Raw genomic sequence first — 52,309 nt, 5'->3', positions numbered from 1 at the left:
GAAGCCGAATATACGTTCGCGGTGATCTTCCCGTCCGATGGGGTTGCGCTAGAGGAGGAGTCCATATACGGGCTACGCAGCGCCGGGCGACACGCGGGCGTGGGTCTGAACGCCGGCATACCTCATGCGGGGTATTCCGGCAGTACTTTATCGCCGGGCCGTATTTATGGCCCGATCGACGTCAGCCACTCATCGTCCGAGCCTTCGGCGATGCCTTCGAATAGCGGTGTGGACAGGTAGCGCTCGCCGGTGTCGGGCAGCACCGCCAGCAGCACCACACCTTCTTCGGCCTGCTGCGCGGTGCGCAGTGCGGCGGCGACGGTGGCACCGGCCGAGATGCCGACGAAGATGCCTTCTTCGGCCGCGAGGCGGCGCGAGGTGGCGATGGCTTCGTCGTCGTCGATCGCCAGCACGGTGTCGGCCAGGTTGCGGTTCAGCACGTCGGGTACGAAGTCCGGGGTCCACCCCTGGATCTTGTGCGGCTTCCATTCCTGCCCGGAAAGCAGCGCGGCAGCGGCCGGTTCGGCGGCAATCAACTTCACTTCCGGGCGCGCCACGCGCAGCACTTCGCCCACGCCGGTGAAGGTGCCGCCGGTGCCCCAGCCGCTGACGAAATAGTCGAGCCGACGACCAGCGAAATCCTGAAGGATTTCCGCCGCAGTGGTGTTGCGGTGGAAGGCCGGGTTGGCCGGGTTGGCGAACTGGCTGGCAAGGAACCAGCCATGCTGTTCGGACAGTTCCTTCGCCTTGCGCACCATACCGGTGCCGCGTTCGGCGGCCGGCGTCAGGATCACCTTGGCGCCATAGGCGCGCATCAGTTTGCGGCGCTCGATCGAGAAGGTTTCGGTCATCACCGCGACGAAGCCGTAGCCGCGCGCGGCCGCCACCATCGCCAGCGCCACGCCGGTATTGCCCGAGGTGGCCTCGACGATGGTGTCGCCGGGCTTGAGCAGGCCGCGCTGTTCGGCATCCAGCACGATGGCCAGCGCGAGGCGGTCCTTGACCGAGCCGCCGGGGTTGAAGGATTCGATCTTGGCGTAGAGCGTGGCGTGCGCTGGGCCGATGCGGTTCAGGCGCACGATCGGGGTACGGCCGATCGTGTCGAGGATGGAATCGTGAAGGGACATGGGAACTCCTGGAAAAGAGGAAAGGCGCGACAGGACATGATCCGGCAGTGCCGCGAAGGGCCGGTGACGGCCGCGAATAGCAGCGGAACGCGCGCGCGTTGGCGGTGATCTTGGCGCCGCAGCGGCTCGCGGGTAAATGGTGTTGTCGTGTTTGCTTATAACTTTCAGGCTATAAGGTGCCTGCCGCTGATTCTTGGACACCCTGCCATCGGGGCGCTTAGCGTGGCCTGATCGGTGGCGCTTCCGATGCCCGACCTGCGTGCCATGCCATGACCCTGACCCAACTGCGTTATCTCGTCGCGATCGCCGATTCCGGCCTGAACATCACCCTGGCCGCTGAGCGCGTGCACGCGACCCAGCCGGGCTTGTCCAAGCAGCTGAAACAGCTGGAAGACGAACTGGGCTTCCAGCTGTTCCTGCGCAAGGGCCGCAGCCTGGACGCGATCACGGTACCCGGCGCCGAAGTCATCGCACGGGCGCGCAAGCTGCTGCTGGAGGCCGGCAATATCCGCGCGCTGGCCGCCAATCTGCGCGGCGAAGCGCAGGGTGAGCTGAGCATCAGTACCACCCACACCCAGGCGCGCTACGTGTTGCCGCCGGCCATCGCGCCGCTGCGCCAGCGCTATCCGGAAGTCAGCGTGCACATCGTGCCGACCGGCGATGGCGAGGCCGTGGCCGAACTGGGCCGTGGCGCCGATGTGGCATTGGTCAGCAGCTCCGGCCAGCCGCCGTCCGGCGGGGTCGCGCTGCCGCTGTATTCGTGGCGGCGCGTGGTCGTGGTGCCGGCCGCGCATCCGCTGGCGCGGTTGCGGCGCGCGCCGACGCTGGCCGAACTGGCGCGTGAACCGATTGTCAGCTACGAATCCTCGCTCCGGCCCGAATCCTCGCTGCGCACCGCGTTCGCGCAGGCTGGGCACGACCCACGCATCGCCTTCACCGCGCGCGATGCGGACCTGATCAAGACCTATGTGCGGGCCGGGCTGGGCATCGGCGTGCTGGCCGAGATGGCGATGCAGGACGGCGGTGACGAGGATCTGGTGGTGCTGCCGGCCGATGAGCATTTCGCCCAGTGCATGGCCTGGGGCGTGCTGCCGCGTGAGCGCGTGCCGCGTGACTACACCCTGACGCTGTTGACCTTGCTGGCGCCGCAACTGGATGCCCGCGACCTGCGGCGTGCGATGGAAGGCACCTTCGAAGGCCACTGGCCGCCGGCGCCGACCTGGCAGCAGCGCCTGCCGGCCGACGCCTGAGTACGGGCGCGGGGCCGGGTTCAGACCGGGTCCGGGCCGATGCGCGCGGCATCAGGCGGGGTCTGCGAGGATGGCTTCCGCCCGAATCGGCCGGCAGCGCGGTGATCGGCGTCAGCTGATCCGCTGCCGCAATTCAGCCGCCACGCGACCGAATTCGGCCATCAACCCGGCGGCCTTGGCTTCAGCATCGCGCAGGCTGCCCTGGCGTGCGTCCAGCTCCATGCTGCGCGCCTGCGCCGACAGCACCAGCGCGCCGAGATTGGCACTGGTGGATTTGAGCGTGTGTGCCGGTGCGGCGATGGCGGCGATGTCCTGCTTGCGGGCCAGATCGTGGATGCGCGCGATGGCGCGGGGTGCATCGTCGAGAAACACATGCACCAGCGACACGAACTCCTGCCCCATGACCTCGCGCAGTTCGGCCAGGATGGCGGTATCGATGGCCGGCTCGCTCGACAGAACGGCGGCGCCGGCAGCCGGCGTGGCCGGCGTCGTCAGTGGCGCGGCAATCAGTGCCGGCACGGGAGTGGGACTGCTCTCCGGTAGCGCATGCGGCGAGGCTTCCATCCACTGGCGCAGCGTGGATTCGAGCAGGGCGCGGTTCAATGGCTTGCTCAGGTAGTCGTCCATGCCAGCGTCCAGGCACTTTTCGCGGTCGCCGACCATGGCGTTGGCGGTCATCGCGATGATCGGTAGGCGCGGCAGGTTGTGGGCCTGTTCGTGCTGGCGCCGCTGCCGGGTCGCGGTGTAGCCGTCCATGATCGGCATCTGGCAGTCCATCAGCACCGCGACATAGCGCTCGGCGGCCATCTTGTCGAAGGCTTCCTTGCCGTTCTCGGCGCTGTCGAAGGCGATGCCGGCCAGGCTCAGCAGACGCTGCGCAACTTGGCGGTTGACCGGGTTGTCTTCGACCAGCAGCACCCGGCCCGGTGCAGCGCCGGCGGACGGGCTGCGGACCGGCGTCACGCTGCGCTGTACCGGCGCGGCGATCTGGTCCGGCAGCGTGGAAACGCTGTCGCCGGCGGACGTGGGGGCCGGCGTTGCGGCTTCGGCCTGCGCCGGTGACGGTGTCGTGGCTGCCGGTGCTGCCGGAATCACGGAAGCTGGTGCCGGGGTCGGAACAGATGGTGCTGCTGTGCTGTCCACTGCCGCACTGGTCGCTGCAAGTGTCGGTGTCGCGGGTGTCGGTGTGGTGTGATCCACGACGGCGGCGCTGATCGGTACCACCTGCGCCGTTGGTGCTGTGGTGGCACTGCCGGTGCGTGCGGGAGTGGGCTCGGGCAGGGCTTCGGGCGGGGATTCGAGCAGCGCGGTCAGGCGCGCGTGCAGTTCCACATCGTTGCTGTCGCGCGTCAGCACGTGCACGCCGGCGGTGCTGCCCAGTTCCGGCGGCAGGCTTTCATTGGCACGCAGATAGACGCGCACGGTGTGCTGCGGATCGGTTTCGCGCAGCAGCACGCGGTGCAGCGCCAGCAGCGTGGTCGGGATCGATGCCGCATCCACCAGCACCATGTCGAAGCCGCGCTGGCCTGGGCGCAGCGGTGCGCGCAGCCGGGCCAGCGCCTCCTGGGTGTTGGCCGCGTGCACGAAGCCCATGCCCCACTGCTGCAGCGATTGCGAAAAGCGCTTCTGCTGCGCCGCATTGGCGGTGACCAGCAGCACCTGGACGGTGCCGGCCTCCAGCGCGGAACGCCCTTCGATATCGCCCAGCGCCTTGTCCAGCGCCACTTCGAACCAGAACGTGGAGCCCTTGCCCGGAGTCGAATCCACTCCGATGCGGCCACCCATCAGGGTGATGATGCGTTTGCAGATCGCCAGTCCCAGACCGGTGCCGCCGAAGGTGCGGGTGGTGGAAGCGTCGGCCTGTGAGAAAGCCTGGAACAGCTGCTCGGCTGCTTCGGTCGAAATGCCGATGCCGGTATCGCGCACTTCGAAGCGCAGCTGGTTGCGGGTCCGGGTTTCGCCCAAGCGGCTGATGTGCACGCTGACACTGCCGCGCTCGGTGAACTTGATCGCATTGCTGACCAGATTGGTCAGCACCTGGCGCAGCCGCACCGGGTCACCGCGCATCACCGGCCGCACCCTGGAATCGATCGCCAGGCCCAGGCGCAGGCCCTTGGCTTCGGCGCTCTTTTCCATCAGCCGCAGCACGCCCGAGCTCAGCTCGCGCAGGTTGATGCTGACGTTTTCCAGTTGCAGCTTGTTGGCGTCCAGCTTGGAGTAGTCGAGGATGTCGTCGACGATGCGCAGCAACTGCTGGGCCGAGGCGAAGGCGGTGCCCAGATAGTCGCGCTGGTCCGGCGACAGCGGGGTGGACTGCAACAGGTCCAGCAGCGGGATCACACCGTTGAGCGGGGTGCGGATTTCGTGGCTCATCGTGGCCAGGAACTCGCCCTTGGCCATCGTCGCGGCCTCGGCTTCCTGCTTGGCCAGGGTCAGTTCCTGCTCCAGTGCGCGCAGGCGTTCCAGTTCGGCGATCAGTTCCAGATTGCCGTCGTCGCCGGTCGCGTTGCCGCCGCCATCGGACGTGCTGCCGCCGGCCGGGGTTGCGGCGTGTTCGCCACGGACCGGGCGCGCGCTGATCAGGGTTGCGGCCAGTGCGATGCCGGCGGCGGCGGTGCCGACCAGGGCCAGTTGCATCGCATGCGCGGGCAGCCCCAGTGTCGCCAGCCCGGTGATGATCGCAACAGCACAACCCAGCAGCGTGACAAGACGGGCGAAGGACATCAGAGCACCGCGGCGTTGAAGTCGAAATCCAGCGAACTGCCGGCCAGTTGCACCAGGTTGCCCTGGATGTAATCGATACCGGACATCCACAGCACCGCAGCGGTGCGGGTGTCCTCCACGCGCGGCGCGATGACGCCGATGGCGCGGTCGTGCATGCGCTCCACCAGCGCGCTGAAATCGGCGCGGGCCTGGCTGCCACCCAGCTGCGTGACCAGTTCCGGCGCGACCTTGACCAGATCCACCGGCAGCACATGCAGCATGCCGTCCTGGTCCGGCGTGCCGCGATACCGGCTCAGGCAGAAGCGCACGCCATGACTGAGCAGGCCGGTGCACAGCGCATGGATGGCTTCCAGCTCCAGCCCGACCTCGTCGGCGTTGATCTCGATCACCAGCGACTCGCCGATCTGCGAGGCGCCGCTGACCAGGTCCGTCAGCCATTGCGCGTAACCGGCAGCGCGCAGGGTTTCGATCGACTGGTTGACGAACAGCGTGACCGGGCGCGCGATCGCCAGGCGCGAGGACGCCACGTCCAGCGCGTGGTTCAGCACCCAGCGGTCGAATTCGGCCAGGCGTTGCTGTTCGCGCAGCAGCGGCAGCAGCTGGCCGGCGGTGTAGGTGGTGCCATCCGGATGGTGCAGTCGCAGCAGGGTCTGGTACTGGGCCTTTTCGCCGCCCTGCAGCGCGACGATGGGCTGGTAGTCCACATCCAGCAGGCCCAGCGTCATGGCATCGGCGATCAGCGGCAGCAGTTCGTCGCGGATTTGCGCCTCGCCGGCCGTGGCCTCGCCGCGGCCAGTGGCGGGTGTGATGGATGCGCCGGCGGTGGCGGCCATCGCGCTGGCCGTGCTGCGGGCCGCGTGTTCGGCATAGTTGAGCACCGCGGCGGCGTCGGCGAAGGGATGGCGCAGGTTGGCGGCGCCGATCGCCACTTCCAGTGTCACCGGCTCCTTGGGTGTGTCGAAGGCGTGGAAGCCGATCGCATCGCGCAGCTGGTCGGCGTTGGCCTGCAACTGCAGCGGATCGGCCTCGGCATCGAACACCAGGAAGCAGGCATCGCCATAACGGCAGGCCATCGTGCCCTGGCCCAGCTGCCCGACAATGAACTGTGCGGCATCCTCCAGCAGCTCCTCGACCGTGGTCAGGCCCATGCGCTGGCGCAGCGCCGGCACGTTCTCGATGCCGATGAACAGCAGGCCGCCATCGCGCTGCGCGACATCCGGCTGCATCAGCGCCTGTTCCAGCCGCTCCAGCATCGCAGCGCGGAAGTGCAGGCCAGTGCCGCTGTCGAATGGTTCCGGGCGCGCCACCTGGGCGGCACGCTGGCGCATCGCGCGCGCGCGCCGTACCCGGTTGGTGACGGTGGCGATCAGGTATTTGGGCCGGATCGGCTTGGACAGGAAATCGTCGCCGCCGGCGCTGAGCGCTTCGTAGTGCTTGTCCTCGTTGCTCTCACCGGACAGGAACACGATCGGCGTATGCAGGAATTCGTCACGCTCGCGGATCAGCGCGGTCAGCTCGGTGCCGTCGCAGTCGGGCATGTACAGGTCCATCAGCACCAGATCCGGCTGGAAACGCTCCATTGCCTCCATGATCTTGAGCCCGTCCTGCACCACTTCGGCTTCCATGCCGGCATTGCGCAGGATGGATTCGGCGAACAGGCCCTGGGCCGGATCGTCCTCGACCACGAGGATGCGGAAGCGCGCATCGGCCGAGTCGTGCAGCAGGGTTTCGATGCGCGCGATCACCTCGTTCGAAGTCTGCGGATCGAACAGCAGTGCATCGGCGCCGGCACGGCGTGCGGCCAGGCGCGCGGCCATGGTGTCGGTCCGGCACAGCACCAGCAGCCGGATCGGGTTGCTGGCACGCATCCGCGCGGTACGCAGCACGGCGCCGATGCTTTCCAGTTCGTCTTGGAACTCGGCATCGACCAGGACGATGTTGGGCGTCAGCGCGCCGAGCACTTCCTTCAGTTCCTCGGCGTTTTCCAGCAGTTCCAGTTCGTAGCCGAGCTGTTCCAGGCGCTGGTCGAGCTCGACCGCCAGCTCGCCGCTTTCGGTCAGGTGGTAGATGCGCTTGCCGGCGCCCGATACCAGTTCGGGTTCGAGCGGTGCGGCCGGCGTTGGTGCTGGCGCCGTGGCTGGCGGCGCGGGGCGGGATGCAGGTATCGATGGCACTTCGTGTCTGGCGGAAGATGACGCAGCGGTGGCTGCGCGGACGTCAGCGGATGCGGGCGCAACGGCAGGTTCGACCTGGCCTGCGGTTGCCGCTGCTGGTGGCGATACCGGGACGGCTACGGCTGCGGGCACGACCGGTGGCGCCGCATCCGTGATGGCGCCGGGCGCTGCTTCCGATGGCGCTGGTGCCGTCTGTGTTGATTCGGCCGACACCGCCGGCGGTGATGGTTCCAGCGCCGGTGTTGCGACCGGCGGCTGCGGGGCCAGATCCAAATCCGGTTCGCGAGTGGCGGCGCTGCCAAGGCCGTCGGTCGCTTCCCAGAACGCATCCAGCGAGCTGTCCTGTGGCACTGCCGGCTGGGTGCCGGTGCGGGCCCGCAGATCCCAGTTGTAGTCGTCGGACAGTTCGATCGTGTCGTCGGCGGAGATGAAATCGTCCGGCGGCTCGATGCCAGCCGATTCGGGCGCTTCCACCTGGGTCAGATGCGGCGCGATGCGTTCCTGCACGATCTGGGTGCTGCTGCGGACCGTGCCGCTGGCCAGCATCGCGTCGATATCGATGTCGGCAAGCCCAAGGGCGTCGTCGCTGTCCTCGTCGTTGCTGGCGGCTTCGGAGGCCGAGCGCGTCGGGGAGGGCGCATCGCCGGTCCAGCGCCGCCAGAAGCCGGGTGGCGGCACTTCGACGCGCTCGTTTTCGCTGTGGCGCACCGCAGCCTGGCCCAGTTCCGGCGCATCGGCGTGGGTGTCGATCAGCGAGAACCGTTCCAGCACGTGGTGGCGGGTTTCCTCGTCCGGCACATGCGGCTGCGCAAGCGCCTGCGACACCGCATCGGCCAGTTCGCGCAGCGCGGAAGTATCGAATTCGGCTTCGGCCCGGGTGCACAGCCCGATCAGGCTGTCCAGATCCCGGTGCAACAGCCAGGCCGAGTTCACATCCCAGGCCTGCGTGCACAGGTGCGCGACGCGGCCACGCAATTCGTTGAGCCGGCGAGCATAGAAGGCGGCGAACACAGGCGATCGGAAGGGCCTGGTCGCGGGGTCGACCTGCGGAAGCATGACGCGGTGGAGTGTCCCCCTGATCAATGGGCGGGACTATAACCGGGCTGTAACCTTGCTGTCAGGCGCGGCCGGTGGCGGCAGTGGTGCGCCGCCAGCGCCACAGCCGCCGCACCACCCACCAGGCCACCAGCGCGAAGCCGATGCTGACTGCCAGCACGATTGCCAGTGCCACCCACGGATAGGCGAACACCAGCGCCAGCGTGCCCAGTGCCAGGGTGTCCTCGCCGACGGATGTGGCGACGTTGCTGACCGGTTCGGGCGAGGCGTTGACCAGCAAGCGGGTGCCGGCCTTCAGCGCATGGCTGGCCAGCGCCGCACCGCCGCCGGCCATGGCCCAGCCCAGGCTCATTTCGCCTTCCGGGCCGGCCAGTGCGGCGCTGGCCAGAAAAGCACCGGCCGGTACCCGCAACAGCACCTGGGCCAGATCCCAGCCCGAATCCACGCCTGGGATCTTGTCGGTGGCGAATTCCACTGCCGCCAGCAGCCCGGAAATGCCCAGTACCCACGGCGACTGGCACAGCTCCAGCGCGCCGGGCAGTTCCAGCCAGCCGAACCAGCCGGCGATGCCGAGCCCGAACACGGTCAGATAGGCCCGGAACCCGGCCAGCCAGGCCAGGGTGATGCCAAGTGCGAATACCTGGGCTTCGCTCATTGCAGACTCCTGAAGCGGGTGGTCGTGGGGACGCAGATGGAAATGGTGCAGGAAGTGTGACGCATCCCGATATAGGTATGTTCCGGGTTGACGCATCCCGGGCGCGGTGGCTAACTGGCCGTTCGCCTGTCCTTTGCGCATCCGCGCCGCCCCCCCGCCCTCCATGGCTTCACCCCGCCCCCGTCTGGTCATCACCGAACCGCGCCCGTATGTGCGCTGGGTGCTGCTGCTTGGGCTGCTGGCGTGGATGGGCTCGGTGCTGCTGGCCTACAACACCGGCGCCCGGCGCGCTGCGCCGGATGCCGCGCAGCTGCGCAGTGATCTGACCGAATTGCAGGAAGAACATGCGGCAGCCAGGCAGCGGGTTGAACGGCTGAGCCAGAAGGTCGCCACGCTGGAGCGCTCCGAACAGGTCGAGCGTGACGCCGCGCGCGCCTTGCAGCAGGCACTGGTGGAACGCGACGCCGAGCTGGCCGGCTTGCGCAACGATGTCGCGTTCTACGAACGTCTGGCCGGCGGCGGCGGCGAGCGCCAGGCGCTGTCGGTGCACAGTCTGAGTTTCGTTGCCGCGGGCGAGGGCGGCTGGCGTTACGTGCTGACCTTGACGCAGAACTTGAAGAAGGCCGCGATCAGCAAGGGCGAACTGAGCCTGAGCGTGGAAGGCAGCCAGGAAGGCAAGCTGCGCACCCTGCAATGGTCCGAACTGACCCAGGACAAGGGCGCCGCCGCGCTACCGTTCTCGTTCAAGTATTTCCAGCAGCTGGAAGGCAGCGTGGCGCTGCCGGCCGGCTTCGTGCCGCACCGCGTGCGTGTGAGCATCCGATCCAATCAGGGGCAATCAGAACAGGTTCTGCCTTGGCAGGACGACACGACCCAGGGAGTGAGTTGATCCATGGTTTTTGGAGACAGGAAGAAATCCGCCCGTACTTCATCCGGTGGCGTGGAAACCCTGATCGGCGAGCGCGTCCGGATCTGCGGTGACGTGCATTTCAGTGGCGGGCTGTATGTGGAGGGGGCGATCGAAGGTGCGGTCGTGGCCGAGGATCCGTCCTCCGGCGCGGTACTGACACTGGCCGAAAGCGGCTGCATCGAAGGCGAGGTGCGGGCCCCGGTGGTGATCCTCAACGGCCGCCTGATCGGTGATGTGCATGCCAGCGAACGGATCGAACTGGGTACCGGCGCCAAGGTCGAGGGCAACGTCTATTACAAGGTCGTGGAAATGACCGCTGGCGCCACCCTGACCGGCCGCCTGATCCACGAGGATGGCACCCCGAAACAGCTTTCCGGCCCGGCACAGGATGAATGAGCCGGCGCCGCCGGCTTGATCCACGCGCGCGCTGGCCGCATCTTGTCGGGCATCGCGCGTTGTTTCACTGAGAACCCATCATGCATGCCCAGAGCGTTTCATTGCCCATCGCCGGCGGCGGTCCCGATGCCGGCGCGGCCACCACACCGATCAACTTCACCACCGCCGCCGCCGCCAAGGTCGGCGAGCTGATCGGCGAGGAAGGCAATGCCGGGCTGAAGCTGCGCGTCTACATTTCCGGCGGCGGCTGCTCCGGCTTCCAGTACGGCTTCGAGTTCGACGAGGAGCAGGCCGAGGACGACATTGCGGTGCAGCGCAACGGCGTTACCCTGCTGGTCGATCCGCTCAGCCTGCAATACCTGCACGGGGCCGAGGTGGACTATTCGGAAAGCCTGCAGGGCGCGCAGTTCGTGATCCGCAATCCGAACGCCAAGACCACCTGCGGTTGCGGCTCCTCGTTCACCGCCTAGGCCATGTCCGGCCCGCAGCGGCACGCGTCTGCGCCGGCTGCCGAGCTGAGCCTGCGCAACCATTTCGCCGGTCTGGCGCTGGACCGCGCCGAACTCACCCGTCTTTCCCCCGACGCGCTGCGTGCCTGTTGGCCGCAGGCGCGCGTGATCGTGCTGGATTTCGAAGGCCACGCGCTGGGCGATGACGCCGGCCTGCACAGCTGGAGCGGGCAGGAGCTGGGTGAAGAACTGCTGGAAGCGGCCAGCTTCCTCGGCCAGAACGCCGGGGAAACGGCCTGGTTTGCGTTGCCGATCGAATACCTGCCCGAATTGCCGCGCAACGGCGCGCAATGGATCGGCCTGCGCCATGCGGCGGCGCTGTGGCCGGGGTTCGACAGCGGCCTGTTCGCCTACGCCAAGGCCCTGCTGCTGTGGCAAAGCCGCGCCCGCCATTGCGGTGCCTGCGGTGCCGCCACCCAACTGGTGCGCGCCGGACACTGCGCCCGCTGTCGCAATCCGGCCTGCGCGATGCAGCAGTTCCCGCGTACCGATGCGGCCATCATCGTGCTGGTGCGCGACGCCGACCGCGCCCTGTTCGGGCGCCAGCGCAACTGGCCGGAAAAGCGCTGGTCGACGCTGGCCGGTTTCGTGGAGCCGGGCGAATCGCTGGAGGACGCGGTGCGGCGCGAAGTCGACGAGGAGGCCGGCGTCACGCTGCGCGCGGTGCATTACCACTCCTCGCAGCCGTGGCCGTTTCCCGGTGCGCTGATGGTCGGCTTCCACGCCGATGTCGACAACCCGGAGATCCGGGTCGGGGATGAATTGGAGGATGCGTGCTGGTTCGGTGCCGCCGAACTGGTGCAGGCGGTGCGCGAGGGCGACGTCAGCCTGCCGCCGCCGATTTCGATCTCGCGCCGCCTAATCGAAGACTGGCTGCTGCAACAGCTGGGCGCGGAGGCGTTGGCCGACTTGGGCCGACCGGATTGAAGCTCGCAACCCGTACCGTGTAGCCCGGGCAAGCAAAGCGCACCCGGGGAAACCTTCCCGTCAATTCGTGCCGCAGCCCTGATCCCGCCCCGGTTTGCAGCCACACCTTCCCCCGGCTGCACACGCTCCCGGGTACAGCACACCCCGGTCCCGTTCTAGAATCCCTGTCATTCCGATCCTGACGGGGGATTCCCATGTCCGCGACCCTGATCGCCGTGGTGCTGGCGCTGTTCCTGGGCCATGCGGTGGCACCGCTGACCCGGCTGCGACGCTATGGCTGGTTCGTGCGCTGGCTGGCGCTGATGCAGCAATGGCTCGGTTCGGGCGCGGCTTCGGCGTTCGCGCTGTTGCTGACGCTGGGCTTGCCGCTGCTGCTGGTGGGCTGTCTGCAAAGTGCGTTGGACGGGCGTTTTTTCGGGATTCCCGGCTTCGTTTTTGCGGTCGTGATGCTGCTGTATTGCTGGGGGCCGCGCGATCTGGATGTGGATGTCGAAGCGGTCGACGAAGCCCCGGACGAAGCCGCGCGCCAGCGTGCGATCGGGCAACTGGCCGGTGATGGGCGCCTGGTCGCCGGTGACGATGCGCCGGGGCTGGTGGCGGCCGTGTTTTCCGGCGCGCGGCGGCGCTGGTTCGGAGTGCTGCTGTGGTTCATGCTGCTCGGCCCGTTCGGCGCGCTGCTGTACCGCCTGGCCGAACGCGGCACGCTGGGCGATGCAGCCGGATTCCTGCCCGGCGCGCATGCCGCGGCTTATCGCCACCTGCTCGCGATCCTGGATTGGCCGGTGGCACAGTTGATGGCGCTGGCACTGGCGCTGGTCGGCAGTTTCGATGCGGTGTACGCGGCCTGGCGCCAGTGGCATGCGGCGCGACACGGGCAGCCGTTCGATTTTTCCACCGGCTTTCTCGATGCTGCGGCGCTGGCCAGCGTGCAGCAATCGGCGCGGCATCAGGCCCAGCAGCAGGTGCTGGATATCGAAGCCGGGCTGGACGCACCGACCGATGCACCACAGTCGCTGTTCTGGATGAACACCGCGATGGCGCTGGTCTGGCGCATCCTGGTGGCCTGGTTGGTGGTGCTGGCACTGTTCGTGTTGGCCGGTTACGTCTGAAGAGGGGATTGCAGGAACACTGTCTTTGCATTCCCCGTCCCCATCGTCCGCAATGGGCAGGGCGCGAGTGCTTTTGCTTGTCGGCGCCGTGGGAAAAGCCCCCCTCACCCCAACCCTCTCCCCCGCTGGCGGGGGAGAGGGAGCGTTCTGGTCAGCAGGCCAACCCAATCTCACGCCGTTGGCGCGCGTCCATCGCCGCCCAGCATCAGGTAGGCGCAGCGTTCGGCGATGACCATTGTCGGGGCGTTGGTGTTGCCGCCGATCAGGTTCGGCATCACCGAGGCATCGACCACGCGCAGGCCTTCGACGCCGCGCACGCGCAGCTGCGGATCGACCACGGCGGCATCATCATCGCCCATGCGGCAGGTGCCGATCGGGTGGTAGATGGTTTCGGCCTTGGCGCGGATGAAAGCGTCGATCTCGGCCTGGCTTTGCACCGCGCTGCCGGGGAAACGCTCCTCGCCGCGCCACGGATCGAGCGCGGCCTGCGCCAGCACGTCGCGCGTCAGGCGCAGTGCCTCGCGCATGCAGCGCAGGTCGAAACCTTCTGCATCGGACAGGTAATTGGCGTGGATCAGCACCTTGTCGCCGGCGCTGGCCGAAGCCAGTTTCAGCCGTCCCCGGCTGCGCGGCCGCAGCGCGCAGGCGTGCACGGTGTAGCCGTTGCCATCGAGCCGGTTGCGGCCATGGTCGTCCAGTTGCGCCGGCACGAAATGGAACTGCACGTCGGCGCGTTCATCCGGTGCCAGCGCGCTGCGCAGGAAACCGCCGGCTTCGGCGACATTGCTGGTGCCCGGCCCGCGCCGGTGCACGAACCAGTTCCAGCCGGTCGCCAGTTCGTTGATGCGGTCGTAGGTGTCGGCGTTGCGGCTGCGGGTCAGGGTGCAGATGTCCAGATGGTCCTGCAGATTGTCGCCGACACCGGCGGCATCCACTTCGACCTTGATCCCGTGGCGGCGCAGTTCATCGGCCGGGCCGATGCCGGAAAGCATCAGCAGCTGCGGCGAATTCAGCGCGCCACCGGCCAGCAGTACCTCGCGTTCGGCCCGTGGTGCATAGGCCTTGCCCTTGGCGCGGTAGACCACGCCGGTGGCGCGGCCGTTTTCGATCAAAACCCGATTGGCCTGCGCACCGGTGACGATGGTCAGGTTCGGGCGCTTGCGCACCGGGTTCAGATAGGCTGCCGCCGAGGACCAGCGCGCGCCGTTGCGCTGGGTCACCTGATACCAGCCGAACCCGGTCTGCTCGGGACCGTTGAAATCCGGATTCAACGCGTGTCCGGCCTGCTGCCCGGCCTCGATGAAGGCGGCGCTGATCGGGTTGCGGTGTTTCAGGTCGCTGACCGAAAGCGGCCCGCCGCTGCCGTGGAAGGCATCGGCACCGCGCTGGTTGTCCTCGGCGTGGCGGAACCATGGCAGCAGCGTGTTCCAGTCCCAGCCACGGGCGCCGTTCGCGGCCCATTCGTCGTAATCGCGTGGATGTCCGCGCAGATAGCACATTGCATTGATCGAACTGGAACCGCCCAGCACCTTGCCGCGCGGCCACCACAGCCGGCGTCCGCCGAGGCCAGGCTCGGGTTCGGTCCAGTAATCCCAGTTGATATTGCGCTTGTGCACCAGCTTGGCGATGCCGGCCGGCATATGGATGAAGGGGTGCCAGTCGCGCGGGCCGGCTTCCAGCAGCAGCACGCGGATTGATGGATCGGCACTGAGCCGGTTGGCGAGCACGCAACCGGCGGAGCCGGCACCGATCACGATGTAGTCGTACACGCGCAAACCCCCGGCAGGAAGACGCCCTGCATTCTTCTGAACCTAGCCGCGCGGCATAGAGCAAATGCTCGGACGCCGAGGGTTTTTCCCGTGGCTGTGACATCGGTCACCGGCAGCCGCTTTCGGGCAGTGGAAATGCTGGCGATGTTGCAGTGCATCGTATACCTTGGCGCGGATCCGGCCCGGTGCTTTCCGGTGTCGACAGTGGAATCGGCCAAGACCACCCCATGTGACCAGGCAAACCAGTTCCCCTTCCCGTGCCGTCGGCCGTTTCCGGCAGACCCTGTCCTCGCTGGGTGTCGATACCCCGGCGTTGTGGTGGTCGCTGCTGTATTTCTTCGCACTGCTGACCGGCTATTACGTGCTGCGCCCGGTGCGCGATGCGATGGGCGCCTCGGCCGATGCGCAGGCGGTGTTCCCGCCGGGCCTGATCGCCTGGGCGCAGGGCATGGGCTTCAATCTGGGCGATTTCACCTTGCAGGTGCTGTTCACCGGCACCTTCATCTGCATGGTGCTGCTGCAACCGGTGTATGGCGCGCTGGTGTCGCGCTTTCCGCGCCGCGTGTTCCTGCCGCTGGTGTATCTGGTCTTCATCGCCTGCCTGCTGGGCTTCTATTGGGCTTTTGACAGCGCCATGCCAGGGCGTGGCGCGGCGTTCTTCATCTGGGTGGCGGTGTTCAACCTGTTCGCGGTCAGCGTGTTCTGGAGCTACATGGCCGATGTCTTCGACAACGAGGACGCGAAGAAGGTCTACGGCTACATCGGGGCCGGCGGCACCATCGGCGCGCTGACCGGGCCCACGATCACCAGCCTGCTGGTGGAGCGCATCGGCGTTGCCAATCTGTTGCTGGTATCGGCCGGCTTCCTGGTGCTGTGCCTGTTGTGCATCCTGCGGCTGCGGCCCTGGGCGATCCGGCGCGAGCTGCGCCATCACGAGGCCAGCGGTGAAAGCGCGATGGGTGGCTCGATGCTGGCCGGTCTGCGGCTGGTCTGGCAGGACCCGCTGCTGCGCGCGCTGGCGATGCTGATGTTCTTCGGCGTCGGGGTCGGCACACTGCTGTACAACGAACAGGCCGCGATCGCGCGCCAGCTTGGCGTGGATGCCACCCGCACCGCCTATTACGCGCGCCTGGACTGGGGCGTGAACCTGCTGACCATCGTGATCCAGGTGTTCCTGACGCGCTGGCTGCTGCGCCGCTACGGTGTCGCGCCGCTGTTGTTGATCCCGGCCGGCGCGATCCTGCTCGGCTTCGCGCTGCTCTCGGCTTCACCGCTGCCGGCGCTGATCTGGGTGGTGCAGGTGATGACCCGCGCCAGCGAGTTCTCGCTTGCCAAGCCGGCACGCGAAACGCTCTACACCCGGGTCGAGCGCGAGGCGCGCTACAAGGCCAAGGCGGTGATCGATACCGCCGTCTACCGTGGCGGTGACCTGAGTTTCGTCTGGCTGCACAAACTGCTGTCGGGCTTCGGTTCGCACGTGGTGTTCCTGGTCGGCGTCGGCGTGGCTTTCGGCATGGGGCTGGGCGCCTGGCGCGTGGTCAAGGCGCAGCAGGGCCTGCCGGAAACCCCGGCCCCGCCAACACCCGCCCCGGAGGCCAAACCCGCCTGACCCGTGGCGTCGGATGCAGGCTGGCAGGATAGGCCGATCATTCGGCCGCGGGATGGTCAGGAAATCGTGCCCCCTGCGGGTGTACTCCTACAACAGCGACCCCGGCTGTAGGAGCGCACCCGCAGGGGGCGCGATGGGATCACGCGGATCGCACCCTGCCATCGAAATCCCGTGGGCGCGCACTGGCGCGGTGAAACCTCCCCGACCACACAGGTCGTGGTGAGCGAAGCAAGCCGCGACGGCGTGAATCCATGCCACCCGGCACCGTTGCGCGCCGGTTTCAGCTGCCGCCCGTCGCCGGACGTTTGGGCGACACCCACATCGTGATACGCGCACGGAACACGCTGTCGCCCTCAACATCACGGATATCGACGCTGACTGGCAGCTCGTAGCCCTGGGCCGATTCGATCACCTCGATGTCCGGCGTGGCGCTGGCCTGCATCGGGCCGCGCGCTTTCTTCAGGTATTCCACGCTCATGCCTTTCGGAATCCAGCGCATGCCGGCGGGGATCGTGGCATCGGTCATCAGCCCGCCGCTCAGTTCGGCCAGATTGCACAGCGCGATCGCGTGCACCGTGCCCAGATGGTTGTGCAGCGCGCGCCGGTCGCGCATCCGCGCCTGGCAGCAGCCCGGTTCAAGCCGGGTGATGCGCGCACGGATTGTGGCGAAGTAGGGCGCCTTGAAGCCGACCAGACGGCTGAACAGCCAGCCGCCGGCCGGCCACGCAGCGAGCCTGCGGTAAAGGGAAAGAATGCGGGGTTGCGACATGGGAAGGTCCGGTCAGGAAAAAGCACACGTAGCGGCGGCCACGCGAATAGCACGACGCCCAACGCAAACAACGAGCTTACGGAGTATCGCGGCAGAACGAGCTGATCGCCGCCAGATTGCGGTAGGAGCGCACTCATAAAGGGAGCGCGATGGGATCACGCAAATCACACCCCGCCACCCAATCCCGTGGGAGCGGCCTTGGCCGCGATGGGGTTTTGCCCGTGATGTCGAGCCGCATAGGTCATGGTGAGCACCGCGAACCGCGACACCATGACGCGCATTGTTGCGGTATCCGGTTCCCCGCATTATCTGCGCCACAACAGCATTCCGACTTCCGTGAGCGATCCGATTCCCTGCCCACATCCGGGCAGGGAATCGAATCATCATCAGCCCCCGCTTCAGGCGGTCTGGCCGCGTGCCGCTGGTGGCTGCACGAAGCTGGCGGCGACCAGTTCGGAAGGGTCGAAATCATCCACGCTGATCGCATCCAGCGTGATCTCGTGCAGTTCCTTCAGCATCTGCACCTCGCTCGCGCTCAGGATGCCTTTCAGCTGCGCCTGTTGCAGCTGCGCGTCCACTTCCAGCGCGTCGATCTGGCCGGCCTTGACCGCCTTCAGGAACTTGCGCTCCACCGGCTCGGCCGCGATCACCTTCGGCAGTGCCGCGTTGATGCGGCCGCCGGGGTTGTTGGCGCAGGGCGTCAGGAAGGCACCTTCGCCAAGGCGGTCGCGGGTATCGCTCGGGGTCAGCAGCAGTGCGGCGACGCGATGGCCGAGACGGTCACCGGGCGCATGCGCGCGGCGGCCCCATGGGAACACCAGCACCCACAGCAGCCAGCCGACCGGCTTGATCGGAAAGTTGCGCAGCGCCTCGGACAGCGCCAGTTCGATCTTGTGCGCGCAGTCGTGGAAGGCCCAGGCCAGCAGTGGACGATCGCCGGCCGGCCGGTCCTGGTCCTCGTAGCGCTTCAGCATCGCGCTGGCGATGTAGAGCTGGCTCAGCACATCGCCCAGGCGCCCGGACAGGCGTTCCTTGAACTTGAGCTTGCCGCCCAGCGTCAGCATCGCCGTATCGGCCACCAGCGCCAGATTGGCCGAATAGCGGTTGAGCTTGCGGTAGTAGCGGCGGGTGTAGGAGTCGCCGGGCGCCTTGCCCAGCGTCGCGCCGGTCAGGCCCATGACCAGGCTGCGAACCGCGTTGGAAACGGCGAAGCCGATATGCCCGAACAGGGTACGGTCGAACTCGCGCAGCCGGGTTTCCGGGTCCGGATGGCGCGCAGCCTGCATTTCCTGCAACACCCACGGATGGCAGCGGATCGCGCCCTGGCCGAAGATCATCAGGCAGCGCGTCATGATGTTGGCGCCTTCCACCGTGATCGAGATCGGCGCCGCCTGCCAGTTGCGCCCGGCGAAGTTCTTCGGCCCCAGGATCACGCCCTTGCCGCCCAGCACATCCATCACGTCGCTGATGGTCTGGCGGCCCTTCTCGGTGCAGTGATACTTGGCGATGGCCGAAGGCACGGCCGGCTTTTCACCGCGATCCACCGCCGCCGCGGTCGCCTGCGACAGCGCGCTGCCCGAATAGGTATTGCCGGCGATCCGCGCCAGCGCTTCCTCCACGCCCTCGAAACGCCCGATCGCCAGTCCGAACTGCTTGCGTACCCGTGCATAGGCGCCGGTCACCAGCGCGCCGGCCTTCATCCCGCCGGCGGCGGTCGAAGGCAGCGTGATGGCGCGGCCCACCGACAGGCATTCGACCAGCATGCGCCAGCCGTGGCCGATGTAATCCTCGCCGCCGATCAGCGCCGACAGCGGCAGGAACACGTCCTTGCCGCGCACCGGTCCGTTCTGGAAGGTGCAGTTCAGCGGGAAATGGCGACGCCCGACTTCCAGCCCCGGCGTGTCGCTGGGCATCAGCGCCAGGGTGATGCCACGATCACTGGTATCGCCGAGCAGGCCGTCCGGATCATGCAGGCGGAACGCCAGCCCGATCACGGTCGCCACCGGCGCCAGCGTGATGTAGCGCTTGTCGAAGTTCAGCCGCACGCCGAGCACCTTGGCGCCGTTCCACTCGCCTTCGCAGACGATGCCGTAGTCCGGAATCGAGGTCGCATCCGAACCGGCGCTCGGGCCGGTCAGCGCGAAGCAGGGGATTTCCTTGCCGACCGCCAGGCGCGGCAGGTAATGGCTCTTCTGCTCATCGGTGCCGTAGTGCAGCAGCAGTTCCGCCGGTCCCAGCGAGTTGGGCACGCCGACGGTGGAGGACAGCACGCTGGAGATCGAGGCCAGCTTGGCGATCACGCGCGAATGCGCGGTCGCGGAGAAGCCCAGGCCGCCGTACTCCTTCGGAATGATCATGCCGAAGAACTTCTGCTTGCCCAGGTATTCCCAGATTTCCGGCGGCAGGTCGGCACGCACATGGGTGATGTCCCAGTCGTTGGTCATCTTGCAGACCTCTTCCACCGGGCCATCGAGGAAGGCCTGTTCCTCCGCGGTCAGTTCCGGCTTGGGCTGGGCCAGCAGCTGCTTCCAGTCCGGCATGCCGGAGAACAGCTCGCCCTCGAAACCGACGGTGCCCGCATCCAGCGCGGTCTGTTCGGTTTCCGACAGCGTCGGCAGCATTTTCGTGTAGATCTTCAGCAGCGGCGCGGTGATGCGGCTGCGGCGCAGGCCGGTGTGCAGCAGCGGCACCGCCACCAGCGCCAGCAGCAGGGCCGCGATCACGCTGGCCACGACACTGGCCTTGAACACCAGCGCCAGCACCAGGCCGGCCACGCTCAGCGCCACCCAGCTTTTGAGCGAAACGCGGAAGTAGGCGGCCACCATGCCGGCCAGCAGCAGGGCGAGGAAGGGAAGGAGGATGCTCATCGAAGGGCTCCGGCGGGAAGGGAGTTGCCGGCTGGCAACGTGGACAGGAAAGCAAGAATGGTTCGAGTAAATGCATCATTGTCGTCGCCGACCACCATGTGGGTGGCCTGCGGCAGGCGGACGTGCCGCGCGTGCGGCACCCGTTGCAGGAAGTCGGTCACGTGCGCATCGCCGATCAGTTCGCTGCGTCCGCCGCTGACCAGCAGCGTCGGCACCTGGATGCGGTCGGTGGCGTCCAGCAGGCGCGCCTGGTACTGCGCGCCCTGGCGACCGATGGAATCGATCAGGCGTGGATCCCAGTGCCAGCGCCAGCGCCCATCTTCGCGCTGTGCCAGCAGTGGTTCCAGTTCTTCGCGGCTCTTGCGGCGCGGGCGGTGCGGCAGATAGGCCGCGATCACATCGGCGGCATGTTCGGGTGAATCGAAACCTTCCGGGTGCGCGCTCATGAAACCCATGATGCGCTCGACCCCGGCTTCATCCCAGCGCGGCGCGATATCTACCAGCACCAGCGCCCGGAACGGCGGCGGATCGCGATGCCCCTGCGCATACAGGCCCAGCAGTCCGCCCATCGACGCGCCCACCAGCACCGGCGGCGTGGCGTGGTCCTGCGCCAGCGCGGCCAGATCATCGACGAACTGTTCCAGCTCGTACGGCAGCTGCGCCGGATTCCAGCGGCTCTGGCCGTGGCCACGCGCATCGAAGCGGGTGCTGCCGTGCCCATGCGCGGCCAGCGTTGCCGCCGTCCGGGTCCAGGCCTGGCGGGTCTGGCCGAAACCATGCGCGAACAGCACTTCGGCCCGATCCGGGCGGCCCGGCAGCCGTTGCAGCGCGAGCGCGTCGGAAGGTGACATCTGGCGATCTTCCGCCTGCGGCACGATCATGGAAGGGTGCGTTACCATACCGGCGAGTATGTTCCGCCTCGCCGGCGTCCGTCAATACGGATGCGTATGGTGTAGCGCGTCGGTGCCCCGGCGGGGCCGGCGTCGGCATCGTGCAGGAGTTGCGCCGGTTCCTGTGAATTTCCGATAGGCTTGCTTAGATGACACGTGCTTCCGCCCCCGCCAAGACCGAACGCACCTCGCGCCTGAGTGCCAGTGACTGGGCCCAGGCCGCGCTGGACCTGATCGCCGAGGAAGGCGTGCACGCGGTCGCGGTCGAACCGCTGGCACGCCGTCTGGGTGTCACCAAGGGCAGCTTCTACTGGCACTTCCCCTCGCGTGACGCCCTGCTGCGTGCCGCGCTGGAGCGTTGGGAGCAGGTCGAACTGGATGAAGTGTTCGCCCGGCTCGAAGCGGTGGCCGATCCGCGCGAACGCATGCGTGAGCTGTTCCTGCGGGTCGCGCACGAAGTCCGCTCGCACATCATCTATTCGGAACTGCTCAAGACGCTCGATCATCCCGTCGTGCAGCCGGTCATGCAGCGCGTCTCCAAGCGCCGCCTGGACTACCTGATGCTCGCCTTCCGCCAGCTCGGCATGGTCCGTGCTGATGCCCAGCATCGCGCACACCTTACTTATGCGGCCTACGTCGGCTTCCTGCAGCTGTCGTTGCAGCTGGGCCAGCCGCGCCTGCAACAGGCCGAGTTCGACGCCTACGTTGATCACGTCATCCAGACGCTGATCCCGTAACCGGCCCGCGCGCAAGCCCCTCCGATCCGCCTGAATGGCTTGTCCCGCAAGGGTTTGCCGGTGTTCGTGACATCTCAGGGAAAGCGTTGGCGGCCTATTGCGCCAGTGTTAAGAAATGGCTAAGCTGCGGCAAGCCGAGGAAGTGCAAGACTCAATGCGCCCCGGCCGGGACAACCACTGTGGGGCATTGGCCCACTTGGCAACTGCGCCAAGTTTCACCTTGGCAACAAAAATTTCTGGAGAGAGAGCATGAAGTTGAAGACCTCTAAGCTTCGCAGCGCAATCATCCTTGCGCTCGTGGCTGTACCTGTTTCCATGCCCCTGATGGCGCAGGAAGAAGGTGATGACGCCACCCGCCTGGACACCATCACCGTCACTGGTTCGCGCATCAAGCGCGCCGACGTCGAAGGCGCACTGCCGGTCGTCGTGATCGACCGCGCCCAGATCGAGGCCAGCGGCACGATCACGGTTGCCGACTTCCTGCGTGACACCACGTTCAACAGCTTCGGCGCCTATATGAGCTCTTCGGGCAGCTCCGGTCTGGGTGCCACCCAGGTCAGCATGCGCGGCCTGGGTGCACAGCGCACCCTGATCCTGATCGACGGCCGTCGCGCCCCGGTCGCCCCGCAGCTGGGCCAGGGCCAGGACCTGAACTCGATCCCGCTGGCGGCGGTCGAGCGTTTTGAAATCCTGTCCGACGGTGCTTCGGCCATCTACGGTTCCGACGCACTGGGCGGCGTGATCAACATCATCACCCGCAAGGACTACGACGGCGTCCAGCTCAGCTACGGCATGGGCCGCCCGAGCAACGACGGCGGTGATACCGAAGAAGGCAGCGTGATCATCGGCTCCTCGAGCGACCGTGGCCGCGTACTGGCCGGCGCCTCGTATTCCGAGCGCGACATCATCTTCAACCGCGACCGCGACTACTGGTACTGGGGCCCGAACAGCACTGGCTCCACCTTCTCCAACAACTTCGCCACCCGCATCAGCACCGGTCTTGCCGCGCGTCTGCGTCATCCGGAATTCGGCACCGCCGTGCCGGGTCTTTGCACCAACAACCAGTCCGGTTTCTGGTTTGCTCCGGCAAGCAACGCAGCTGGCGAAAACATCGGCAATTGCCAGTTCGACCACGCTTCGGTCTCGGCCACGATTTCCAGCAACAAACAGAATGCCATCTTTGCCCGTGGTGACTACGAGATCAACGAAGACTGGACCTTCTACTTCGACACCAGCACCAACAAGTCGACCGCGTTCGGCCGTTACGCGCCGGTTCCGTCGAGCCCGTTCCCCGGTGGTGCCATCCGCCTCGTGGCCGGCAGCCCGAACCATCCGGGCACCGCCCCGGAAGACGGCGGTCTGAACCCGAACTACGACAGCTACTACGCCCAGTTCGCCGGTCAGGATCTGTTCCTGTTCCACCGCTTCGCGGCGCTCGGCAACCGTGACAGCTATTCGGAAGTCACCACCAGCAACTACGCCGGCGGCCTGCGCGGCATGGTCGGCAATGTCGAGCTGGATTTCGGTGCTCGCTACAACGAGAGCCGTGGCTGGGACAAGGGTGAGAACTACGTTGTCGGTGGACTGGCCCAGGCCCCGATCACCAGCGGTGAATACAACATCTACGATCCCTTCGCTGGCGATCCGAACGGCCTCGGCTTCACCACCACGATCCTGCGTGACCTGAAGTTCAACACCAAGGAAGTCTACGGCAGTGCCGCCTTCGACCTGTTCTCGATGGGTGGTGGCAGCGCCGCGATGGTCGTCGGCGCCGAGTACCGCGAAGAGTTCTATCAGGACAATTACGATCCGCTGTCCGAGTCCGGCCAGGTCGTGGGTTCGGCCGGCAACTCTGCCGCCGGTGATCGTGACGTCAAGGCCGCCTACTTCGAAGTGCTGTTCCCGATCACCTCGACCTTCGAAGTCGACATCGCCGGCCGTTACGACGAGTACAGCGACTACGGCAGCGACTTCGCTCCGAAGGTGTCGCTGCGCTGGCAGCCGCTGGAAAGCCTGACCTTGCGTGGTTCGTACGGCGAGGGCTTCCGCGCCCCGACGCTGGACATCCTGACCGCCAAGCCGAGCTTCAGTGCTGACGCAAGCACCGACCGGGACACCTGCATGATGCTGGCCGGTACGCCGAACTGCGAAACGCAGATCAGCACCTGGCGCATTTCCAACCCGAACCTGACCTCGGAGCAGTCCGAGCAGTTCAGCGTGGGTGTGGTGTGGGATGCCACCGACTGGCTGAACATGAGCCTTGATTACTACAACATCAAGATCACCGACCAGATCGCGTTCATCGGCTCTAACACGATCACCCAGTGTCTGCGTGGCAGCCGTACCGACTGCCCGACCGGCCTGAGCTACCTGCCGACGGGCACCTCGGCCACCGCACCGAATCCGGGCGTGGGCCTGGGCCTGGAGCTTGATCCGATCAGCGGCGGCATCGTGCTGGCGCAGACCGGTTACACCAACCTGGGTTCGGTCGAAACCGAAGGCTTTGACTTCACCGCCCGTACCAACTTCGATCTGGGCAACTTCGGTTCGCTGCGCAACCAGCTGATGGTCAGCTATGTGTCTGATCAGCACACCAATGACAACCCGAGCTATGTCGGTCAGCCTGGCGTGCCGCGCATCCGTGCCGGCCTGCAGAATATCTGGTCGATCAGTGATTTCGAGGTGAGCTGGAACATCAACTACATCCACCACACCCATTCGTGGAGCTATCGTGACTGGGTGGGCCTGAGCAGCAATGGTGATTTCCAGGGTTCCTACGAGCAGTACCTCACCACTCCGCAAGCAGACGGTGGTATGGGTCTTCCGTCGGCAGATATCGTCGGCAAGACGATGCCGTCCTTCGTCTCGCACGATTTCCAGTTCAACTACAACGCACCGTGGAATGCGACCGTGACTCTGGGCGTGCGTAACGCCTTTGATCGCAATCCGAGCATGGACTGGGGGTACTTCTATTATCAGGCCGACTCGGTCGAAACCGATCTGTATGATGTGTGGGGTCGCGTGCCGTACTTCCGTTACACCCAGCGCTTCTGATCCCTCCGGATCGAACGCTTGCAACATGAAAGGGGGCCTCGCAAGAGGCCCCCTTTTTTGTGGTTCATCGCGCTCCCTTCAGGTGCACTGACGTAGGTCGGCTTAAGCGCCGCAGGCGTGGAGCCGACGGCGTCCAGCGCGGGCGAATCGTCGGTTGACCAACCTTCGGTTGTTGAAAAACGCCTCACCGCTTCGCGGCTTGAACCGACCTACCGCCAGTAGACCGGATAAGGCGCAAGCCGCACCCGGGTGGGGCCTTCCCATGATTCCGACCGCGCCCTGCCCAGGCCACTTTCTGCTCAAACCAGCAAATTCCCCCGCCAACGCAAGGTAAACTGCATGGTTTCCGTCAGGGGGCAACACCCACCATGTCCAAACTCTCCATCCTCACGGCCTATGCCGTGCCATTGATCAATGTCGAATTCGACGACAGCGACGCACTGAACAGTGAACTGCGCAAGGCCTTCCTGGAATACGCCGCGCAGGGCGACACCTGGGCCAACAAGGAGCCCTTCGTGCAGCGCAACGCAAGCCTGTTCGAAAGCGCCTTCAACCTGTTCGACTGGAACGACCCGGCCATCGCCAAGCTGCGCGACCAGTGCATGGCCGCGCTCTACCGCGCCGTCGGCGAACTGAACCAGTACGACGACGCCACCCTGGCGCGGCTGCACGTCGCGCACGAATCCTGGTTCCACGTGACCCGCAAGGGCGGCTATTTCGGCGCCCACAACCACCCGCTGCACTCCTGGTCCGGCGTCTACTGCGTCTGCCAGGAAGGCGATGAGGACAACGAACACAGCGGCCGCCTGACCTTCATCAGCCCCTATGCGACCAACACCATGTTTGTCGACATGGCATCGCACAAACTGAAGCCGCCGTTCCATACCGGCTCCTGGCCGATCCGGCTCAAGCCCGGACAATTGCTGCTGTTCCCCTCCTGGCTGCTGCACCAAGTCACCGCCTTCGAGCCGGCCAACGACGACGGCCTGCGCATCACCGTCGCCTTCAACGCCCGCTTCCGAATGGAAGGCGTGGAGCCCCTGACCGCAATGCCGAACCCGCGCTGATCCAGAATTCCCGCCCGTTTCTGCAGAAACGGGCGGGCCCGCGTTTGGGGCTTTCCCGCTGATGCCTATCCCATATAGGTCGGGCTGAGCGCAGCGATGCCCGACATCAAAACCGTGCTGCCGCGCTATCCATCCCGCCGCCGCATAGCGCCTGCCAGATTCCATGCGTTGGGATTCGTCCGGATCACGTCCGGGGTCACCACCAACCTATGCAGTGATTGGGGCAAGGCTTCTGTGTGCGGGCGTGCCGGAATGTCGAAGTTTCCACGCGACGGAAGCATGGCTGTCGGGCATCGCTGCGCTCAGCCCGACCTATGTGGTGCCGGCAATGCATTACGATGGCCGGCCATCACGCCGCGCAGCAACCGACTCCGCCGGTTCCATGACAACACCATCCGCGAACACCACTCCGACCGCCCACGACCGCGCCCGCGCCTGGAGCAGCTACTGGGCCGGCGGTGCGCTGCATTCGCTGGCCGGCAGCTTCGACGGCAACTATGAAGGCGCCATCGGTGCGTTCTGGCAGGACGTGTTCGCCCAGCTCCCGCAGCAGGGCCGCGTGCTGGACCTGTGCTGCGGCAATTCGCCACTCGGCCAGTTGCTGATGCAGTCCGCGCAGGCGCCGCGCGTGGCGCATCTGGCGGTGGTCGATGCCGCCCGCATCGCACCGGCGTGGCCGGCACAGCTCCCGTCGGATATCGTCGCTCGCATCGCAGTGCACGGCGAAACCGATGTCGCCGCCTTGCCGTTTCCGGATGCCGCTTTCGATCTGTGCATCAGCCAGTACGGCATTGAATATGTCGGCCAGCCGGCGTTTTCCGAATCCGGCCGCGTATTGCGCAGCGGTGGCCGGCTCGCTGCGGTGCTGCACCACGCCGATGCCTTGCCGGTGCGCATCGGGCGCGAGGAAACCACCCATATCGACACGCTGCTGGCACCCGACGGCCTCTACACCCGCGCCAGCGCGATGATCGAGCCGCTGTCACGCGCCGCCACCCCGGCCGGCCGCGCCACCCTGATGCACGACGCCGGTGCCAACGCCGCACGCGCCGCCTTCAACGACAGCCTGCGCGCCGTGCAGCAACGCATCGATGCGGCGCAGTACCCGGACGTGATGCTGGAGCAGCGCGAGGCCGTGATGCAGCTGCTGGCCCAGGTCGCACAACTGGGCGAAGAAGCCGGCAACGCAAGGCTGTCAGCGCTGCGCCAGACCTTGCTGGATGCGCAGCTGCGACAGCGCGAACTGGTGGATTTCGCGCTCGACGAAGCCGGCATCCATGTGCTGCTCGATGCCTTTCCGGGCCGCATCGAGCACCTGCAAGCACTGGCCTTCGACAACGGCGAACTGGCCGGCTGGGCTCTCGTCGCCGTGCGCGACTGAGACGCCGCTGCCCGCATTTCGGAGAACCCCGTACCCATGGCCAAACCCAGAACCGCCTACGTCTGCACCGAATGCGGCGCCAGCGCCAGCAAATGGCAGGGACAGTGCCCGGAATGCGGCGTCTGGAACACGATGAGCGAAATCGTCGTGGAAGCCGCGCCGCCACCCAATGCGCGTGGCGCCCGCGCCGGTTATGCCGGGCAGGGCGGCGCCAGCCAGGTCACGCGTCTGGCCGACGTGGTGCACGATCAGGAAGTGCGCGAACCGGTCGGCATCGGCGAGCTGGATCGCGTGCTCGGCGGCGGACTGGTACAAGGCTCGGTGGTGCTGATCGGCGGCGATCCGGGCATCGGCAAATCCACCCTGCTGTTGCAGGCCGTGGCCGCGCTGGAGCCGCGTTTGCCCGGCCTGTATGTCACCGGTGAAGAAAGCCTGGGCCAGGTCAGCGCCCGCGCCAAACGCCTCGGGCTGGAGCTGGGTGACCTGCGCTGCCTGACCGAAACCTGCGTCGAACGCATCCTGCCGCAGCTGGCGAAGGAAAAGCCGCGGCTGGTGGTCATCGATTCGATCCAGACCATGTATTCGGACCAGCTCGCGGCCGCGCCCGGCTCGGTCAGCCAGGTGCGCGAAAGCGCGGCACGACTGGTGCGCATGGCCAAGGAAACCGGCATCAGCGTGTTCCTCGTCGGCCACGTCACCAAGGAAGGCGGCATCGCCGGCCCGCGCGTGCTGGAACACATGGTCGACGCGGTGCTGTATTTCGAAGGCGAGAGCGGTAGCCGCTTCCGCGTGTTACGTGCCTTCAAGAACCGCTTCGGCGCGGTCAACGAGCTGGGCGTGTTCGCGATGGGCGAAACCGGCCTGCGCGAAGTGCCGAATCCTTCGGCGATCTTCCTCTCCGGCAGCCCGGAACCGCAGCCGGGCAGTTGCGTGATGGTCACGCGCGAAGGCACCCGCCCGCTGCTGGTCGAAGCGCAGGCGCTGGTCGATGCCAGCCCCCTCGCCAATCCACGCCGCGTCGCGCTCGGACTGGAGCAGAGCCGTCTGGCGATGCTGCTGGCGGTGATGCATCGCCATGGCGGCATCGGCGTCTACGACCAGGACGTCTACGTCAACGTGGTCGGCGGCATCCGGGTGCAGGAAACCGCCGCCGACCTGCCGGTGCTGCTGGCGATCCTGTCCAGCTTTCGCAACCGCCCGCTGGAAACCCCGACCGTGGCCTTCGGCGAAGTCGGCCTGTCCGGCGAAATCCGACCTGTTCCCAACGGCGAGGAGCGCCTGCGCGAAGCGGCGACCTACGGCTTCAAACGCGCCATCGTCGCGCGCGCCAATGCCCCGAAAAAACCGATCAAGGATCTGGAAATCATCCCCGTCGAGCGCCTCGCGCAGGCGCTCGAAGCCGCGCAGTAAACCATCGCGCGCAGCCACGCGGGAACCCTGCCAAACTCCACATTGAATTTCGTGGCAACGGCCCCGGCCGTGATCAAACTTCCCCGGTGCTTCTTTCATACTCATCGCGGGCAGGCCCGCTCCCACAAAAAAGCTGGGAGCCGCTGTCAAGAAGAACGCCGTTGTGGCGGGCTTGCCCGCGATGGGGCTTTCCCGATCAAACCGATCTCATGCCGCGCAGATTCAATCCCCCAGCGCCGACAATTCCCGGTGCAACACATCGTTGTTGCCCAGATTCAGCTCGATCAGGCGCTTGAGCTGAGCGAAGCTGCCCAGATCGATCTTCACGCAATTGAAGCCCAGCCGGGTGTCGGCCACGATGCGCGCCAGTTCCACGCCCATGCCGATCAGCACGCCGCCGTCCAGCCGCAGGTCCAGCCGATAGCGGCTGCCGACCGAGCCGGTCCAGCCCTGCGGGCGTTCCACCAGCACGCCGGACAGCGACAGGTCCACCAGTCGCGTGTTCCACATCGCGTTGCCGGAATACAGCCGCACATCGCCTTCGATCGGGAAGCGGTGAAAGCGGCGCTGCGCCGCATCGTCGATAACCGGAATCGGGTGTAGGTCGTTCATCGGCCTCGGGCCAGGATCAATTCAAGCACGAACTTGCTGCCAAAGAACGCCATGCCCAGCAGGATCATCGCGGTCAACGTCAGGCGCACCGCGCGCCGCCCGCGCCAGCCGTATTGCATCCGGCCGAACAGCAGCGCACCAAAAACCCCCCAGGCCAGCAGCGAGAGCACGGTCTTGTGCACCAGGTGCTGGGCGAACAGATTCTCCACGAAGACCACACCGCTCATCAATGCCAGCGTCAGCAATGCGAAGCCGGCGCCGATCAGGCGGAACATCATCGCTTCCACCTGGGTCAACGGCGGGAACACCCGCAGCAGCGAATCCAGTCGCCGCTGGCGCAGCGCGCGTTCCTGCAACCACAGCATGATCGCCAGCCACGCCGCGACACTGAGCGCGGCATAGGCCATCAGCGCCAGCCCGGCGTGCAACTGGATCTGCCAGTCCATCGCCGGCAATCCGTGCAGTTCCGGCCGGGTGCTGCGGAACAGCAGCAACAGCGCAGCCGCAGTCGGATAAACCACCACACCCAGCGCACCAACCGGACGCACCAGCGCGATGCCCGCGACCAGCGCCGCCACCACCAGGCTGATCACCGACAGCGCGGTGAAGAAATGCAGCGCGATGCCGCCGCTGGACAGCCATGTCTGCACATGCACTGTCGTGTGCATGGCCACTGCCAGCAGTGCCAGCCATGCCGGCCCGCGCGCATTGCCGCGCTGCGCGCGCGCCAACCGCTGCACCTGCCAACCGGTGGCGACCAGGTAGGCGATCAGGGCGGCAATGGAAAGCGCGGAGGTCATCACACAAGTTTGGCACAGCCGTGCGCAAGGAACACGCCAACATCATCCTTGCTTTCCGCCGGCCGCCGCCGGCATTGCGCACCGTGCGGCAGTGAAGGTCCGTGCGCAGGCGGGCGGACCACCGACAGGGCTGGGCTATACTGCGCAATCGTCATTTTTCCGTGATCCGCCCCATGTTCGAGTCTTTGAGCCAACGCCTGTCCACGACGATGCAACGCCTGCGCGGGCGCGGCCGGCTGACCGAGGAAAACATCCGCGAAGCCACCCGCGAAGTGCGCATCGCGCTGCTGGAAGCCGATGTCGCGCTGCCGGTGGTGCAGGCCCTGATCCAGCGCATCAAGGTGCGCGCGGTCGGCCAGGACGTGCTCAAGAGCCTGACCCCAGGCCAGGCCCTGATCAAGGTGGTGCGCGACGAACTCACCCTGGTGATGGGTGCGCAGAGCGCCGAACTGAATCTCAACGTGCCGGCGCCGGCGGTGATCCTGATGGCCGGCCTGCAGGGCGCCGGCAAGACCACCACGGTCGGCAAGCTGGCGAAACTGCTGAAAGAGCGCCGCAAGAAGAAGGTCATGGTGGTCTCGGCCGATGTCTACCGCCCGGCGGCGATTGAGCAGTTGAAGACGCTGGCCGAGCAGACCGGCGTGCTGTTCTTCCCGTCGGATCCTTCGCAGAAACCGGTCGACATCGTCAAGGCCGCGATCAGCGACGCGAAGAAGAGCTTCGTCGACGTGCTGCTGGTCGATACCGCCGGCCGCCTCGCCATCGACGAGGAGATGATGGCCGAGATCAAGGCCCTGCATGCGGCGGTCGATCCGGTCGAAACCCTGTTCGTGGTCGACGCGATGACCGGCCAGGATGCCGCCAATACCGCCAAGGCCTTTTCCGAAGCGCTGCCGCTCACCGGTGTGGTGCTGACCAAGACCGATGGCGATGCGCGCGGAGGCGCGGCCTTGAGCGTGCGCTACATCACCGGCCGCCCGATCAAGCTCATCGGCACCTCGGAAAAGATGGACGGCCTGGACGTGTTCCACCCGGACCGCATCGCCAGCCGCATCCTGGACATGGGCGACGTGCTGTCGCTGGTGGAACAGGTCGAGCGCGATGTCGACCAGGAAAAGGCCGCCAAGCTGGCCGAGAAGGTCGCCAAGGGCAAGAAATTCGACCTCAACGACATGCGCGACCAGCTCGAACAGATGCAGAACATGGGCGGCATCCACGCCCTGATGGACAAGCTGCCGGGCATGGGGCAGGTGCCGGACAATCTCAAGAACCAGGTCACCGGCAAGGAAGTGCCGCGCATGATCGCGATCATCGGATCGATGACGAAGAAGGAGCGCCGCCATCCTGCGCTGCTCAACGGCTCGCGCCGCGCCCGCATCGCCCGCGGCTCGGGCACCACGCCGGCCGACGTCAACCGCCTGCTCAAGCAGTACCAGCAGATGGAGAAGATGATGTCCAAATTCTCCAGCGGCGGGCTCAAGGGCATGATGCGCGGCATGAAGGGCATGCTCGGCGGGCGCGGTGGGCCGGGCGGTTTCCCGATGCGCTGAGGCGGCGGATTTCCCTTTTCCGCGCCACGAGGTTAAAATACGCGGCTCGCCGTCCGTCCCGGGCGTCGCAGCCCCTCCTTTCCGATTGCAGAGCACACACCCATGGTCAAGATCCGTCTGACCCGCGGTGGCGCCAAGAAGCGCCCCTTCTACCACATCGTCGTGACCGACCAGCGCAACAAGCGCGACGGCCGCGCCATCGAGCGTATCGGGTACTACAACCCGGTGGCCCGTGGTGCCGAGCCGCGCGTGCAGATCGACACCGCACGCGTTGACCATTGGGTCGGCGTCGGTGCCCAGCTGAGCGAGAAGGTCGACCAGCTTTACCGTGACGCCGTCAAGGCTGCTGCCGAGCCGGCCCAGGCTGCCGCCTGAAGCCGGTTCCGATGCTGCGGGCATGAGCGGCGAGCGCCGCATTCCCGTCGGCAGGATCGTCGGCGTGCACGGTGTGCAGGGCTGGATAAAGCTCGAATCGCACACCGATCCACGCCGCAACATCTTCCGCTACCTGCCCTGGACCGTGCGCCATCGTGGTGTCGAGCACACCATCGATGTGGTGGAAGGGCGCGAGCAGGGCAAGGGTCTGGTGGCACATTGGCCGGAACTTGAAAGCCGTGATCAGGCCCACGCCTTGATCGGGGCCGAGATCTGGGTGCCGCGCGATGCACTGCCGCCCCCGCGTCCGGGCGAATACTACTGGGTCGATCTGGAAGGTCTGCGCGTGGCCGGCGTCGATGGTTACGACTTCGGCCGCGTCTCGCATCTGTCTTCGACCGGCGCCAACGATGTCATGTCCGTCATCGGCGAGCGCGAGCGGCTGATTCCATTCCTGAAGGACGATGTCATCCGGCGCGTCGATCTGGATGCCGGCCTGATCGAGATCGACTGGGATCCCGAATTCTGATCCGCATGGCTGGCGCCGTACGCCGGCCGCGGTGATGATGTCCTTCGCTCCAGCGAGCCCGTGCCCGTGCGCATCGATGTCCTGACCCTGTTCCCCGAATTCATTGCCGCCGCCGCTGCGGTGGGCGTGGTCGGGCGCGCGCAGCAGCGCGGGCTGATGCAGGTGCAGGCCTGGAATCCGCGCGATTTCACCCACGATAACTACCGCCGCGTCGATGAACGCACCTTTGGTGGCGGTCCCGGCATGGTGATGTCGACCCGGCCCCTGCGCGACTGCCTGGCCGCGATCCGCGCCGCTGACGCGGCGCGGGCGCATGTTGCCTATCTCTCTCCGCAGGGAGCGCGGCTGACCCAGCGTCGGGTTCGCGAATTGGCACAAATGCCGCGTCTGGTGCTGGTCTGCGGGCGCTACGAAGGCATCGACGAGCGCGTCATCGCGCGCGAAATCGACGAGGAAATCTCGATCGGCGACTATGTGCTGTCCGGCGGCGAACTGGCGGCCGCCGTGGTCATCGATGCGGTCGGCCGGATCCAGCGCGGCGCGCTCAACGACGAGGCCAGCGCGGCTCAGGATTCGTTCGAAGACGGCCTGCTCGACTGCCCGCACTACACCCGCCCGGAAATCGACGCGCAAGGTGACGCGGTGCCGCCGGTGCTGCTGTCCGGCGATCACGCCGCGATTGCGCGCTGGCGCCGCCAGCAATCTCTCGGGCGCACCTGGCTGCGGCGCCCGGACCTGCTGGCCCGGCTTTCCCTGACCGAACAGGATCGTCGCCTGCTGGAGGAATTCAGGTGGCAATGGCTGCAAACACAACGTCCGTAGCAATAGGCAGGCAACGCGGATGCAAGCCCGATGAATGCTGGGGCTTGGCAAACCCGGCAGAACCCGGCTAAAATACGCGACTGCCTTCGGGCTTTTGGCCGCTCAGGCCAGCCATGTCCGCCTGCCGGACTTCCGATCTTCTTACTTCAATCTCCCGCATGTCGGGCCGGTGCCATCATGACCAACAAGATCATCCAGGAATTCGAGGCCGAGCAGGCCACGCGCCAGTTGCCGGAATTCGGCCCGGGCGACACCGTCGTCGTCAACGTCAAGGTGAAGGAAGGCAACCGCGAGCGCGTCCAGGCCTATGAAGGCGTGGTCATCGCCAAGCGCAGCCGCGGCCTGAATTCGGCCTTCACGGTGCGCAAGATTTCGCACGGCACCGGTGTGGAGCGCGTGTTCCAGACCCATTCGCCGAGCATCGATTCGCTCGTGGTCAAGCGCCGCGGCGCGGTGCGTTCGGCCAAGCTGTACTACCTGCGCAATCTGGAAGGCAAGGCTGCCCGCATCAAGGAAGACCTCAGCGCCAGCGCGCGTGCCGCCAACGCGGCGGCCGCCGCCGCCGCTGCCGGCAACTGAGCCGCAACAGCAGATTCCGGGCCGACACAGGGCTCACGCTACGGCCGCGAAAGCGGCCGTTGTCGTTTCCGGCGCTTGAAAATCCCTGCCGCCGGCCCAACCTCGCGGGCACCCCCGCGTTTGTCCTTTCGTGTCTGTGGAAGCCATGAGCACTGAAACCCGAAGCTACGAATTCCAGGCCGAAGTGCAGCAGGTGCTGCGCCTGGTCATCCATTCGCTGTACTCCAACAAGAACATTTTCCTGCGCGAGCTGGTCTCCAACGCCTCGGATGCCTGCGACAAGCTGCGCTTCGAGGCGCTGGCCGAACCGGCGCTCTACGGCGACCAGCCGGAGCTGCGCATCGACCTGTCCTGGGACAAGGACGCACGCACGCTGACCATCTCTGACAGCGGCATCGGCATGTCGAAGCAGGAGCTGATCGACAACCTGGGCACCATCGCGCGCTCTGGCACGCGCCAGTTCCTGGAGGCGCTGGAAGACGGCAAGAAAGCCGATGCGCAGCTGATCGGCCAGTTCGGCGTCGGTTTCTACGCCGCCTTCATCGTCGCCGACAAGGTCAGCGTCAGCAGCCGCCGCGCCGGCAGCGGCGAAGCCTTCACCTGGGAATCGGCCGGTGATGGCCGTTTCACGCTGGAGCCTGTCGACAAGCCCGAACGTGGCACCACCATCGTGCTGCACCTGAAGGAAGGCGAGGACGAGTTCCTCGATGGCTGGACGCTGCGCTCGCTGGTGCGCACCTATTCGGACCACATCGGCTTCCCGATCCGGATGCCGGTGGAGAAGGACGGAAAGCCCGGCGACGAATGGGAAACCGTCAATCAGGCTGCGGCGCTGTGGACGCGCCCCAAGAGCGAGATCAGCGACGACGAATACCAGGCCTTCTACAAGCACATCAGCCATGACTTCGGCGATGCGCTGAGCTGGACCCACAACCGCGTCGAAGGCAATCAGAACTACATCTCGTTGCTCTATATCCCGGAGCGCGCGCCGTTCGATTTCGGTATGGAACGCGAGGCACGCAAGGGCCTGAAGCTCTACATCAAGCGCGTCTTCATCATGGATGCGGCCGAGCAGATGCTGCCGAACTACCTGCGTTTCGTGCGTGGTGTGATCGATTCGGACGATCTGCCGCTGAATGTCTCGCGCGAGATCCTGCAGAACAGCCGCCAGGTGGAAAAGCTCAAGTCGGCGCTGACCCGACGCGTGCTGGACCAGCTCGACCGGCTGGCGCGCGAGGAACCGGAAAAGTTCGCCACCTTCTGGAACGAGTTCGGTGCGGTACTGAAGGAAGGCCTGGCCGAGGACAGCGCCAACACCGCGCGCATCGCCAAGCTGCTGCGTTTCGCCTCCACCCATGCCGGCGAGCGCGACACGCTGGTGTCGCTGGACGACTACATCGGCCGCATGAAGCCGGGTCAGGAAACCATCAACTACCTGACCGCCGATGGCTGGAATGCCGCGCGCCACAGCCCGCAGCTCGAAGCGCTGAAGACGCATGGCGTCGAAGTGCTGCTGCTGCACGAGCGCATCGACGAATGGATGATCGGCTACCTGACCGAATACGAAGGCAAGAAGCTGCGCAACATCGCCAAGGGCGAACTGGGGGCGGCCGAACTGGGCGAGGGCGCGCCGGCCGCCGCCGATCAGCAAGAGCAGGTCAAGGCCGCCGAAGGGCTGCTGGAAAAGCTCAAGACCGCGCTCGGTGATCGCGTGAGCGAGGTGCGCGTTTCGCAGCGCCTGACCGATTCGCCCGCCTGCCTGGTGCTGGCCGAGCATGACATGGCCCTGCACATGCAGCGCCTGCTGAAAGCCGCCGGGCATGAAATCCCGGCCGGCACGCCGACACTGGAAATCAATCCCAAGCACGGCCTGTTGCAACGTTTCGATGCCGAAACCGACGACACCCGCCGTCAGGATATCGCGCTGCTGCTGTTCGAGCAGGCGCAACTGGCCGAAGGCGCGCAGCTGGACGATCCGGCCGCGTTCGTGCGCCGCATGAACGCATTGCTGCTGGGGTGATCCGGTCTTCGACCGCCGCAGATGGGGTGCCAGCCGGCTGCGGCGGCCCCGCGCGAACACAGGATCAGGCGCAATGTGCCTGATCCTGGTCGGCGTCGATGCCCGCCCCGGCAGCCGGGTGATGCTGCTGGCCAATCGCGATGAACAGCACGCCCGCGCCAGCGCCGCCGCCGCGCCGTGGGACGAGGATGTGCGTGTACTCGGTGGTCGCGATCTGGTCGCCGGTGGCAGCTGGCTGGCGGTGCGCGGCGATGGGCGTTTCGCCGCCGTCACCAACCTTCGCGATCTGCACAACGGCCCACCAGCGTCGGCCCCGCGTTCGCGCGGCGAACTGGTGCGTGACTTTGTCTGCGGCGAGCAGTCCGCCGAACGCTGGCTGGACGCGCTTTTGACACGGATCGACCTTTACGCGCCCTTCAACCTGATCCTCGGCGATGCTGAAGGCGTGCGGGTGCTGGATGGCAGTACAGGCGAACATCACCGCCTTGCCCCCGGCTTGCACGCAATCAGCAACGGCCCGATCCACGAAGACTGGCCGAAGATGCAGCGCATCCGCGCATTGGCGAACGATGCGCTGGGTCAGGGCGCTGATCCATCCACCTTGCTGGTCCTGCTGGGCGACGAACAGCAGGCGCAGGATGATCGGTTGCCAAATACCGGCTTGGAGCGGGAACGCGAACGCCTGCTGTCCTCGATCTTCATCCGAGGCACCGGCTATGGCACCCGCGCCAGCACCTGGCTGGATATCGGCAAGGACGGAAGCATCGACCTGCACGAAGCCAGCTTCGGCCCGGACGGCGTGCGCGGTGGCGTGGTGCGCTGGCGGCATGTTCCGGATGCAGGCTGGAGCGCAACCGGCGGCTGAAAGGCCAGATGTCGGGCATCGCTGCACTCAGCCCGACCTATGTTTCGCCTTTGCGTGTGCCGGAAGTGCGGGGTTTGGTGGCTGGGGTGGGTGGTGTTTCCGGTGCGGTGCCGGGAGGTGCCATCCGCCGCGCGATTTCGCGCAGGATCACCTGCAGGGCATCGTGCTGGTCGGCGCGTTTGGCCATGCCGTCGACCAGGGGTTTGAAGCCGGTTTCCAGCGCGTTGCGCAGGCCGCCCAGCCACATCGCGGCGTCGGTGGCGGTGTCGCGACTGAAGGTGCGGGCCAAGGTCTGCTCGGAAGCGACGCGCTCGAGCAGGTCGATCAGCGCCGGCCAATGTGCATCGGCGACCGGCGCAGCGTCCTGTTTCGGTACGAGGGCGGGTTCCGTCGCCCGTTGTTCGGCCAGCGTGCGCAGTCCCTGCATGCTTTCGACCAGATCGCGCAGTTGCGCGACGACGCGGGTGCCGGTGTCCGAATCGGCACCGCCGATGGCCTTGCTGCGGCGGAAGTCGGCCTTGATCTGCTCCCAGCGCGCGGCCTCGTCGGTGCTGAGCGTGCCGCGCAGTTCGGCCAATTTCAGCAGGTTTTCTTCCGCGCCGGTGGTCAGCAGTTGCGATTCGCCCTGGTAGTGATCGGCGATCAGTTGCTGCATCTCGGCCTTGTTCATCACCGCCGAAACCTTTTCCGCCAGCTTGTTCATATTGCGGTAGCTGCCTTGCAGCTTGAACGGCGGCTCGGTGCGGTAGGCGTCGGCCTGCGCGGCGCTGGCGATGTACTGCTGGTTGACCTTGTAGACCACCTCGCGCACCGCGATCAGGCGCTTCAGCGTCTCGACGATCTCGTTGATCTCGGCGCCGCTGTAATCGTGTTTGAGCGCATTGGTCGACACCTCGCGGCCCAGCGCCTTGTCGACCAGCAGGTACAGGTCGGCCATGTCGCGCGTAGCCAGCGGCGCCAGCATCGGATTGCTGGTCAGGCTGTTCTCTATGTAGCTGAGCTTGAAGGAATCCTCCATGCCGCCGAGCACGTCGCCGAGGTTGTAGATGTCGGCGCGGTTGGCGAGCATGTCGGGGATCTTGAACACCTCGCCCGATTCGGTGTACGGGTTGCCGGCCATCACCACGCAGAACTTCTTGCCGCGCATGTCGTAGGTCTTGGTGCGGCCGTTCCAGACGCCCTCGATGCGGCGCGTGCCGTCGCACAGCGAGATGAACTTCTGCAGGAATTCGGGGTGCGTGTGCTGGATGTCGTCCACGTACAGCATCACGTTGGAGCCCATTTCCAGTGCCAGGTTGAGCTTGACCAGTTCCTGCCGCGCGGTGGCGTCGGGTGCCTGCGCCGGGTCCAGCGAGCGTACGTCATGGCCCAGCGCCGGGCCGTTGATCTTCATGAAGATCAGGCCGAGGCGGTTGGCGACGTATTCCATCAGCGTGGTCTTGCCGTAGCCGGGCGGCGAAATCAGCATCAGCAGGCCCATCAGGTCACTGCGCTTGCCTTCACCGGCCGCGCCCATCTGCTTGGCAAGGTTGTCGCCGATGATCGGCAGATAGGACTGGTCGATCAGCCTGTTGCGCACGAACGAGGCCAGCGGGCGCGGGCGGAACTCCTCCAGCCGCAGTGCCTCGCGCTCGCGCGCCAGCACGTCCTGGCGGATCTGCTGGAATCGGCGCACGCCCGCCAGCCAGTCGCGCCGGTGCGCATCCAGACGTTGCATCAGGTCGAACAGGCGCAGTGGCAGGCGGCCTTCGACGATGCGTGGATGCTCGCCGAGCAGGCCGCTCACGTCGGCGTCCAGATCAGCCTGCGCGATGCGGTGCGGGAGCTGCGGGCCGAGCAGCAGCAGCGCCGCCGCTTCGTCGATGTAATCAGCCAGCGCGGCCGGCGCGTGTTGCGCTGAATCGGCCGGTTTGGCGGCGGCATCATCGACCAGCGCGCGCAGCCATTGGCGAAGCAGCGCGTGGCGTGCGGGGTTGTTGTCGAGCGCCTCGAGCGCGGCGTTCAGCGCGTCCCAGCGCGGGCCGTCGAGCGTGGTTTTGAGCGCCGTCACCAGTTGCTGCGCGTAGCGGCTGAATGCGAACTGCGGATGCGCAGCGGACAGCTCCTGTGCCAGATAGGCCGCAGCGGCGTGGGCCTGCTGTGGCGTGAGGGGCTCTTCGTGGAGGTGGGAAAAAGCACGCGCGCCGGTGGCGCTTGCCCCTTCACCCCGACCCTCTGCCCCATCGGTGATGGGAGAGAGGGAGTTGAAGTCGATACTCACCGCTATCTCATCGCGCAGCGCGCGCATCGCCGAATCGTCGCCGAACAGTTCACGAATCTGCGCGGCATTGCGCGCCTGCGCCGGCCAGCGGGTGGCTTCGGGTGCATCGGCCAGCGCGACCCAGTGCAGCAGCGCGCGCGCGCGCGCATCGGGCGCATGCACGAGCGTGCCCGCCGCGTCGCGCAGCGGCACCACGGCGCGCAGGATCAGTGCGGCGTCGTGGTCGTGGATGCCTTTTTCGTAGCCGTCGCGGTAACGCGGCGTGGCGAAATCGCGTACTGCGCGGGCCAGCGCGTCCGGTTCCAGTACCAGTTGCGCCAGACGCTCGCGGCTGAAGCCATGCTCGCCACGGTCGGCGGCGTCCAGCACCAGCCCGGCCAAGTATTCGGCACGCGAAAGCTGCGGCGATTCGGATTCCAACGCTGCCTGCCAGTACGGCCGTAGCGGCTCCAGCGCCGGATCGTCGAGCGGGGCGAAATAGTCGGTCCCGGACAGATGCAGCGCCAGTCCGTCCTCGCGCGGCAGGATGGTCAGATCCAGTTCCTGCGTGTTGACCGAGAAACGGTGCCGGCCGAGGCGGATCAGATTGCCGTCGCCCTCGAACAGTTCGCTCCGGTCGCGCAGCGCGCGCACCGCCTGGTCGCGCACGCCCTTGAGCCGCGCTTCGACATCGTCGGCCTTGACGTTGTCCTTCAGCTCGCGCAGGCGGCCGGCCAGTTCGCGCAGTTTCAGGATCAGCGCATCGCCGGCGAAGAAGGCATTGAGTTCGTCGGGCTCGGCGAAGCGCGCGGTGCGGCGCGGCAGGCCGTCGAGGATGCGGCGCGCGGCGTCGAACACGCCCTGGGCGCTGCGCTGGCGCGCGTCCAGCAGCGACTGCTTGTGCGCCTCGAAACTCTCCAGCAGTTCCTCGCGCTTTTGCAGGATGTCGTCGAGGAAGCGGCTGTGCTCGCCGAACTGGCTTTCCAGTTCCTCCAGCCGGATCAGCAGGCGCGAGAGCTGTTCGTCGCAGCGCTCCGGATCGGTCGATGCCGACAGCGCGCTGGCGATGGATTGCGAGAACAGCGCGAACTGCGCGCCGAACTGCGCGACCTGTTCGCCCGAGCCCAGTTGCCGGCGACGCTGTTCGGCGCGGGCGCGGGTCTGGTTGAGCCGCGCATACAGTTCGGCGATGGCCTCGACGATTTTCGTGCGCTGGGTGGCGTCATCGACTTGCAAGGTCGCCATCAGTTCGGACAGCAGGTCCAGATCGGTGGCGAGTTCGGTCAGGCCCTGCTGAGGTTCGCGCAACGCGGCCACGGTGGCGGCCTGCTGCGCAGCGGCGTCCAGTTCGGCCAGGCGCGCTTCCAGCGGTGCCAGCGAGGCCGGGTCGGCAAGGTAATCGCCGGTAGCCGCGCCGATGCGTTCGTGCGCGGCGACCAGTTCGGCTTCCATCGCGTCGATCGCGGCGACATCGATGTAGCGCAGTTCCCGGATCGTCAGCAGATGCCCGCGCTGGGCCGAGATCGCCTGCAGCGCGCCAACGTAATCCTGCACCTTTTCGAAGCGGTCCGGGTCCAGCCGCGACAGCAGCGCGCGCTGTTTCGTCGTGGCCTCGCGCATCGCGCGCTGGGATTGCGCGCGGATGCTTTCGACCTTCTCGTATTCGTCCAGCACCGCCTCGCCGGTGGCGGCGATCTCGTGCAGCAGCGGCGCGAAACCGCCGGCGTTGGCGTCGGCGATCCAGTGGTGGGCGTCGAACATGCGGCGCGTGGCCTGCACCAGCAGGGTGTAGCGCTGCACCGACACCGCATCGGTATCGATCTCGCCGGCCAGCGACAGCAGTTCGGAAATGCCGCGCACCAGTTCGGCATTGCCGATCTTGCCGAGAAAACCGCTGGCCGGTGGCTGGCGCGCGGCGTATTCCTCGAAGCAGAACGGCGTCAGCCAGACCTGCATCGGATGGATGCGGGTCGGCTCGTCGCTCTCGTTGAAGATCACCATGCGGCCGTCTTCCAGCCGCGCGTAGCCATGCGCCAGCAGCGGCGGTTGCAGCGTGCGTTCGATCAGGTTGTAGGTGAACAGCGCGTTGCGGCCGGAGACCGGCTCGTGGAACACGTACAGCACGTCCTCGCCATTGGGCGAGCGGATCGCGCGCTTGAAGCGCATGCCGTCGAAGGCGCTGTCGAACTGGTGGGTGTCGCCGTTCTGCAGCAGATAGCCGCCGGGCCAGATGATGCCGTGGTCTTCGGGCAACTGGATGCAGGCCTGGCCGATGCCGTCGATGCGCTGCACCTTCTGCGTCAGCGTGTTGTAGGCCAGATGCCGCCACTGTTCCTCGCGGTAGGGCAGCACGCGCAGCAGCACCAGACTGCCGACCTTGGCGAACTGGATCTGCGCATCGTCGAGCGACTGCGTCTTGTCCTGCACCGGCTCGCGATAGATGCCCAGGCCATCCTCGGTGTTGTTCTCGATCTTGATCGTCAGATCGCCGCCGACGGTTTCCACGAACACCGTATCGAGGATGTTGATATGCGGATGACGGCCGTTGACCACCATCTCGCGCGTGGTTGGCTGCCATTCGAAATCGTAGGGCGCCGGCAGCGCGACATCGCGTTCGCCACGGTTGTCGATGTAGCGCACCTCGCCTTGCGGCGAAATGCTCCAGCGGAACACGCGGATATCGCTCAGCCGCTCGCCGATCTGGAACGCGGCCAGCAATTTGCCGTCGCGCACCAGCAGTTGCAGCAGGCGGGTGTCCTTGTAATAGGCGTACAGCTCGCGGAAATCCTGCGCGAAACTGTCGATGGCGAGGAAACTGCCGGCGATGTCGGCCGGGGTCACGTCGTAGCCGTCCGGCGTTTCCACCAGCCGGTACAGCGAGAACACGTCCTCGATCCGGGTTTCCTTCTTCAGCCCGATGAAGACGTTGTAGCCGAACAGCAGCAGATCGCCGACGCGCACGATGTCGCGCGCCACGCAATTGTTCTCGGTCCGCACCCGCAGCCGCCCGACCACTTCCAGCGCGCTGGAACCGAACTGCTCCAGCCGCTGCGCATTCAGTGCATTCGCCAGCCCGCGCAGGCGCGCGCCCTGATCGGCCAGGCGCGCGCGCAACACCTCGTAAGCGCCGCCTTCGGCGACGGCCTGGTCGATGGTGGTGGTGTCGGTGGAATCGGTCATCGGGGTCTACCGCAAAATCCTTGATCCGGAAGCCCCTCTCCCGCCGGGAGAGGGGTTGGGGTGAGGGTGCGAGCGGAGCGGGATGATGCAGGGCGCGGCAAGGTTGTGTTGCCGCGCTTTGCTCGTACCCTCACCCGACGCTTCGCGCCACCTGCCCCGGCCCACACGCTTGCATGCGCGTGGGCGTTCGTAGGCTCACAGCTTCGCTGCTCGAAAGCCCTGCTCACCCCAGCGGGAGAGGGGACGGCAGGAGTCATGGCGTGGCGGGCGGATTGTCCGGTTCCGACGCGATGCCCTTGCCCGCGCCCAGCAGCTTCTGGATCAGATCACCGACCAGCGGGCTTTTCCCGGCCACGCCTTCAATCGCCTTGCCTACCGACAAACTCTTGGCGAACGAGTCGAAGAACGCGCCTTCGCCACCGACGATGTCGATATTGGCCTTGGACAGCGCGGCGGACAGCACTTCGGCCTGTTCGCGCGCGATGTCCTTGCCGGCGGCAATCTGCGCAATGGCCTGCTCGAAGTTCTTTTCCAGCTGCATGCGGAATTCTTCGTGCGCGCGGGCGTCGTCGTTGAGGGCGGCCAGCGCGGCGAACTTCTCGGTGAGGCCTTCGGCTTCGGCGTGCAGTTTCTGGCGCAGCACGTCGGCTTCGGACAGGCCGACGTCGCGCGTGGCCTTGCCCTTGGCGGCACCGAGCTGTTCTTCGCCGCGAGCCTGTGCGGTGAGGTTTTCTTCCAGCACCTTGGCCTCTGCCAGACCCTTGTCCTGCGTGCCGCGCGCTTCGGCGGCGAGCTTTTCGGCGATGACCTTGGCTTCGGCCAGGCCTTCCTTTTCCATCGCGGCGGCGGTGATTTCACGCACGCGGGCGTCGGCCAGGCCGGGCGCGGCACGCTCGGCTTCGATGCCTTCGGCCAACTTTTTCTTGGCCTCGGCCTGCTTGGCGGCCGCTTCCAGTTCGGCCTGCGCCAACACGGTGATTTCCACCGACTTGTGGCGCGAACGGGTTTCGTCGGCCTCGGCCTGCTTGACCTGCTTGACCAGCTCTTCTTCGGCCGCCGCCTGCGCTTCGAGGATCTTGACCTGCTTCATGCGCTCGGCTTCGGAAACTTCGCGTACTTCCTTGATGCGCTCTTCCTCCTGCGCCACGGTCTTTTCCACCGCCACGCGCTCGCGGATCACGTTGGCGATGTCCTTGCGCTGTTCTTCCAGCGCCTTTTCCTTTTCGATGCGCTGCAGTTCGACTTCGCGTTCGCGTGCGACGATTTCCAGTTCCTTGGCGCGCGAGACTTTTTCCACCTCGATGACGACGGCGCGCTGGCGGTTCTGTTCGGCCACTTCCACTTCGCGCAGTCGGTTCTGCTCGCGGATGTCGATCTGCTCCTGCGAGGCGATGCGGGCCTGTTCGGCCTTCAGGCGTTCTTCTTCCTGCACCTTCAGGGTTTCGGCCTGCTCGCGCGCCTGGATGGTTTCGATCTCGCGCTTCTGGCGTGCCTCGGCGTCGGCCTGCTGGCGTTCCAGTGCCAGCAGCGCCTCCTTGGTTTCGACGTTCTTCTTGGTGATCGCCAGCTGCTCGTTGCGCTCCAGTTCGTTGGTGATGACGTTCTGCGCGGCGGTCAGCTCGGTGATCTTGCGGATGCCTTCGGCGTCGAGGATGTTGTGCGGATCGAGCGAGGATTTGGGCGTCTGTTCGAGATAGTCGATCGCCACGTCTTCAAGGATGTAGCCGTTCAGATCGTTGCCGATCACCTCGACGATGCGGTCGCGGAATTCCTGCCGGTTCTCGAACAGGTTGACGAAGTCGATCTTCTTGCCGACGGTCTTGAGCGCCTCGGAGAACTTGGCGTTGAACAGTTCGTTGACTGCCCCTTTCTCCGAAGCCCGGTCCACGCCGATGGCCTTGGCCACCTTCAGCACGTCCTGCTGGGTTTCGTTGACGCGAAGATAAAAGGCCACGGTGATGTCGGCGCGCATGTTGTCCTTGCAGATCAGCCCGTCCTTGCCACGCCGGTCCACTTCCAGCGTGATCAGGGAGATCTTCATGAACTCCTTTTTGTAGATCACCGGGTAGACCAGTGCGCCGGTGAAATGCACCTTCGGCACCGAGGACATGTCGTTGACGATCAGCGCGGTGCCCTGCGGCACCTTGATGTAGAAGGCCTTGAACAGCACGAACAGGCCGATGATGGTGATGAACACCACGCCGGCCACCATCAGCGCCATGATCAGGGTGTGCGGGATTTCCATGGGGATGAACTCCGGTTCTGGCCGGGATCAGACGGCCGGTTGAAAAGGAAAACGGTCCGTGGCGCGTGCGCCGCTGCCGACTCAGGCGCGGATCACGCGGTAGGCGTTGTGATCGGGCAGGTATTCGACCAGCACCACACGCTCGCCACGGGAAAATTCTTCGTTGCTGCGGATTTTCAGGATCAGTCCGGCGCCGCCATCGTCCAGATTGGCCTCGCCCTGAGCCGGCCCGACCTTGGGGCTGCGGACTATCGCCTCGCGCCCCAGCAGTGACGGCGCCTGCGGCCCGGCCAGATTGGCGAACAGCGGCCGCAGCGGCTGCAACAAAAGGCCAGTCAGCGGAATCGCGATCAGTACCAGCACCAGCATCAGCACGGCACCCAGCGCGGTGCGCAGCAGGCCCGGATCAAGCTGGCGCAGCAGCAGGAATTCGGCGAAATAACTCATCACCCAGGCGAACAGGCTGATGCCGGTCACGATCAGCGCGAGCGGCAGGCCATCCAGGCCGAATTTCAGCAGCGCGCCGGAAAAACCGCCCATCTCCGCGCCATCGCCGGCGAAATCACCCAGATCCAGTACCTCGCCATCCAGCAGCCCGAGCAGGGTCAACAGCCAGTAGCCGACGGCCAGCATCAGCAACACGCTGAAGACCACGGTGGGGAAGGACAGGGCGATATCGAGAAAGGTCTGCATGCGGGCCTTGGCGACGGTCGATGTCGAAGAAAGACGGTACCGATGCCGAAGTGTGACAGGGGAAAGTGTCCATTTCGACCGTCCCGCCGGGTGCCGGGCAGGACACGATGGTCCGCCCGGCGTGCTGTGCCTGGGTCAGCGCGCCGGGTGGGTTTTTCAGGGTGCCAAGGTGCTGGCGATGCGCACTTCGCCGCTCAGCATCTTGTGCACCGGGCAGGCATTGGCGATCTGCAGGAGGCGCTCGCGCTGGCTCGCATCCAGATCGCCTTCCAGCCGCACCTGGCGCTGGATATCGATGCCGGTTTCCGGCTTGCCATCGGGGTTCAACCACAACTCCACCTGCACATCGTGCAGCGGCCACTGCTTGCGTGCGGCGTACATCTTCAGCGTGATCGCGGTGCAGGCGCCCAGTGCTGACAGCAGCAGCTGGTCCGGTGCCGGTGCGGTATCGCCGCCGCCCAGTGAGACCGGTTCATCGGCACGCCAGTGGTGGCCGGCGGGATCGGTCAGATCGACGATGTAATCGGTGGCGGTGCTGGTGGCGACTACGGGGGCGGAAGACGGTGTGGACATCGGAAACTCCGTGGTTGGGCGGGGCAGGCGATCACCTTACATCCGGCACGCGCGGGCAGGTCATGGGGCTACCCGGAAGCGGCCGACCTCGATACGTTGCTTGCCGGTTTCCAGCCGTCGCGTGGTGGCTTGGCGGGCCGGTTCGCCGCTGCCGAAACCGGTCTGGAATTCCAGTTGCACCGTGACCGGGCCGGTCAGCGACTGGCGGCGATCACCGAAGTAATGCGCCTGCACCCGGTAGGTGCCAGGCAGCGGGCGCGCGATGGTGAACACTTCCGGGCCGTAGCCCTGAATGAAGTCCTTGCTGATCCGACCGCCGCTGCGGCTGCGCGGCTGCGAGTAGTAGACCGCCTCGCCAGCTGGATCGATGACCCACAGATCGATGTCGGTATTGTCCGCATCCCAGGTCAGCACCACGCGCAGGCCGGTTTCCACCGGCGCCAGCAATTCGGATGGAATGCCGAATCCGGCGATTTCCACCTCCGGCTGCGCGGCCAGCAGCGCGGTCAGTTCGTGCAGTGCGATCAGCTCGATATCCGGGAAGCGGCCATGCCAGTCGTGCGTGGCCACATGCCACAGGAGTTGGACCGCGCGTGCGGTCTGCGGCTGTGGCAGGCGCGAAAGTGCCAGCGCCAGATCGCGATGGCTCTGCGGTTCTTCCGGACGCTGGCGGCGGGCATCCTCGAACGCGCGCAGCGCAGCTTCCGGCTGATCCCATTGCAGCAGCCGGTAGCCGAACACGCGCACCAGCGCGGTGTTGTCATCGCCGATTTCGAGCAGGTTGGACAGCACGCGCAGCGCCAGCGCCGGGTTCTTGTTCTCGTCGCGGAAAAAGTCTGCCGCGTCGAGGAAGAATGACGGGGTGGTGGCGTGTTCTTTGCGCAGCGTGAGGTAGGCGGCGTAGGGATCTCTCGCGGCGCGCAGGGTTTTCAGATAAGGCGTATCCGGGTTCCAGCCATCCAGTGAAATGCTGGCCTGCATCGCGGGCGTGGCGGCGTGGTTGCTGTCATCGGAAATACCCGAACCGGTGACAGTGATGCTTTCCAGCGCGGCTTCGGAAGCGTCGGCGGCGCTGGCGCGGGCTTGCTGTTCGGGTGCCGGTGCAGCGGGCGAAGGCGGTGGTGGCGCGATCGGTGCCGGCGACACGCTGTCGGTGGATTCGGCGATGACACCTGATCCGGTTCCAGTGTAAAGCGCGTCCGCAAATGGCAGGGCGAGGCGGCGTTCGCGCCATGCATCCAGACGCAGCATCAGCGCCGTGGCGTCGCGTTCCCAGCTGCTGCGGGATGCCGCTTCGGCGCCATCTAGCTGCCAGCGCTCGGACAGCGCACGGCTGTCGCGCACGATGGCATCGATGTCGGCACGCGCCTGCGCCAGCTCCTTTTGCGGCAATTCGGCCGAGGCCGGCAGGCTGTGCCACACCGACGCCTCGGCTTGCGCGCTGGGCAGCAGCAGGGTTTCCAGCCAGGCATGGCGTTGCCCGTGCCATGCGCGGAATTCCTGCCACTTGTGCGCGAGAGCTGCGATGCGGGCGTCCAGGCCGATGTCGGCGGCGGGTTTGGGTTGGGTCGCGCGCAGGCGTTCGTACTGTTCGCGCAGCGCGGTTTCCTTCGGTGCTATGCCATAGCGCACGTAGTCTTCGATCCGGTCCAGCACCAGCAGCGAGGTCTGCGCGGTGACCACGCCGTGGCGCAGCGCCAGTTGCGTGATCGCGACTTCGTCGGGTTGCGTGGCGGCCTGCATCTGCGTGATCTGCGCCTGCGCCACGGTGCGCCAGACCGCGTCGATCAGTTCGCCGGCGGTGGCTTCGGCTTCGCCCACGACCAGTTCCCGTTCGACTTGCGGGCCGCCCGCGTCGCTGCCGAACACCAGCCTGAGCGTGGTGCCGGCATTGCAGTTCGCGGCCAGTGTGAACACCGCGCCGACCGGTTGAGGTGTGGTCGGCAGCGCGCCGTGGCACGTACCGTCGGCGCTCAATGACAGCAGCCGCCAGCTGGCCGAGGACAACGCGGTACCGGCCTGCGCGGCGGAGATGCGGGTCAGGTCCAGCACTTCGGCGCTGCCGCGTCGTGCGATATCGGCCAGGCGCGCATGGTCGGCGCGTTGCGCGGCGTGCAGTGCGAACAACCGTTGCGGTGCGACGCTGAAATCGGTGTGGCCGCGGCCGAAGGTATCCAGCCCGTCGCCGATGACGATGGCCAGATCGGCCCGGACCGCCTTGAAGTCGATCGCGCCGTAGTTGCTGGCGCCATCCAGCGGCAGGGCTTGCAGCGTGGCCAGCAGCTTCGACGCATCACCGTTGCGGATGCGGAAGTTTTGCGCGGATTCGGCGGCATCGCGGAAGGCGATCAGCTCGACTTCGACCTCGCCGAGTGTTGCCAGCCATGCCGTCAGTGCCTCGCGCTCGCGCGCCAAATCACGGTCGTGCGCGCTGCCGGAGGCGTCGAAGAACAGTGCCACGCGGCGGGGTGCAGCCGGTGCCGGCAGCGTTGCCGGGCGGCCGCTGTCGATGCGTGCCAGCAGTGCGCGCTGCGCCGGTTCCAGCGGATCGCGCGCTTCCAGCACGTTTGCGTCGCTGGGCTGGCGCGGCACGCGGAAGGCCAGTTCGTGCTGCGGTGCGTAGTTCTCGCGCGCCAGCTCCGCGCGCCAGACGCTGGCGGCGCGTTCGAAGTGCAGGCCGGCATCGGGCGAATCGCCGGCCAGCTCCGGCGCCGGCGCATCCAGCGGCGCCTCGGCCGTCACCGAGAAACGCCGCACCGGCTCGCGGAATTGCAGCGGCAGCAGATAGCGCCAGTGGTCGCCGGCATCGTCCATCACCTGTTCGAATTCCAGCGCGATGCGCTTGCTGCCGCGCGCCGGGATCGGATACAGCCGGGTGCGGAATATGTTGCCACGGGTCAGCTCGGCCAGGCCCGGATCGATCTGCTGGCGGCTGATGTCCTCGAATGCGACGCGCGCGGTCTGCTTCGGCACCACCACGCCCTGGCGCATCGCACCGTCCACTTCCAGCGCATAGCCGGAGATGCTTTGCCCGGCACCGAGCGGGAACACGAACTCGCCTTCGAGCACGCGCGCATTCGGGTTGGTGAAGTTCATTTCGATGCGGGTATGGGCGAGGAAACCGCGCATCGTGATCCGCACCGCGACTTCGTCCAGCACCACCGGTTGCAGGTTTTCCTCCAGCGGAATCCAGATTCTGGGCGGCTGCTGCGCCATGGCCGGAAGGGACAGCATCAGGCCGAGCAGGGCAAGGGCGTGCAGCGGTGTCTTCATCGGGATTCTCCGGTGGCGGGGTGTCGGGTGACCGGTCAACGTGGCGGGGCGTTGAACGGGGTCATGCCGGTGTCGTGCATGGCGGGCACCATGCCGGCCAGCGGCACCCGAAACGGCGAGTATAGGCAGCCGGCAGCCCGCAACGATGGGCCTTGCGCCTGCCGTGAGGTGGCGGCTGGGCTATCCTCGCGCTCCTGAAAACCACCGGATGATGGCGATGATTTCCCCTGTTTTGCGAACCTGGCTGTGGCGCGGTTGCGGCCTGTTTTTTGCCGCGCCGTTGCTGCTTCTGGCGTCGGGCCAGGTCTGGGCCGGCAGTGTCGCCGGCAGCACCGCAGGCACCTCGGCCGGCTCGGCTTCGGGCGGCACTTCGGCCTCCAGCGACAGCACCTCGGGCGATGACAAGCTGATCGTCGAAGCGCGCGCCGATGCGGCGCTGTTCATCGCCAGTGACGGCGCGATCCGTGGCGCGCGGCTGGAGGCGGCATTGCAGCGCCTGCGCACGCAAGATGCCGGCGCTGCCGACCGCGACGATAAGGAACTGGCGCGGCGCATCCTGGCGCAATGAAATCACGCAGTGGCCGGTGCCAGTGGCGGTGGCTGGCCATCGCGCTGCTGATCCTGCTTGCAGGGTCGCCGGTGTTTGCGGCGTCGCCGGCACTGCCGCTGACCTTGCACGAGTGTGGACTTTCATCCGAAGAACAGCGCGCCGCGCAGGCGTTGGTTCGCCAGGCGCAGGTGCATTTTCCGGATTCCATGCTGGCCGTGCTGCCGCCGTTGACACTGGAATTCACTGATCTGCCGGCACGCGTGCACGGGCGTCTGCGCGGCGGCCATATCCGTCTGGCGCGGCATCTGCTGCAGCACGACGATGCGCAGCCGCAGGCGCTGGCGGCGCTGCTGCATGAGCTGGGTCATGCGCTGGATCGGGAACTGGCGCTGTCGCGCAATCCGCGTTTTCGCGATCTGGCCGGCTGGCAGCTGCGGCCACGCCGCTTCGGTGCGCGCAACCGCCACAACCCGATGCGCTCGCGCTCGCCGGACCGCTATGAACTGACCTCGCCGCGCGAATTTTTCGCGGTCAATCTGGAGCATTTCCTGCTCGATCCGGATTACGCCTGCCGGCGTCCGGCGCTGCATCGCCACTTCGCGCAAACGCTCGGCTCGGATGGCGCATCACAGCCGGAGCGTTGCGGGGCGGATTTTGCCTTCATCGTGCCGGCGCATGATCCGGTGCTGGAACTGCTCGATCCGGCGCGCGTGCAGGCGGTCGAGTACCTGCTGGCTGAACCGGCCAGCGCGCTCTCCAGCCGCTGGGGCCACGCGATGCTGCGGCTCGTGGTCTGCGCACCGCAGCGCCCGCCCGGTGCGGATTGCAGGATGGATCTGGAGCACCACCGCGTGCTGTCGTTCCGCGCTTTCGTTGACGATGTGCAGGTCTCGGCCTGGCAGGGCCTGCGCGGCGGCTATCCCTCGCGCCTGTTCGTGCTGCCGCTGACCCAGGTGCTGGACGAATACACCCGCGCCGAGCTGCGCGGCCTGCGTTCGGTGCCACTGGATCTTGCTCCCGGCGAAATCGCCACGCTGCTGGAACGGGCCGCGCAGCTGCATTGGAGCTACGACGGGCGCTACACCTTTCTCGGCAACAACTGCGCCAGCGAGGTCTTCAAACTGTTGCGCGAAGGCGTGCCACGGCTGGCCGACGCGCAGTTCGCCGCGATCAGCCCGACCGCCCTGCTGCGTCGCCTGCAACGCGCCGGCATCGCCCAGCCCGCGCCGCTCGATGACGAAGAAGCCCTGAGGCTGGGCTACCGTTTTGCCGCCGCTGATGCGCATCTGGCGCAGATGTTCCAGATCGCGCGCAGCCGTGTGGCCTTGCCGGCTGATGACGCCGCCACCTGGCTGGCCTTGACGCCGGCGCAGCGCCAGCCGTGGCTGGAGCAGGCCGATCTGCGCGCCAGCGCCGCCTTGCTGGTGCTGGAGGAAGCCGCGCTGTGGCAACTGGAACGCCGTGCCCGCGAACAGCTGCGCCGCCAGTTGCGCAGGCTGCAACCTGCGCAACGCGGACTGCTGGATGAAACGATGCAGTTGGAAGCCTTGCTGGCGCATCCGGCCCGGCTGCTGCGCGATATGCCCGGTTACGGCCTGCCACTGGCCGACGAACGCGAATACGCCACCCGGCACGGCGCCGCACTGGCCAGCGACTGGCGCCAGCGCAGCGCGCAACTGCATGAGCTGGCGCCTGGATTTCTTTCACCACGGTTGCGCGCCGCATTGGATGGCGCGCGCGGGAATCTGGATGTGCTTGGGCGGCGCTTGCGTGGTCTGGCGGAGGTGGAGTGATGCGGGTGCGAGGATGATGGAGGTGGATTGGTGATGGGGGATCGCGCCCCTGCGGGTGCGCTCCTGCCCCGGAAACCGGAATTCGTAATTCGTAGGAGCGCACATCGCAGATGGGCGCGATTCACCATGTCAAAACCGCACCATCCCGAAACCCCGCGAAACCCGGCCCCGGCACCACACTTCCCGTTCACTCCCGTCCGCACCCGCCGCCATCCACACCCACATGGACCTTGCCGGCACGCTGGCCGACAATCTCCGGTGGCCTGCCATCCGTGCCCGCACCGCCACGCCGGAAACCCCGCCTCCCTTTCCCTTTCCCTGATGCAGCCTGCGGCTGCCGGAGTCTGTCGACGTGTCCCTGTTTGCCCGATTGAAGACCGCTGCGGCGGATGACTGGAATGCCTACATCGATCACGCCTTCGTGCGCGGCCTCGGCGATGGCAGCCTGCCGCTGGCGTCGTTCCAGCGCTATCTGGTGCAGGACTACCTGTTCCTGATCCAGTTCGCCCGCGCCCACGCGCTGGCGGCGTACAAGAGCCGCACGCTGGCCGATATGCGCGCCGCCAATCTGGGTCTGGGCGCGATTGTCGATGTCGAAATGAACCTGCATCTGCGCCTGTGCGAGCGCTGGGGCCTGTCTGCGGCCGATGTCGAGGCGGCAGCCGAACACCCGGCCACGGTGGCCTATACCCGCTGGGTGCTGGACATCGGCATGTCCGGCGATCTGCTCGAATTGCAGGTCGCGCTGACGCCGTGCACGCTGGGTTATGCCGAAATCGGCCGCCGTCTGGCACCGCAGGGTGTGGCGGCGTTGCCGGACGATCATCCGTATCGCGAATGGATCGGCGAATACTCCGGCGACGCCTTCCAGCAGGTGGCCGTGGCCGCCGATGCCTGGCTGGACGATCTCGGCCGCCGCCACGGTGCCGACGCGCGCTTCGACGAACTCACCCGCATCTTCGCCAAGGCCGCGCAACTGGAAGCCGGCTTCTGGCAGATGGGCTGGGATGCCGGGCGCTGACGCACCAGTCGCGCCGGATTCCCGTGTAGCCAGGGTAAGGCCGCAGGCCGCACCCGGGATCATGCGAACGCCAATCGCGGATGTGCGGATCATGGGGAAGCCACCCCGGGTGCGCTGTGCTTGCCTGATGGGATGGACTCCTCCTCCCACGGACGGCATCGCGATGTGCCAGATTGCGGCGAGCCGAGGAGGCATCGTTC

Annotated in this window: 37 protein-coding genes; 22 read left to right on the top strand and 15 right to left on the bottom strand. The window is 66.5% G+C overall.

Going from position 1 to position 52,309, the window contains the following annotated elements:
- Nucleotides 1-164: 164 nt before the first annotated feature.
- Complete coding sequence (gene cysK, locus WDB66_RS14475) at nucleotides 165-1,127, bottom strand: cysteine synthase A (protein ID WP_339399322.1); 963 nt, start codon at nucleotides 1,125-1,127, stop codon at nucleotides 165-167.
- Nucleotides 1,128-1,396: 269 nt separating this feature from the next.
- Between cysK and WDB66_RS14470 the strand changes: the two genes are divergently transcribed.
- Nucleotides 1,397-2,377 carry a LysR substrate-binding domain-containing protein gene (locus WDB66_RS14470; RefSeq protein WP_339399321.1) on the top strand — a complete coding sequence of 327 codons (981 nt, stop codon included), beginning with the start codon at nucleotides 1,397-1,399 and terminating at the stop codon, nucleotides 2,375-2,377.
- Between the two features lie 111 nt (nucleotides 2,378-2,488).
- Here the strand turns inward: WDB66_RS14470 and WDB66_RS14465 are convergent, their stop codons facing one another.
- The 3 genes from WDB66_RS14465 to WDB66_RS14455 all read right to left on the bottom strand — a co-directional run bounded on the left by WDB66_RS14465 (nucleotide 2,489) and on the right by WDB66_RS14455 (nucleotide 8,986).
- Nucleotides 2,489-5,101, bottom strand: a complete 2,613-nt coding sequence (locus WDB66_RS14465) for an ATP-binding protein (protein WP_339399320.1) — start codon at nucleotides 5,099-5,101, stop codon at nucleotides 2,489-2,491.
- Entirely contained in the window at nucleotides 5,101-8,286 is a 3,186-nt protein-coding gene (locus WDB66_RS14460) for an EAL domain-containing protein (protein WP_339399319.1), read from the bottom strand. Before WDB66_RS14460 ends, WDB66_RS14465 begins: the two co-directional genes overlap by 1 nt.
- Before the next feature lie 106 nt (nucleotides 8,287-8,392).
- A complete protein-coding gene (locus tag WDB66_RS14455; RefSeq protein ID WP_339399318.1) occupies nucleotides 8,393-8,986 on the bottom strand; it encodes a DUF4126 domain-containing protein in 594 nt (197 codons plus the stop codon).
- A gap of 163 nt (nucleotides 8,987-9,149) precedes the next feature.
- On the opposite strand from WDB66_RS14455, the gene WDB66_RS14450 reads away from it, so the two are divergent.
- The 5 genes from WDB66_RS14450 (at nucleotide 9,150) to WDB66_RS14430 (ending at nucleotide 12,837) form a co-directional block, all read left to right on the top strand.
- Entirely contained in the window at nucleotides 9,150-9,875 is a 726-nt protein-coding gene (locus tag WDB66_RS14450; protein ID WP_339399317.1) for a DUF6776 family protein, read from the top strand.
- Nucleotides 9,876-9,878: 3 nt separating this feature from the next.
- Nucleotides 9,879-10,292 (top strand): bactofilin family protein, encoded by a 414-nt coding sequence (locus WDB66_RS14445; RefSeq protein WP_339399316.1) that lies wholly within the window; start codon nucleotides 9,879-9,881, stop codon nucleotides 10,290-10,292.
- Between the two features lie 80 nt (nucleotides 10,293-10,372).
- A complete protein-coding gene (gene erpA, locus WDB66_RS14440) occupies nucleotides 10,373-10,762 on the top strand; it encodes an iron-sulfur cluster insertion protein ErpA (RefSeq protein ID WP_339399315.1) in 390 nt (129 codons plus the stop codon).
- A gap of 3 nt (nucleotides 10,763-10,765) precedes the next feature.
- Complete coding sequence (nudC, locus tag WDB66_RS14435) at nucleotides 10,766-11,728, top strand: NAD(+) diphosphatase (RefSeq protein WP_339399314.1); 963 nt, start codon at nucleotides 10,766-10,768, stop codon at nucleotides 11,726-11,728.
- Between the two features lie 194 nt (nucleotides 11,729-11,922).
- Nucleotides 11,923-12,837, top strand: a complete 915-nt coding sequence (locus tag WDB66_RS14430; RefSeq protein WP_339399313.1) for a hypothetical protein — start codon at nucleotides 11,923-11,925, stop codon at nucleotides 12,835-12,837.
- A gap of 170 nt (nucleotides 12,838-13,007) precedes the next feature.
- Here WDB66_RS14430 and WDB66_RS14425 read toward each other — a convergent pair whose 3' ends face one another.
- Nucleotides 13,008-14,606 (bottom strand): GMC family oxidoreductase, encoded by a 1,599-nt coding sequence (locus WDB66_RS14425; protein ID WP_339399312.1) that lies wholly within the window; start codon nucleotides 14,604-14,606, stop codon nucleotides 13,008-13,010.
- Between the two features lie 229 nt (nucleotides 14,607-14,835).
- On the opposite strand from WDB66_RS14425, the gene WDB66_RS14420 reads away from it, so the two are divergent.
- Nucleotides 14,836-16,215, top strand: a complete 1,380-nt coding sequence (locus tag WDB66_RS14420) for an NTP/NDP exchange transporter (protein ID WP_489670874.1) — start codon at nucleotides 14,836-14,838, stop codon at nucleotides 16,213-16,215.
- 280 nt (nucleotides 16,216-16,495) lie between these two features.
- Here the strand turns inward: WDB66_RS14420 and WDB66_RS14415 are convergent, their stop codons facing one another.
- The 3 genes from WDB66_RS14415 to WDB66_RS14405 all read right to left on the bottom strand — a co-directional run bounded on the left by WDB66_RS14415 (nucleotide 16,496) and on the right by WDB66_RS14405 (nucleotide 20,750).
- A complete protein-coding gene (locus WDB66_RS14415) occupies nucleotides 16,496-16,984 on the bottom strand; it encodes a hotdog fold domain-containing protein (protein ID WP_339399310.1) in 489 nt (162 codons plus the stop codon).
- Nucleotides 16,985-17,382: 398 nt separating this feature from the next.
- Nucleotides 17,383-19,851 carry an acyl-CoA dehydrogenase gene (locus WDB66_RS14410; protein ID WP_339399309.1) on the bottom strand — a complete coding sequence of 823 codons (2,469 nt, stop codon included), beginning with the start codon at nucleotides 19,849-19,851 and terminating at the stop codon, nucleotides 17,383-17,385.
- The gene (locus WDB66_RS14405) at nucleotides 19,848-20,750 is read right to left on the bottom strand and encodes an alpha/beta fold hydrolase (protein ID WP_489670873.1); all 903 of its coding nucleotides are present in this window, start codon (nucleotides 20,748-20,750) and stop codon (nucleotides 19,848-19,850) included. Before WDB66_RS14405 ends, WDB66_RS14410 begins: the two co-directional genes overlap by 4 nt.
- A gap of 140 nt (nucleotides 20,751-20,890) precedes the next feature.
- Between WDB66_RS14405 and WDB66_RS14400 the strand changes: the two genes are divergently transcribed.
- From WDB66_RS14400 to radA, 5 genes are all read left to right on the top strand, one after another.
- Nucleotides 20,891-21,478, top strand: coding sequence for a TetR/AcrR family transcriptional regulator (locus tag WDB66_RS14400; RefSeq protein WP_339399307.1), 588 nt, complete (start codon nucleotides 20,891-20,893; stop codon nucleotides 21,476-21,478).
- 315 nt (nucleotides 21,479-21,793) lie between these two features.
- Nucleotides 21,794-24,532 carry a TonB-dependent receptor plug domain-containing protein gene (locus tag WDB66_RS14395; RefSeq protein ID WP_339399306.1) on the top strand — a complete coding sequence of 913 codons (2,739 nt, stop codon included), beginning with the start codon at nucleotides 21,794-21,796 and terminating at the stop codon, nucleotides 24,530-24,532.
- 368 nt (nucleotides 24,533-24,900) lie between these two features.
- Nucleotides 24,901-25,599 (top strand): putative 2OG-Fe(II) oxygenase, encoded by a 699-nt coding sequence (locus WDB66_RS14390; RefSeq protein WP_339399305.1) that lies wholly within the window; start codon nucleotides 24,901-24,903, stop codon nucleotides 25,597-25,599.
- A 382-nt stretch (nucleotides 25,600-25,981) separates the two neighbouring features.
- Nucleotides 25,982-26,980, top strand: coding sequence for a class I SAM-dependent methyltransferase (locus tag WDB66_RS14385; RefSeq protein WP_339399304.1), 999 nt, complete (start codon nucleotides 25,982-25,984; stop codon nucleotides 26,978-26,980).
- Between the two features lie 36 nt (nucleotides 26,981-27,016).
- Nucleotides 27,017-28,390, top strand: a complete 1,374-nt coding sequence (radA, locus tag WDB66_RS14380; protein ID WP_339399303.1) for a DNA repair protein RadA — start codon at nucleotides 27,017-27,019, stop codon at nucleotides 28,388-28,390.
- Nucleotides 28,391-28,612: 222 nt separating this feature from the next.
- On the opposite strand, the gene WDB66_RS14375 is transcribed toward radA, so the two are convergent.
- Nucleotides 28,613-29,002 (bottom strand): PilZ domain-containing protein, encoded by a 390-nt coding sequence (locus tag WDB66_RS14375; RefSeq protein ID WP_339399302.1) that lies wholly within the window; start codon nucleotides 29,000-29,002, stop codon nucleotides 28,613-28,615.
- Nucleotides 28,999-29,802 (bottom strand): cytochrome C assembly family protein, encoded by an 804-nt coding sequence (locus tag WDB66_RS14370; protein ID WP_339399301.1) that lies wholly within the window; start codon nucleotides 29,800-29,802, stop codon nucleotides 28,999-29,001. Before WDB66_RS14370 ends, WDB66_RS14375 begins: the two co-directional genes overlap by 4 nt.
- Before the next feature lie 173 nt (nucleotides 29,803-29,975).
- Between WDB66_RS14370 and ffh the strand changes: the two genes are divergently transcribed.
- The 7 genes from ffh (at nucleotide 29,976) to WDB66_RS14335 (ending at nucleotide 36,542) form a co-directional block, all read left to right on the top strand.
- Nucleotides 29,976-31,352: a signal recognition particle protein gene (ffh, locus tag WDB66_RS14365; RefSeq protein ID WP_339399300.1), complete on the top strand. Its 1,377-nt coding sequence runs from the start codon at nucleotides 29,976-29,978 to the stop codon at nucleotides 31,350-31,352.
- A gap of 102 nt (nucleotides 31,353-31,454) precedes the next feature.
- Nucleotides 31,455-31,727 (top strand): 30S ribosomal protein S16, encoded by a 273-nt coding sequence (gene rpsP, locus WDB66_RS14360; RefSeq protein ID WP_339399299.1) that lies wholly within the window; start codon nucleotides 31,455-31,457, stop codon nucleotides 31,725-31,727.
- 22 nt (nucleotides 31,728-31,749) lie between these two features.
- Nucleotides 31,750-32,256 carry a ribosome maturation factor RimM gene (gene rimM / locus WDB66_RS14355; protein ID WP_339399298.1) on the top strand — a complete coding sequence of 169 codons (507 nt, stop codon included), beginning with the start codon at nucleotides 31,750-31,752 and terminating at the stop codon, nucleotides 32,254-32,256.
- Between the two features lie 66 nt (nucleotides 32,257-32,322).
- Entirely contained in the window at nucleotides 32,323-33,078 is a 756-nt protein-coding gene (trmD, locus tag WDB66_RS14350; RefSeq protein ID WP_339399297.1) for a tRNA (guanosine(37)-N1)-methyltransferase TrmD, read from the top strand.
- A 177-nt stretch (nucleotides 33,079-33,255) separates the two neighbouring features.
- Nucleotides 33,256-33,657 (top strand): 50S ribosomal protein L19, encoded by a 402-nt coding sequence (gene rplS / locus WDB66_RS14345; RefSeq protein ID WP_339399296.1) that lies wholly within the window; start codon nucleotides 33,256-33,258, stop codon nucleotides 33,655-33,657.
- A gap of 145 nt (nucleotides 33,658-33,802) precedes the next feature.
- A complete protein-coding gene (gene htpG / locus WDB66_RS14340; protein ID WP_339399295.1) occupies nucleotides 33,803-35,677 on the top strand; it encodes a molecular chaperone HtpG in 1,875 nt (624 codons plus the stop codon).
- Between the two features lie 73 nt (nucleotides 35,678-35,750).
- Nucleotides 35,751-36,542, top strand: a complete 792-nt coding sequence (locus WDB66_RS14335) for an NRDE family protein (protein ID WP_339399293.1) — start codon at nucleotides 35,751-35,753, stop codon at nucleotides 36,540-36,542.
- Nucleotides 36,543-36,579: 37 nt separating this feature from the next.
- On the opposite strand, the gene WDB66_RS14330 is transcribed toward WDB66_RS14335, so the two are convergent.
- The 5 genes from WDB66_RS14330 to WDB66_RS14310 all read right to left on the bottom strand — a co-directional run bounded on the left by WDB66_RS14330 (nucleotide 36,580) and on the right by WDB66_RS14310 (nucleotide 48,745).
- Complete coding sequence (locus tag WDB66_RS14330; protein ID WP_339399292.1) at nucleotides 36,580-41,961, bottom strand: DNA repair ATPase; 5,382 nt, start codon at nucleotides 41,959-41,961, stop codon at nucleotides 36,580-36,582.
- A 253-nt stretch (nucleotides 41,962-42,214) separates the two neighbouring features.
- On the bottom strand, nucleotides 42,215-44,206 hold the full coding sequence (locus WDB66_RS14325) for a flotillin family protein (protein WP_339399291.1): 1,992 nt from the start codon (nucleotides 44,204-44,206) through the stop codon (nucleotides 42,215-42,217).
- Between the two features lie 81 nt (nucleotides 44,207-44,287).
- The gene (locus WDB66_RS14320) at nucleotides 44,288-44,899 is read right to left on the bottom strand and encodes a hypothetical protein (RefSeq protein WP_339399290.1); all 612 of its coding nucleotides are present in this window, start codon (nucleotides 44,897-44,899) and stop codon (nucleotides 44,288-44,290) included.
- Between the two features lie 156 nt (nucleotides 44,900-45,055).
- Complete coding sequence (locus WDB66_RS14315) at nucleotides 45,056-45,472, bottom strand: OsmC family protein (protein WP_339399289.1); 417 nt, start codon at nucleotides 45,470-45,472, stop codon at nucleotides 45,056-45,058.
- A 60-nt stretch (nucleotides 45,473-45,532) separates the two neighbouring features.
- Nucleotides 45,533-48,745, bottom strand: coding sequence for a DUF2135 domain-containing protein (locus WDB66_RS14310; protein WP_339399288.1), 3,213 nt, complete (start codon nucleotides 48,743-48,745; stop codon nucleotides 45,533-45,535).
- Between the two features lie 217 nt (nucleotides 48,746-48,962).
- Here WDB66_RS14310 and WDB66_RS14305 point away from each other — a divergent pair, with 217 nt between their 5' ends.
- The 3 genes from WDB66_RS14305 (at nucleotide 48,963) to tenA (ending at nucleotide 52,109) form a co-directional block, all read left to right on the top strand.
- On the top strand, nucleotides 48,963-49,313 hold the full coding sequence (locus WDB66_RS14305) for a DUF2388 domain-containing protein (RefSeq protein WP_339399287.1): 351 nt from the start codon (nucleotides 48,963-48,965) through the stop codon (nucleotides 49,311-49,313).
- The gene (locus WDB66_RS14300) at nucleotides 49,310-51,088 is read left to right on the top strand and encodes a DUF7844 domain-containing protein (protein WP_339399286.1); all 1,779 of its coding nucleotides are present in this window, start codon (nucleotides 49,310-49,312) and stop codon (nucleotides 51,086-51,088) included. The genes WDB66_RS14305 and WDB66_RS14300 overlap by 4 nt, the downstream gene beginning before the upstream one ends.
- 352 nt (nucleotides 51,089-51,440) lie before the next feature.
- Nucleotides 51,441-52,109, top strand: coding sequence for a thiaminase II (tenA, locus tag WDB66_RS14295; protein WP_339399285.1), 669 nt, complete (start codon nucleotides 51,441-51,443; stop codon nucleotides 52,107-52,109).
- The last annotated feature ends 200 nt before the right edge of the window (nucleotides 52,110-52,309 follow it).

Source organism: Denitratimonas organivorans (genome assembly GCF_037478135.1).
Classification (GTDB): domain Bacteria; phylum Pseudomonadota; class Gammaproteobacteria; order Xanthomonadales; family Xanthomonadaceae; genus Denitratimonas.
This window is presented reverse-complemented; position numbering and strand designations above follow the sequence as displayed.

What these genes read in the sequence shown, in the direction of transcription:
- cysK (WP_339399322.1), bottom strand. Translation starts at nt 1,127, where the DNA reads ATGTCCCTTCACGATTCCATCCTCGACACGATCGGCCGTACCCCGATC.
- WDB66_RS14470 (WP_339399321.1), top strand. Translation starts at nt 1,397, where the DNA reads ATGACCCTGACCCAACTGCGTTATCTCGTCGCGATCGCCGATTCCGGC.
- WDB66_RS14465 (WP_339399320.1), bottom strand. Translation starts at nt 5,101, where the DNA reads ATGTCCTTCGCCCGTCTTGTCACGCTGCTGGGTTGTGCTGTTGCGATC.
- WDB66_RS14455 (WP_339399318.1), bottom strand. Translation starts at nt 8,986, where the DNA reads ATGAGCGAAGCCCAGGTATTCGCACTTGGCATCACCCTGGCCTGGCTG.
- WDB66_RS14450 (WP_339399317.1), top strand. Translation starts at nt 9,150, where the DNA reads ATGGCTTCACCCCGCCCCCGTCTGGTCATCACCGAACCGCGCCCGTAT.
- WDB66_RS14445 (WP_339399316.1), top strand. Translation starts at nt 9,879, where the DNA reads ATGGTTTTTGGAGACAGGAAGAAATCCGCCCGTACTTCATCCGGTGGC.
- erpA (WP_339399315.1), top strand. Translation starts at nt 10,373, where the DNA reads ATGCATGCCCAGAGCGTTTCATTGCCCATCGCCGGCGGCGGTCCCGAT.
- nudC (WP_339399314.1), top strand. Translation starts at nt 10,766, where the DNA reads ATGTCCGGCCCGCAGCGGCACGCGTCTGCGCCGGCTGCCGAGCTGAGC.
- WDB66_RS14430 (WP_339399313.1), top strand. Translation starts at nt 11,923, where the DNA reads ATGTCCGCGACCCTGATCGCCGTGGTGCTGGCGCTGTTCCTGGGCCAT.
- WDB66_RS14415 (WP_339399310.1), bottom strand. Translation starts at nt 16,984, where the DNA reads ATGTCGCAACCCCGCATTCTTTCCCTTTACCGCAGGCTCGCTGCGTGG.
- WDB66_RS14410 (WP_339399309.1), bottom strand. Translation starts at nt 19,851, where the DNA reads ATGAGCATCCTCCTTCCCTTCCTCGCCCTGCTGCTGGCCGGCATGGTG.
- WDB66_RS14405 (WP_489670873.1), bottom strand. Translation starts at nt 20,750, where the DNA reads ATGGTAACGCACCCTTCCATGATCGTGCCGCAGGCGGAAGATCGCCAG.
- WDB66_RS14400 (WP_339399307.1), top strand. Translation starts at nt 20,891, where the DNA reads ATGACACGTGCTTCCGCCCCCGCCAAGACCGAACGCACCTCGCGCCTG.
- WDB66_RS14395 (WP_339399306.1), top strand. Translation starts at nt 21,794, where the DNA reads ATGCCCCTGATGGCGCAGGAAGAAGGTGATGACGCCACCCGCCTGGAC.
- WDB66_RS14390 (WP_339399305.1), top strand. Translation starts at nt 24,901, where the DNA reads ATGTCCAAACTCTCCATCCTCACGGCCTATGCCGTGCCATTGATCAAT.
- WDB66_RS14385 (WP_339399304.1), top strand. Translation starts at nt 25,982, where the DNA reads ATGACAACACCATCCGCGAACACCACTCCGACCGCCCACGACCGCGCC.
- radA (WP_339399303.1), top strand. Translation starts at nt 27,017, where the DNA reads ATGGCCAAACCCAGAACCGCCTACGTCTGCACCGAATGCGGCGCCAGC.
- WDB66_RS14375 (WP_339399302.1), bottom strand. Translation starts at nt 29,002, where the DNA reads ATGAACGACCTACACCCGATTCCGGTTATCGACGATGCGGCGCAGCGC.
- WDB66_RS14370 (WP_339399301.1), bottom strand. Translation starts at nt 29,802, where the DNA reads ATGACCTCCGCGCTTTCCATTGCCGCCCTGATCGCCTACCTGGTCGCC.
- ffh (WP_339399300.1), top strand. Translation starts at nt 29,976, where the DNA reads ATGTTCGAGTCTTTGAGCCAACGCCTGTCCACGACGATGCAACGCCTG.
- rpsP (WP_339399299.1), top strand. Translation starts at nt 31,455, where the DNA reads ATGGTCAAGATCCGTCTGACCCGCGGTGGCGCCAAGAAGCGCCCCTTC.
- rimM (WP_339399298.1), top strand. Translation starts at nt 31,750, where the DNA reads ATGAGCGGCGAGCGCCGCATTCCCGTCGGCAGGATCGTCGGCGTGCAC.
- rplS (WP_339399296.1), top strand. Translation starts at nt 33,256, where the DNA reads ATGACCAACAAGATCATCCAGGAATTCGAGGCCGAGCAGGCCACGCGC.
- htpG (WP_339399295.1), top strand. Translation starts at nt 33,803, where the DNA reads ATGAGCACTGAAACCCGAAGCTACGAATTCCAGGCCGAAGTGCAGCAG.
- WDB66_RS14335 (WP_339399293.1), top strand. Translation starts at nt 35,751, where the DNA reads ATGTGCCTGATCCTGGTCGGCGTCGATGCCCGCCCCGGCAGCCGGGTG.
- WDB66_RS14330 (WP_339399292.1), bottom strand. Translation starts at nt 41,961, where the DNA reads ATGACCGATTCCACCGACACCACCACCATCGACCAGGCCGTCGCCGAA.
- WDB66_RS14325 (WP_339399291.1), bottom strand. Translation starts at nt 44,206, where the DNA reads ATGGAAATCCCGCACACCCTGATCATGGCGCTGATGGTGGCCGGCGTG.
- WDB66_RS14320 (WP_339399290.1), bottom strand. Translation starts at nt 44,899, where the DNA reads ATGCAGACCTTTCTCGATATCGCCCTGTCCTTCCCCACCGTGGTCTTC.
- WDB66_RS14315 (WP_339399289.1), bottom strand. Translation starts at nt 45,472, where the DNA reads ATGTCCACACCGTCTTCCGCCCCCGTAGTCGCCACCAGCACCGCCACC.
- WDB66_RS14310 (WP_339399288.1), bottom strand. Translation starts at nt 48,745, where the DNA reads ATGAAGACACCGCTGCACGCCCTTGCCCTGCTCGGCCTGATGCTGTCC.
- WDB66_RS14305 (WP_339399287.1), top strand. Translation starts at nt 48,963, where the DNA reads ATGATTTCCCCTGTTTTGCGAACCTGGCTGTGGCGCGGTTGCGGCCTG.
- WDB66_RS14300 (WP_339399286.1), top strand. Translation starts at nt 49,310, where the DNA reads ATGAAATCACGCAGTGGCCGGTGCCAGTGGCGGTGGCTGGCCATCGCG.